The following is a 55712-nucleotide window of genomic DNA, read 5'->3' on the forward strand; positions in this document are numbered from 1 at the left end:
GACTGCGGAAGTTCGCGCTCAGGTCGACGGCATCCTGCAAAAGCGGCTGTATACCGAAGGCGGAGAGGTGCGCGCCGGGCAGCCGCTGTTCCAGATCGATCCTCGTACGATGAAGGCGAACTTGGCGTCGGCACGGGCCGAACTTGCGCGAACGCAGGCGAGCGCCGAGATCGCAAGGGCGACAGTCAAGCGCTACAGCCAGCTGGTGGGTGATCAGGGTGTCTCCCAGCAGGAGTTCGACCAGGCCCAATCGACATTGAAGCAGGCCGAGGCGCAGGCAATGGCCGCTGCCGCTGCACTCGATCGTGCGCAGATCGACCTTGAACACACGGCTGTGGCTGCGCCGATTTCCGGCCGGATTGGTCGGGCACTGGTCTCCGAAGGGGCGCTGGTAGGCAAGGGCGAGGCGACGCACCTGGCGACGATCGAGCAACTCGACCCCATTTACGTGGACTTCAATCAATCGGCCAATGACCTGCTGCGTCTGCGTCAGCAACTGAAGTCCGGCAAGCTCGGTGCTGCCGACGGCTTGCCGGTCGAAATCATCCTGCCCGACGGCAGCGTGTACCCGCATGCCGGCAAACTGCTGTTCTCGGAGCAGACCGTGGACCCGGCGACCGGCACCATCGTCGTTCGTGCGCAGTTCCCGAACCCGGACCGGCTGCTGATGCCCGGCGTCTACGTGACCGCACGCGCGGCGCAGGGCCGGCTGAGTGGTGCCGTACGTGTGCCGCAGCGCGCTGTACAAAGCTCGCCGCAGGGGCAGTTTGTCTATGTCGTCGACAAGGACGGCAAGGTGGCCATGCAGCCGGTCAAAACGGCCGGGTTCTCCGGTGCGGACTGGCTGATCGGCGAAGGTCTCAAGGGCGGCGAAACGGTTGTCGTCGAGGGCATCCAGAAGGTTCGCCCGGGGGCGCCGGTGAAGCCGGTGCCGTTTGGCGCCAGCCAGGTCGCCCCGCAGGGCGGTAGTCAGCCGGCGGTAGCCAGTGCTGCCGTGGCCAAAAAGTAAGGGGCGACCATGTCACGCTTCTTCATCGACCGCCCGGTATTCGCCTGGGTGATTGCACTGATCATCATTCTGGCCGGCCTGCTCGCCTTGCGCGGGCTGCCGGTGTCGCAGTACCCGGAAGTCGCGCCGCCTGGCCTGACGATCTCCGCGACCTATCCCGGCGCCAGCGCCAAGCTTGTCGAGGAAACGGTCACCGCGCTGATCGAGCAGGAAATGAACGGTCTCGAAAACCTGCTGTATTTCGACTCGGCCAGTGACAGCAACGGTTCGGCCACGATCACGCTGACGTTTGCGTCGGGAACCGACATCGACATTGCATCGGTCGAAGCACAGAACCGCATCAAGCGCGTCGAAGCGCGTCTACCGGCCGAAGTGCGCCAGCAGGGCGTGCAGGTGGCCAAATCACGGCGCAACTATCTGCTGTTCATGACGCTGTACTCGCCGGATGGCTCGCGCGACAACGTTGCGCTGGGCAGCTACGCCAGCTCGTCGGTGCTGGACAGCATCCGTCGCGTCAAGGGGGTCGGCGAGGCGACGCTGTTCGGTACCGAGTATGCGATGCGGGTCTGGCTCGATCCGCAGCGGCTGGCCGGCTACAAGATGACGCCAGCCGAAGCGCTGGCGGCGGTGCGGGCGCAGAACGTGCAGGTGGCGACCGGTGAACTCGGCCAGCTGCCGGCGGCACCGGGGCAGGAAATCAACGCCACCGTCGTCACGCAAGGGCGCTTCGTGACGCCCGAGCAGTTCGGCAATATCGTGCTGCGCGATGGCGGGAATGGGGCGCAGGTAAGGCTGAAGGATGTCGCCAAGGTCGAGCTGGGCGCGCAGGACTACTCCGTTGTTGCGCGGTTGAACGGCAAGCAGACTGCCGCGATCGGTGTGAAGCTGTCGCCGGACGGCAATGCGGTCGAAACGGCCCGGCTCGTGCGCGAGAAGATGAATGATCTGTCGCGCTATTTCCCGCAGGGCGTGGCGTGGGACATTCCGTACGACACCTCGAAGTTCGTTGACATCTCGATCAAGGAAGTGCTGAAAACACTGGCCGAGGCGATCGTGCTGGTGTTTCTGGTGATGTATCTGTTCCTCGGCAACCTGCGCGCGACCTTGATTCCGACTATCGTCGTGCCGATCGCGCTGACCGGTTCGCTTGTCGGGCTATATCTGCTCGGCTATTCGATCAACGTGCTGACGCTGTTCGCGATGGTGCTGGCGATCGGCATCCTCGTCGACGACGCAATCGTCGTCGTCGAGAACGTCGAGCGGATCATGGCCGAGGAAGGGCTGGCGCCGCGCGAGGCCACGCAGAAGGCGATGGGGCAGATTGTCGGCGCGATCGTCGCGATCACGCTGGTGCTTTCGGCAGTGTTCGTACCGATGGCGTTCTTTACCGGCTCGGTCGGCGCGATCTACCGGCAGTTTTCGGTGACGCTGGTACTGACGATGGGCTTCTCGGCGCTGCTGGCGCTGACGCTCACGCCGGCCTTGTGCGCGACGTTGCTCAAGCCGATCCACAAGGGTGAACTGCATGCGCAGACCGGCTTCTTCGGCTGGTTCAACCGCAAGTTCCACAACACCACCGTCGGTTATGTCGGCTGGGTGACGCGCATCCTGCGCCGCTCCGGGCTGGCGCTGCTGTTCTTCGCGCTGGTACTCGCGGCGACCGGCTGGCTCATGAGCCGGCTGCCGACGTCGTTCCTGCCGGACGAGGATCAGGGTTATTTCGTCAGTCTGGTGCAGCTGCCGGCCGGTGCGACGCGTGAGCGCACGCTGGTGGTGATGAACGAGGTCGAGCAGTACTACATGAAGCAGCCAGCCGTCGACAAGGTGATCGGCGTGGTCGGCTTCAGCTTCTTCGGTCGTGGCCAGAATGCGGCGCTGGCCTTCGTGACGCTGAAGGACTGGAAGAACCGTCCGAAGAAGGAAGACGGCGTCACCAGTCTGGTGCAGAACGCGAACATGATGCTGTTCCGGATCAAGCAGGCCTTCGTGTTTGCGATCAATGTGCCGCCGATTCCCGAGCTGGCGTCGGTCGGCGGTTTCGACTTCCGGCTGCAGGACCGGGCTGGTGTCGGTCGCGAGAAGCTGCTTGAGGCGCGCAACATGCTGCTTGGCATGGCGGGGCAGAATCCGGCGCTGGCCGGTGTTCGCCCCGAAGGGCAGGAGCCGGGCGCGCAGCTTTATCTTGATGTCGATCGGGTTCGTGCCAGCCAGCTTGGCATTCCGCTCTCCGACCTCAACGACACGCTGTCGATCGCACTCGGATCGGCCTATGCCAATGACTTCGTCCGTGAAGGCCGCATCCTGCGCGTGCTGATCCAGGCCGATGCGCAATCACGTTCGTCGCCGGACGGCATCCTCGGTCTGCAGTTGCGCAACCGTCAGGGCGGCTTGGTGCCGCTGTCCGAAATCGCCACGGCCACCTGGGTGGTGGGGGCGCCGAAGCTCGACCGGTACAACGGCCTGCCGTCGTACAAGATCAGCGGCGGTCCGGCGCCGGGCAAGAGTTCGGGGGACGCAATGAGCGCGATGGAGGAAATGGCGGCCAAGCTGCCACAGGGTATCGGCTTCGAGTGGTCAGGCACGTCGTACGAAGAACGCTTGTCGGGCTCGCAGGCACCTTTCCTGTTCGGTCTGTCGGTGCTGGTCGTCTTTCTGTGTCTTGCCGCGCTGTACGAGAGCTGGTCGATTCCGTTCGCCGTGTTGCTGGTGGTGCCGCTGGGGATCTTCGGTGCCGTGCTGGCCATGACGATGCGCGGCTTGCCGAACGACGTCTATTTCAAGGTGGGCCTGATTGCGATCATCGGCCTGTCGTCGAAAAACGCGATCCTGATCATCGAATTCGCCAAGGATCTGCAACGTCACGGCATGGACTTGACCGAAGCCACGCTGGAGGCCTGCCGGTTGCGGTTCCGGCCGATCCTGATGACCTCGATTGCCTTCATTGCCGGTGTCTTGCCGCTGGTGATCAGTTCGGGGGGCGGTGCGGCCAGCCGGCACGCGATCGGTACCGGGGTCATGGGCGGGATGATTGCCGCGACGGTGCTGGCGGTCTTCCTGGTGCCGGTGTTCTTCGTCGTGACACGCAGGCTGTTTCCGGACAAGGCGCACAAAGCCCTGACCGAAGCCGCCAGTGACGATCACCGCTAAGGAGCGCACGATGAAAACAACCATGATTTCGCTCGCCGTGCTGGCCTTGCTGGGCGGTTGCGCCATGGGCCCGGATTACCAGCGTCCGGCGCTCGACATGCCCAAGCAGATCGGGCAGGTCGATGCCACGTCACAGTCGGCAAGTTTGCCGGCAATCAAGTGGGAAAACTACTTTACCGATCCCGCGCTGACGCCGCTGATCCGCGATGCGCTCGCGAACAACCGTGACCTGCGCGTTGCCGTCGCCCGGGTCGAAGAGGCAAGGGCGCTGTACGGTATCCAGCGCGCCGACCAGTTGCCGACGTTCAATGCCAACGGTGCCGCCGCCGCCAGCCGCGTGCCGGGGTCGCTGAGCAGTACCGGCAGCGAGGCGATCAATCACCGCTACGATGCGAATCTCGGCCTGCTGTCCTACGAACTGGACTTCTGGGGGCGCGTTCGCCGGCTGAGTGAAGCGGCGCAAGCCAACTACTTTGCCAGCGAAGCGGCACAAAAGAGTTTCCGCTCCGGCCTGATTGCCGATGTCGTTAGCGGCTACTACGCAGCGCAGGCATTGTCAGAACAGCTGGCTTTCTCGCGCAAGACCGAGGTCGCGCGTGCAGAAACCTTGCGGCTGGTCCAGCGCAGGCTGGATGTCGGTGTGGCTGGGCGGCTCGAGTTGCTCGAGGCGCAAACTGCTCTCGAAGCGGCGCAGACCATTTCGGCGCAACTGGCCAAGCAAAAAGACAATGCCCGCCATGCGCTGAGTGTCCTGATCGGACGCGTTGTCGCTGACGATGAATTGATCTCGGGTGATGCCACGCTGCTGGAGAAGCGGCCGCTGCCCCTCGCCATTCCTGCCGGCCTTTCCTCTGAGGTTCTTCTGGGGCGGCCGGACGTCGAACAGGCCGAGCAGCAGCTGGTTGCCGCCAATGCCAATATCGGCGCTGCGCGCGCGGCATTCTTCCCCAAAGTGACGCTGATGGGGTCGGCAGGCTCTGCCAGCGCGGAACTTGGCGACCTGTTCAAGAGCGGCAGCGGCGCGTGGAGCTTCCTGCCGACCGTCTCGATGCCGATTTTTGACGGCGGACGCACGCAGTCCGGGCTGGATCTGGCCGAGGCGCGCAAGGTCGGCGCGGTTGCGTCATACGAGAAAACGGTTCAGGTGGCGTTCAGGGAAGTCGCCGACGTGCTGTCCGACCAGCAGTGGCTGGCCGCGCAGCTCGAGGCGCAGCAGCGGCTGATTCGCAGCCAGTCGGCGCGGATGGATCTGGCAGAGCGCCGCTACAAGGACGGCCTGACCAACTACCTGGAGTTCCTGATCGCACAGCGCGATTACTTTACCTCGCAGCAAACGCTGATCGAGGCGAGGCGGGCGCGGTTGACCGTTGCTGCTCAGGCGTACAAGGCACTGGGTGGGGAATGAAAAAACGCCAGGAGAGTATCCTGGCGTTTTCTTTTGCAAGAGGCTGAATCAGCCCATGTGCTGGCCACCGTTGATGGCGAGGTTGGCACCGGTCATGAAGCCGGATACGTCCGAAGCCAGGTAGCCGATCAGGCCGGCGATTTCTTCCGGCTTGCCGAGGCGGTTGACCGGGATGTGGGCGATGATCTTGTTGCGCACGTCTTCCGGTACGGCCATGACCATGTCGGTGGCGATGTAGCCCGGGGAAATCGTGTTGACCGTCACACCCTTGCGGGCTACTTCCTGTGCCAGCGCCATGCTGAAACCGTGCATGCCGGCCTTGGCGGCGGAGTAGTTGGTCTGGCCGAACTGGCCTTTCTGGCCATTGATCGACGAAATATTGATCACGCGACCCCAGCCGCGATCAGCCATGCCGTCGACGAACTGCTTGCAGACATTGAAGATCGAGTCGAGGTTGGTCTTGATCACAGCGTCCCAGCTCACCTTGTCGAGCTTCTTGAAGGTGGCGTCGCGGGTGATGCCTGCGTTGTTGACGAGGACGTCGACGGCGCCGACGTCGGTTGTCACCTTTGCCGCAAGCGCGACGCAAGCATCATAATCGGTCACGTCACACTGGTAGGCGTGGAAGTTGTAACCGAGCTCTTTCATGTCGGCGAGCCAGCTCTCCTCCTTGCCGGGGCGCGAGTAGGTGGTGACGACGGTAAAACCGTCATCCGCAAGTCGTTTGCAGATAGCAGAACCAATGCCGCCCATGCCGCCCGTAACCAATGCGATCTTTGCCATGATTTGCTGTCCTTCTCTTTTGTAGATGTTGTCGTTCTCGCCTGCTTTCAGGCAAAGAAATCTTACTATTTACATTCTGCGGATGTAAATAAGTAAGTTGTAATGTTTGTGCGTGACCGCAACACTTGCTCAAAACTGGAAATCACCGGAATGTCTTCAAGCATCACGCAATCACCACGATCGATCCTCATCAGTGGTTGTTCTACAGGTATAGGTCACAGCGTTGCCCATGGTCTGGCTGCGCGGGGGTGGCGGGTGTTTGCTACCGCACGTCAGGCCGATGATGTCGCCAGCCTGAGTGCGGAGGGGTTGAATGCCCTGCAGCTCGATGTCTCCGACGATACCTCGATCCGGCAGTGCGTCGATAAGGTGTTGACCCAGACCGGGGGGCGGCTGGATGCGTTGTTCAACAATGCGGGCTTCGGTGTGCCGGGGGCGGTCGAGGATCTGGGGCGCGAGGCCATGCGTTTCCAGTTCGAAACCAATGTGTTCGGCAGTCTTGCACTGACCAATGCGGTGCTGCCTGTGATGCGCCGGCAGGGGCGCGGGCGAATCCTGTTCAACAGTTCGGTGCTCGGGTTTGCGGCAATGCCGTACCGTGGTGCCTACAACGCCAGCAAGTTTGCGCTCGAGGGGCTGGTGGATACCCTCCGGCTGGAGCTGGAAGGCTCGGACATTCATGCCGCGCTGATCGAGCCCGGTCCGATTACCAGCCGGTTCCGTGCCAATGCGCAGCTACAGTTCGATCGCTGGATTGATGATGCGTCCAGCGTGCATCAACCCGCCTACAGGGCGATGCGCGAGCGGCTGGCCAAGCCGGGGCCGGCTGCACCGTTTACGTTGCCGCCCGAGGCTGTGTTGGCTGCAGTGATCGCGGCGCTTGATGCCGACCGTCCGGCTGCACGCTACCGCGTGACCGTGCCGACGCACCTATTCTGGTGGCTCAAGCATCTGCTTCCGACCCGCTTGCTCGATTTGGTACTTTTGCGCGCCAGCGGCGATGAGCCCGGCCATGTGTACGGCCGCAAGTAAAACCGTCATGCAAACCGGCTTGAGTCACATTCCGTCGTCCTTGTCCAGAATTGAGGGGGGACGGGTGTTCGGCTAAAATACGGGATTCCAATCTGTTGCATTCGCCATGACCAAGTACATCTTCGTAACCGGCGGCGTTGTTTCTTCTCTCGGGAAGGGCATCGCCGCCGCGTCACTTGCGGCCATCCTCGAGTCGCGTGGCCTCAAGGTCACCATGATGAAGCTCGATCCCTACATCAACGTCGACCCGGGCACCATGAGCCCGATGCAGCACGGTGAAGTCTTCGTAACCGAAGACGGTGCGGAGACCGACCTCGATCTGGGTCACTACGAGCGCTTCATCCATTCGAAGATGAAGAAGAGCAACAACTTCACCACCGGCCAGATCTACGAGTCGGTGATCAAGAAGGAACGTCGCGGCGATTACCTGGGCAAGACCGTTCAGGTGATCCCGCACATCACCGACGAAATCCGGCTCTTTATCGGCGAAGGCACTGCGGGCGTCGATCTGGCCGTGATCGAAATCGGCGGGACGGTCGGCGATATCGAATCGTTGCCTTTCCTTGAGGCCATCCGTCAGATGGGCGTCGTGCTCGGGCGCGAAAACGTCTGCTTCGTTCATCTCTCCTACGTGCCGTACATCGCGGCCGCCGGCGAGATCAAGACCAAGCCGACCCAGCACAGCGTCAAGGAACTGCGCGAAATCGGCATTCAGCCGGACGTGCTGATCTGTCGTGCCGACCGTGCCGTGCCGGACGACGAGCGCAAGAAGATCGCGCTGTTCACCAACGTGTCCGAAAAGGCCGTGGTGTCGTGCCCCGACATGGACTCGATTTACCAGATTCCGCGCGTGCTTTCGAGCCAAGGCATCGACGACATCATCTGCAAGCAGCTGCAGCTGGACCTGCCGAAGGCTGACCTGTCGATGTGGGACCGTATCGTCGGTGCGATCCAGAATCCGAAGCAGACCGTCAACATCGCCATGGTCGGCAAGTACGTCGACCTGACCGAGTCGTACAAGTCGCTGATCGAAGCGCTGAAGCATGCCGGCATCCACACCGAAAGCGAAGTGAAGATACACTTCGTCGACTCCGAGTCGCTCGAAACCGAAGGTCCGGGCTGCCTCAAGTCGGTCGATGCGATCCTCGTGCCGGGCGGCTTCGGCAAGCGCGGTGTCGAGGGCAAGATTGTTGCGGTCAAGTATGCTCGCGAGAACAATATTCCTTACCTCGGCATCTGTCTCGGTATGCAGATTGCGCTGATCGAATACGCACGCGATGTGGCGGGCATGACGGGCGCCAATTCGACCGAATTCGACCTCGAAACCGAATTCCCGGTCGTGGCGCTGATCGACGAGTGGGTCAACCACGACGGCAAGATCGAAACGCGTGACGAAAACTCGAACATGGGCGGCACGATGCGTCTCGGTGCGCAGGAATGCAAGCTGGCATCGGGTAGCCATGCTGCAAACATCTATGGCGCGGATATGATCACCGAGCGTCATCGCCATCGTTACGAAGTGAACAACCACTACCTGCCGCGCCTTGAAGCGGCTGGCCTGATGATCAGCGGCAAGTCGACCGGCGCTGAACAGCTGGTCGAGACGATCGAGCTGGCGGGGCACCGCTGGTTCTTCGCTTGCCAGTTCCATCCGGAGTTCACCTCGACGCCGCGCGATGGTCATCCGCTGTTCAAGTCCTATATCGAGGCGGCGATCGATTACGCCAAGGCACAAGGTCGCGAAGGCCTGAGCTGCTGATCGGTTCGGGCCGCCCGTCACGGGTGGCCCGTCATACGTTTGGACGAGGCATTCGCGCCTCGTCGGGAGACAAGACTCATGAAGCTTTGCGGATTCGATGTCGGCCTCGACAAGCCGTTTTTCCTGATTGCCGGGCCGTGCGTCATCGAGGGCGAGCAGTTCTCGATCGATGTGGCCGGCCAGCTCAAGGAAATCACCACCGAGCTGGGTATTCCGTTCATTTTCAAGTCGAGCTTCGACAAGGCCAATCGCTCCAGCGGCAAGTCGTTCCGCGGCTTCGGCATGGACGAGGGCTTGAAGATCCTTGCCAAGGTCAAGGAGCAGATCGGCGTGCCGGTGCTGACCGACATCCACGAGATCGATCAGATCAAGCCGGTGTCGGCCGTGGTTGACGTGCTGCAAACGCCTGCCTTCCTGTGCCGCCAGACCGACTTCATTCGTGCCTGTGCCCAGTCGGGTCGGCCGGTGAATATCAAGAAAGGCCAGTTCCTCGCGCCAGGTGACATGAAGAATGTCATCGACAAGGCCCGCGAGGCCGCACGCGACGCCGGCTTGCCGGATGATGTGTTCATGGCGTGCGAACGGGGCGCGAGCTTCGGCTACAACAATCTGGTTTCGGACATGCGCTCGCTGGCGATCATGCGGGAAACCGGTGCGCCGGTAGTATTCGATGCGACGCACTCGGTGCAACTTCCCGGCGGTCAGGGGGACAAATCCGGTGGGCAGCGCGAATTCGTGCCTGTGCTGGCGCGCGCCGCAATGGCCGTCGGTGTTGCCGGGCTGTTTGCCGAGACGCACCCCGATCCGGCTTGCGCGATGTCCGATGGCCCGAACGCCTGGCCGCTGCCGCGAATGAAGGAGTTGCTGACCGTGCTCAAGGCAATCGACGCCACGGTCAAGGCAAACTCACTGGCTGAACAAACGCTGTAACCCGGGGCGGGCAGCATGGCCCCGGTTCGTGTTCTACAAACATCATCGTCAACATAGGAAAGCATCAATGAGCGCAATCGTTGAAGTGATCGCCCGCGAGATTCTCGACTCCCGCGGCAACCCGACCGTCGAAGCAGACGTTCTGCTCGAATCCGGTGTGATGGGCCGTGCCGCTGTGCCGTCCGGCGCATCGACCGGCGAGCGCGAAGCGCTCGAACTGCGCGACAACGACAAGTATCGCTACCTCGGCAAGGGCGTGCTCAAGGCCGTTGAAAACATCAACACCGAAATCGTTGAGGCCATCATCGGTCTGGATGCTGCCGATCAGGCGTTCATCGACAAGACCATGCTTGAGCTTGATGGCACCGAAGACAAGAGCAAGCTGGGCGCCAACGCCATCCTCGCCGTGTCGATGGCCGTGGCCAAGGCAGCTGCCGAAGAATCGGGCCTGCCGCTGTACCGCTACATCGGTGGCTCGGGTCCGATGAGCCTGCCGGTGCCGATGATGAACGTCGTCAACGGTGGCGAGCACGCTTCGAACAGCCTCGACTTCCAGGAGCTGATGATCGTTCCGGTTGGCGCGCCGACTTTCCGTGAGGCGCTGCGCTACGGCGCCGAGATCTTCCACAACCTGAAGAAGATCCTGCACGACAAGCATCTGCCGACCCAGGTCGGCGACGAAGGCGGTTTCGCGCCGGACGTGGCCAATGCTGAAGAAGCGCTGGACCTGATCCTGGCCGCCATCCACAAGGCCGGCTACAAGCCAGGCGAAGACATCGCGATCGCGCTGGACTGCGCTGCGTCGGAATTCTTCGACAAGGCGACCGGCAAGTACGTGTACAAGAAGAGCGACAAGCGCGAGCTGACCAGCGAGCAGCAGGTCGACTACCTCGAAAGCCTCGTCAACAAGTACCCGATCATCTCGATCGAGGACGGCATGGGCGAGCGTGACTGGGACGGCTGGAAGGTACTGACCGACCGTCTGGGCGACCGCGTCCAGCTCGTCGGCGACGACCTGTTCGTCACCAACACCAAGATCTTGGCCGAAGGCATCGCCAAGGGCATCTGCAACTCGATCCTGATCAAGGTCAACCAGATCGGTTCGCTGTCGGAAACGCTGGCTGCCGTCGACCTGGCCAAGCGCAACGGCTACACCTCGGTCATGTCGCACCGCTCGGGCGAAACCGAAGACAGCACCATTGCCGATCTGGCCGTGGCAACCAACTGCATGCAAATCAAGACCGGCTCGCTGTCGCGTTCGGACCGTATCGCCAAGTACAACCAGCTCCTCCGTATCGAAGAAGAGCTCGGTGATGCTGCGTTCTATCCGGGCCGTGGTGCGTTCTACCAGCTCAAGAAGTAATCAGCGAGCCGGTGTACGCCGCAAACATGTAGTAAGATGGAAAACCGGGGTTCGGCCCCGGTTTTTCTTTTGTTCCAGACCGGTTTTCGCACTCATCCATGCGCCTGCTTGCCATCACTCTTGCCCTGTTGATCGCCCTGTTGCAATGGCCACTCTGGGTCGGCAAGGGGAGCTGGCTGCGCGTCTGGCAGCTCGACAACGAGCTGGTCGCCAAGCGTGCGCAAAACGAACGGCTGAAAGAGCGTAACGCCGCGCTCGATGCCGAAGTCGCCGACCTCAAATCCGGTACTGATGCGATTGAAGAACGTGCCCGCAACGAGCTGGGCATGATCCGGCAGGACGAGGTGTTCTTCCAGGTGCTGGATCGCCGCAAGCCGGCCAGCAGTCCCGTGATTGCCAGTACCATTGCTTCGGCGCCCTGAGCCATTGCGCTCAAATTGTGCTCCTTTCTTGTTTGTATAAACAAAAATTCACAACTGTTATGGTGTAACTGTATATTGGTATCTCATCGACGATGAGGTGCACCATGGCGACGCCCGTTTCTCCAGCTTCAAAGCGCAAGGCCGATACCCTGTACTTCCAGCTCGCGGAGGAGATGGCGCAGGCTATCGCAGCAGGGGTGTTGAAGACCGGTGAGCGCCTGCCGTCGATTCGACGCCTGTCAGCACAAAGGCAAATCAGTTTGTCGACAGTCATGGAGGCGTACCGCGAGCTTGAAGCGCGCGGGCTAATCGAAGCCAGGCCACAAAGCGGCTTTTACGTCCGAACCCTGCACGCCGCGCTTTCGGCGCCGGCGCTGACCCAGCCGCCGGCCGAGCCGCGCGAGGTGGTGACGGCGCCTGTGCTCTGGCCGTATCAGGTCAACGAGAGCCAGTCGATTCGCGTTGATTTCGGCCTTGCGATCCTTTCCCCTGAACTCTATCCGACGCAACAGTTGCAGCGGCTGCTCGCGCAAACGACACGTTACCAGCCGCGCACGCTGGCCGATTACGGCAAGCCGGCCGGGGATATCGAGCTGCGCCGCCATATTGCCCGTCGCTCGCTGGCGTGGGGCGGACAGTTCGAGGCCGATGACGTGCTGATCACGCACGGCTGTCTCGAGGCGATCAACCTTTGCCTGCGTGCCGTGACCGAACCCGGCGACGTGGTCGCGATCGAATCGCCGGCGTATTTCGGCTTGCTGCAGATACTCGAGAGTTTCAAGCTCAAGGCGCTGGAAATCCCGACCCATCCGCAGACAGGCATCTCGATCGAAGCGCTGGAACTGGCGACGCGCGATGGTCGGGTCAAGGCCTGCCTGCTGATCCCGAACTTCTCCAATCCGCTTGGCAGTGTCATGCCGGATGAAAACAAGAAGCGGCTGGTTGAAATGCTCTCGATCCGGAATATTCCGTTGATCGAGGATGACCTGTACGGCGAGTTCTTCCATCACGGCAGTCGGCCGAGGCCGGCCAAGGCCTTCGATCGTGACGGCAACGTCATGCTGTGTTCCTCGTTCACCAAGGCGCTGGCGCCCGGGATGCGCGTGGGCTGGGTGGTGGCCGGGCGCTGGCGTCGCGAGCTGGAGAAGCTCAAGTTCATCAACACGTATTCGACGCCGCTGGCGCTGCAGCAGACCATCTCCCGTTTTCTCGAGAACGGTGGCTACGATCATCATTTGCGGCGGCTGCGGCGGGCGGTGGCCGAACAGGTTGACGGGGCGGTGTCGGCGATTCGACGGTACTTTCCGAAGGACGCCCGGCTCAATGTGCCGCAGGGCGGTTATGTGCTGTGGGTCGAGTTGCCCGAGTGCGTGGACACGCGCGAGCTGCTGCGTCTGTCACTGGCAGAAGGCATCAACTTTGCGCCGGGCGAGCTGTTCTCGCCGAGTCACAGCTACCGGAACTGCTTGCGCATCTGCTGCGTCGAGCCGTGGACGACCCGCCACGAACGGGCGATCCAGCGCCTGGGCGAACTGTGTCAGGGCTTGATCCATCCGGTGCCCTGCAATATGGTGGTGGTTCAGTAACTGCTATCGGCGCTGTCGTCGCCGATGTGCATGACCACCATGCAGCTGGTCGGCCCGTTGAGCTGGACCTCGTCGCAGAACGGCGAGTAAGACATCAGGCAGGGTTGGTTGGTGTGGGTTTCGTCAACCCAGATGACATCGACGCGCTGGCCACAGACCGAGTCCAGCGCCATACGCAGCATGCTGATGTTTTCGACCAGACCGGCGAGCGCCGGGGTGCTGTACACCCAGAGGGCAAGGGTCAGCGTGGCGAGGAGGGTGGTGCGGACCATGGCGGGCCTCCTTGCAGTCCGCCGGCATGACGTGCCGGCCTTCTTTTGACTGCCATGGTTCCACTCTAGATTCTTACAGCGCGCGCTTCAGTATGCCGAGGCCGCCGAATGTCGGTTGGGCTGCCGTCGCCCGAAACGGGCGATGGTACTTGATTAGCTGCGGATCGAGGTGTAACTGCGCAGTGCCGCCGTAGGCTTCGAACAGTGCCAAGCCGTGCCCCGGCGCAGTCCAGTATTCTCCGGTCCGAAGAATGACATCCTCTCCGTTGAACGTTAGCCAGAGACAGCCGTGCGCGCATCGCAGCTGCCGCCCCGGTTCGAGCGTGATCCGCAGCAGGCGGTTGGACGTGAGTGTGAGGGATTGCATCGTCGTCTCCTGTCAGGGCTTATGGGACGATGCTACGGCTGAGGGGTTGGGGACAGTAGATGCAACTGTCCCGCCCGCCAACACTTCAGTGCCTTACTGTGTGCTGATTGTACTGCTCATGACAATGGCGATCTGTACCGCATGCCCGGCTGCGGCGATTCATTCGTCGTCATCGCCACCAAGGGTGGGCTGATATGCCTCGCCACGCCGCAGGGCGCGCAACAGAAAGCGTGCCGGGTCGATGGCGCGAAGCAGTGCGATTTCGACCGGCGCGGGCTCGCCGTTGAGCTGGCACGCCAGGATTTCGCCGATGAGCGCCGACCATGACAGCCCGCGCGCGCCGAGTGCTAGGGCGCCGTACAAGCCCGTCTGGCGCGGAATCTGTGCCAGTTGATGGCAGCGCGGGTAGGCGTCGTGCCACGGCTGTGCCAATTCGCCCACCAGCGGTAGACGATCGGGTGAGGTCGGTCGCTGGCAAACCCGGTTCCTTAGTGCCGTATCAGGTGGCAGCGCTAGCTCAGGCAACAATGCGGCAAGTGCATTGCGGTTTTCAGCTTCGGCGGCGGCCAGATCGCCGTTGAATGCGGCTGCGCCGATGATCCGTTCTCCGTCCAGTTCGCCGGTCAGGTAGCCCGCACCGGCGATGCCGGCCGCATTCAGGCCGATCGCCGATGCGGGGAGATGACTGGCAACCCTTGCGACACTCCAGAGTGGCAAATCGGCGGCGGGCGCGAGTGCCCTTGCCGCGCTGGCGTTGGCAAGGATCACGATCGGGGCTTCCGCTACGAGGCGTTTTTCGCCATCGAATGCACGCCAGATGCCGGTCTCGTCGACTTCCAGTGTCGCCACGGTGGTGTTGCCGCGAAAACGGACGCGATCGCCATGCCGTGCCAGCAGCGCGCGGCAATAGCCCGGCGGATTGATCCATGCGCCTTGCTCGAACCACCAGCCCCCGCGCAGTGGCCGGTGGCCGAGGCGCTGTTCGGCCTCGTCCGGAGGCAGGAAGGCCAGACCAGGCCAGTTGCCACTGTCTGCGATCTGCCGCTGTAGTGCTTCCTGTTCCGCGTTGCGGGCGACCTGAAGGATGCCGCCGACCTTGTGCGGCACGCTCAGGCCGGCGTCCGCCAACTGGCGCAGCAGGGCGAGCGTTGCGGCATTGCCGGCGCGGCTCAGCCGTGCGAGCAGGTTGTCATCCTGCGAGACATAGGCGTGCATCAGCCCGGCCAGATTGCCCGACGACTGCGTTGCCGGCTCGACTGCCGTGTCGACGATATCGATGCGCCAGCCGCGCGCGGCCAGCCGTTCGGCCACGGCACAGCCGGCCAGTCCGGCGCCGATGACCATCGCGTGCTTTGCCTTGCCGGATGGCGCAGGCGTGCGCGGTGCCCGCGCCAGCCTGCCGCGCAGCATCTGCCATTTGCTGCCATATCCTTTGGCTTTTTCGACGGCGAAGCCTGCGTCGTTCAATGCACGCCGGACTGCGCCCGCAGCGGTGTAGGTCGCCAGCGTGGTATCGGCATGACACAGCCGCCAAAGCTGTTTGAATACCGTTGGCGTCCACAGATCGGGATTTTTCGAAGGTGAAAAACCGTCGAGATAGATCGCGTCGGCGCGCGCGTCCAGTTGCGGCAGTACGTCGAGTACGTCGCCGAACATCAGCGTCAGCGTGACGCGCCCGTCATCAAGCCAGAGCCGGTGAAACCCCGGTGTGAGCGCCGGCCATTGCGCCAGCAATTCGGCAGCGAGCGTGGCGTACTGCGGATAACGCGCCAGCAGCGTGGTCAGGTCGTCGCGGCTGAACGGGTGGAGCTCGACCGAGACGAAGTGCAGCCGTTTGCAGGCATCGGGATCGGCTCGCCAGGCGGCCCAAGTCACCAGAAAACTCAGCCCCTGTCCGAAGCCGGTTTCGACGATGGTGAACACGTCGCGCCCCCGCCAGCGGTCCGGCAGGTCGTTGCCGCGCAGAAAAACGTGTTCGGCCTGGCCGATGCCGCCATCGGGTGAGTGGTATGCATCGTCGAAGGTGGCCGAATACGGTATGCCGTGTTCGTTGAACGCGAGTCGGGCGGGAACGATGAGGGTGGGGCGTGCCAAGGGTGCTTTCCGGGCAAAGCCGCGATTTTACGTGCCGGCGGCCGGGGTGTCGTCGCCGGAAAGAAAACGGTGCACCAGCAGGCAGAAACCAATGCCGACGACGAAATTGGCGCAGGCAAACCAGACGTTGCCGCCACCGGCATAGCCCCAGCGCACGATTTCGATCCCGATGGTGAACAGCAACATTGTGATCATGCCCAGCGATGCCGCCACGGTACCCTTGCTCACTTGGCTCGAAAACAGCGTCAGCCGGTACAGCGCGGCGTTGGCAAGGCCTGCGCCGAAAGCGCAGAGACTGATGCCGGCAACGAGCCAGGCCACAGCAGTGTGATCGATCAGCATGGCGATGGCCGCCAGCGTCAGCCCGGCCATGACCGGTGCGAGGCCGAACTTGATCATCCGGGTGATGGGCACACGGTCGGCCATTCTCGCCAGCGTGAGATTCCCGGCGATCAGGGCTGCGAAGATCGGAATCTGCCAGAGGCCATAAGCCAGCGGCGTCATCTGCGCGCGCTCCATCAGGATGACGGGCGCCTGGCCAATCCACGTCAGCAAGGGCAGGCTGGCCGCGCCGATGGCCAGCGCCCCGCAGACGAAACGACGGTTGGTGAATACCTTGCGATAGTCGCCGGCGATGCTGCGTACGTTGAACGGGGTGCCGCGCAGCTTGGCCGTTTCGGGCATGGTGCGCCACAGTCCGAGCAGCGAGATCGAGGTGGTGATGGCGATCAGGACGAAAATCGTCCGCCACGGTGCGACTTCGATCAGCGCCGCACCGGCAACGGGGCCGACCAGTGGTGCCAGCAGGGCGACATTGGCCATCAGCGCCATGACCTTCACTGCGGCGGTTTCGGTAAACGCTTCCTGGATCGAGGCGTATCCGATTGCGGTGACGAAGCACAGCCCCATTCCCTGAAAGAACCGCAGCACCATGAACTGGCCGATCGAGCTGGTCGGCAGCGTCAGCAGCAACAGCACGATGAACGCGGCAACACCGAACAGCATCAACGGCCGTCGTCCGATCCGGTCCGACAGCGGTCCGAGCAACCACTGCAGCGCTGCACCACCGGCGAGATAGGCGGCCAGCGCGGTGGGCACCAGCGACGAGGGGGCGTTGAACTCGTGCACGACCTGCAGCATGCCCGGCAGGATCATGTCGTTGGCAACGTAGGTCGAGAACTCGAACAGCACCAGCGAAATCGGGAACAGCATCGTTCGCCAGGTGAGTCGGGAAATGGGCTGCGCGTTCATGGGGGCGTATCGGAGGGGTAACTTTGCAGTTTGACCGATGACGCTGGAATGCGCGATGAACGATTACCATTTCAATCGTTCGGCCGGCTGATTGGACAAGGTGGGACAAACACGCCGGGCGCCGGATTGCGGGGTGGTTCGGGCGTGTCTTCGAATGCGCTACGTCTCATTCTTTCGTGGCTGACATGAATACCGACACTTTCTTATATTGACGACAGTATTCATTCTTTATTGTTATATCTGCCGGATGCCTATCCTTGTTTCGCATTTACAAACAAGGAGGAATGCAATGTCGTTTCGCTCGAATCAAACGCGCAGCAACAAGGCCGCAAAAACACTGACCTTGATCGCCGGACTGATGCTCGCCGGCCTGACCAGTGCCGCTTCGGTACTGGCCACCCCCGAGCAGCAGGCGCTCGATGCCAAGGCAATCCAGATCAAGAAAAACAACCTGTTCCTGCTGCAGCGGGGCCAGCTGGCCGCTGCGTATTCGGCCGCGCATGGCGCGCCGATCAGCAGCGAAGCGTCGGCGAGCCTCAATCACGCGATTGACGAGCTGGTGTTCAGCGCCATCCAGAAGGCGGTGAACAATGATCCGCTGTACCCGAAAATCTACTGGCTGAATGCGCCGCCGCGCGACTGGTTCGGCCTCAAGGTGCCGGGCGGGCGCTATTCGTTCGACAATCCGGACAACATTTACCGGACCATCCCGATCAATGGCGATTCGCGTTACGTGATTCGCGGCCAGCGTCGCGGTGCGGGCCCGACCGACGTGACCTTTTCGCTGATCAGCAATCCGAACTACCAGCAAAGTATCGCGGTACTGGACGGCCAGGATCTGGTCGTGGCCGCCGATGGCAGCTATACGATCACCATCGACAACCAGCCGGCCAACGGCCGGGTCAACCACATCCAGTCGACGGCCGATGCCAGACAGCTGTTCGTGCGCAACAATCTGGGCGACTGGACGGCTGAAGCCGCCGACGCGCTGAGCGTGACCCGGCTCGACACGCCGTCGCGCCCGGTTCGTGGCGATGCGGACATCGTTGCCGATGCGCGTACCAATCTGAACGAATCGACGGTGGCGTATGCAATCGGCACATTGGGCGTGAAAACCTATGCCAACCCGGTCAATACGCTACCACAACCGAGTTCATCGGCGACGCTGGGGACGCTGGTGACGCAGGCCAGCACCTTCGGCCATTTTCGTTTGGCTGATGACGAGGCCTTGCTGGTGAAGGTCAATACCGGCGGGGCGGGCTACTTCGTTCTGCCGGTGACCGACCCGTGGACGGTGAGTGTCGACCCGGATCGTCGTCAGGTCAGCCTGAACAATGTCCAGGCCGTGGCCGATGCCGACGGCAGCTACACCTTCGTGGTGTCGCCGCGTGATCCGGGCGTGTTCAACTGGGTCGAAACCGCCGGCCTGCACGAAGGCACGCTGATGCCGCGCTGGCAGAAACTGCCTGCGTCGACGCCGGCGACCGGTGGGCCGGCGATTTCGACGAAGCTGCTCAAGCTGGCCGATCTGCCGTATTACCTGCCGGCAGGAACGCGCACGGTGACGCCGGCCGAGCGTCAGCAGCAGCTGCAGGCGCGCACCGCCGGTTATGACCAGCGCGTGGCCACCGACTGATCGACGTGGCAATGCCCGGCGAGTCCGGGTGACAGGGCGGCGGCCTGCTGGTCGCCGCGCTTGCTTTGCGGCATGCTCGCGGCTTTTGCCGCCGGGATGAAATGATGAAGCAGATCGACACGGTCACGCTGGATGCACTGGCATCGCAGGCCGCGCAATCGCCGCGCCGCCGCGCCAACCACAACCTGCATCCCGAACTGGGGGATCCGATCCAGCGCCTGGCCATCGCCATGGAGCCCGATACCTACGTCCGGCCACATCGCCATCCGCATACCTGGGAGCTGCTTTACCCCTTGCGTGGCCGCTTTGTCGTGCTGCATTTCGATGACGCCGGCAATGTAATCGACCGCGCCGTGCTCGGTGAAGGTGCTGCGGTCGTGGAAACACCGGCGGGCGTCTGGCATGCCGTGCTGTCGCTCGATGAAGGTGGCGTGATTTTCGAGGTCAAGCACGGCCCGTACACGGCGATTGCCGCCGAGGATTACACCGCATGGTCACCGGCCGAAGGCGAACCTGCGATGCAAACGCTGATGCGGCGCTACGCGTCGGCGCAGGTCGGCGAACGGCTGGCCTGATGTCCGGCGTCGCTGGCCTGCGCAAGTAGTGCGAGGGCCAGCCGGCCAAGCAGCCAGGCGTTGAGCACATGCCAGGCAAAGTGGGTCCCCGACGGCCATGCCGTGCAGAGCACGTTGTCGATGCTGCGCAGCGTCAGCGACACGCCGAAGATCGCGACGCCTTGCCAGAGCGCCCGTGCCATTGCCGGCGCATGCCGCCGGTGCGCCCATGCCAGCAGGACGAGGCAGAGCCCCGTCGGCAGGTAGAACACCGACCCGTTGAGGGTCGTCGGCGGCAACAGCAGGGCGACACCCTGATTGACGAGCTGGAACACGATCCAGCCAGCGATCACCGCCGGCCAGCGCCAGCCCAGCCCGCGTCGAAGCACGACGATCAGGTAAACGTTGATGAACAGCAGGATGGGCACGACGTCGAGCCACAGTGCCCACGGCGTCGCAAAGGCGTGCCAGAGCGCGCTGCCGATGCCGGTGCTGGCGATGAGAACGGGCAGCGACAGCAGGTCGCCACCGTGGCGCAGGCCGAGGCCGCGTTGCCGCCCGACGCGCCAGACCAGCCATGCGGCAAGAATGAAGGCGGCGTTGCTGAACAGGTTGGCCGGCTCGGCCAGCAGGCCGCTGCCGACACGTTCGCAGTACTGGTCCAGATAGCTCATCTTGCTTCGCACGAAGTCATCCGATGAACCATCGTAGCGGACCGATGTTGCAGTACGGCCACTGGCGGGCTGCGTCTAACGATCGCTCGTCGCGGCAGCGGTGTGAAGTTCGGCAATCAGCTCGGCCGGCACCGGGTGCTCGGCACAGAGTGCGCGCTTCTGCGGTGCCGACAATTGCTTGATGGCATGTTCGGCCCGGCTGGCACTGGCGCGGTCAGCCTGCGCAATGACCGCCATGAGCCGCCTGGGCGGGTTGGCGCGGGTATAGCGCGCGCCCTTGCCGCTGAGATGAGCGCGAAAGCGCGCGGCAACGTCATTGCTGATGCCGGTGTAAAGGCTGCCGTTGGTGCATTCGATCAGATAAACGTACCAGGGCATGGCGTGGCGGCAACGGTTGGCGGGAAGGGGATTCTACCCTTCGCCATCGCTCAGCAATCGCCGGCCGCTGCGGCGCGCGCCTGAATCTCGTCGATCGACAGTGCTTCACGTCGTGACGAGACATACCAGTGGTGGCCGAACGGGTCGACGAGGGTGCCGCTACGGTCGCCGTAAAACTGGTCTGCAACCGGGCGGCTCAAGGTTGCGCCGTGCACGACAGCCAGCGCGGCGGTTGCATCGGCATCCTCGACATAGACCAGCAGGCCGACCGGCGAGCCGCCAATGGTTTGCGGGCTGAGCGCCTGGTACTCGGGGTGTTCGCTCGCCAGCATCAGTGGCTGGCCGTTGATGCGCAGCTCGGCGTGGCCGATCTTGCCGTCCGGGCCGTCGATGCGCATGGTTTCGATCGCGCCGAACACGGTTTGATAGAAGGCGATGGCCGCGTTTGCGTCCCGGACGATCAGGTAGGGGGTGACGGCGGTGTAGTCGGAAGGGATGGGGGAAACAGGCTGGCTCATGGCAATTCCGGCTGGTGGGCAACATCCCAGCCTAGCCCTCCGGCGGCCCGAAAGCTCGGAAAAACCGGCGCAGCACCGGACAATCGTCCGCCCGTCGTTGGGTGCGCGGGATTGTCCGTGGATGGCGCGTGCGATCCGGCTACCGTTGAATCAGATGGCCGTACGCGGCCATCCGGTTTTTCCATGTCGTCAACAAGGAGGCGCCATGAAATCGTACTGCATGGCACTGGCGACCACTGTCGCCCTGATCGCACCGCCGCTGCTGGCCGACGACGATGTCACGTTTACCAATCCCGGACAGATCAAGTGGGAAAAGGCGCCACCTGATCTGCCCAAAGGCGCCAAGGTGGCGGTATTGCACGGTGACCCCGGCAAACCGGGACCGTTCACGATCCGGCTGAGCGCGCCTGCCGGTTACAAAATTCCGGCGCACTGGCACTCGCAGGCCGAGAGCCTGACGGTGATCTCGGGCGAGTTCTACCTCGGTCTCGGTGACAAGCTGGACAAGACCAGGGCCCATGAACTGAAGGCGGGCGGTTTTCATTACCTGCCGGCGAACGTGCATCACTACGCATTCGCCAAAACGCGGGCGGTGGTGCAGGCGAGCGGCGAAGGCCCGTTCGATATCCACTACATCAATCCGGCTGACAATCCGGCTGGCAAGTAGGCAGCACTGAGTGGCGCTGCGGCCGGTACAGCTCCGGCCGCGGCGCCGTCGGCGCGAGTGTCGAGGCTCAACGCTTCGGCTGTAGTCGAAGGATCTGGCCGTCGTCCTCGTCCGTCAACAGGTAAAGCCAGCCGTCCGGGCCTTGGCGTACGTCGCGGATGCGGCGTTTTTCCTGCTGCAGCAAGCGCTCCTCGGCGACAACCTGCTCGCCCGACAGCGTCAGTCTCACCAGCATCGTGTCCTTCAGTGCACCGACGAACAGGCTGCCGCGCCACCCCGGATAGCGGTCGCCGGCATAGAACGCCATGCCCGACGGGGCGATGGACGGATCCCAGTAGTAAACGGGCTGCTGCATGCCCGCTTTGGCCGTGCCTTCGCCAATCTTGAAGCCGGTGTAGTCGCGCCCGTAGGTGATCACTGGCCAGCCGTAGTTGGCGCCGGCCAGCGGGATGTTGATTTCGTCGCCGCCGCGTGCACCGTGCTCGACGGTCCACAGCCTGCCGCTGGCCGGATTGATCGCCGCACCCTGCGGGTTGCGGTGACCGTAGCTCCAGATTTCCGGCCGCGCGCCCTGACGCCCCGAAAACGGATTGCCGGCCGGTATGCTGCCATCGGTATTGATCCGCACAACCTTGCCCAGATGCGTGCCGAGATCCTGCGCCCGGTCGCGTTGATAGCGCTCGCCCAGTGTCACGAACAGCGTGCCGTCACGGGCAAAAACCAGTCGTGAGCCGAAATGGGCGCCGCCTTCGACCTTGGGCTGTTGCCGGAAAATCACCTGTAGCGCGGTGAGGCCGGGCTTGCCACCGGTTTCGACCAGCTCGGCACGTGCAACCGCCGTCCCGGCCCGGCCATTGCTGTCCGCTTCTGCGTAACTCAGATAAACGCGCCGGTTGGTCGCGAATTTCGGATCGAGCGCGACATCGAGCAGGCCGCCCTGACCGGATGCGAAAACGTCGGGGACGCCGGGCACTGGTGCAGACAGGGCGCCGCCCGGAGATACGATGCGCAGTCGTCCCGGCCGTTCGGTAACCAGCATCCGGCCATCGGGCAGGAACGCCAGCCCCCACGGGTGAGCAAGGCCTTGCGCTACGGTTGTCGTCACCCAGTTGTCGTTGATGCTGACCGGCACTGCGGCCCGGCTGGGGCTGATGAACATCAGGCACGTCAGCAGCAGGAACAGCAGTTGCCCGCACTGGCGTGACCCGGTGGCAGTGGCTTGAATGGCTCGCCACGGTGCTTGAAGCCCGGACCACCTCCGTCGTAATGTCCGGTTTCGCGCGCTTGCGCCGAGGGGCGCCGTGGCTGGTCGTGGGTTCATGCAGGGAGCCTCCCCCGTGACGATCAAACTGGTGGGGCCGGCCCGCTCCGGAGGTCCGGGCTCGGCCAGTGATCCGGTTTCGATCGGCAGGACGGGAGGTCGTTCCAGTCGGTGCAGACGAAATTTGCGTCAGCACCGTTTGCGACGGCACGCCGGCGAGTCCATCCATCGCAGCGAAACCGGTTTGCATCAGGGGCGTTTCGCCCGCGTGACTAACGTTGAAGGGGTAGCGGTGTGCCTGTCGCTCCTGCGTGCGGTCGCCTCGAAAGCGTTTTCCATTTCCCAGCCAGGTTCTGCATCCGTCCCGGTGCTTCCGTTGCGCACGGGCAGGGGGCTTCATCTGCAGGAGGTTGCACTGCCAATGACAAACGGACGCGCTTTCGCGCTGACTGCACTGGCCATGCTGGCGTTTGCCGGCAACTCGATCCTGTGCCGTCTGGCATTGAAAACCACGCCGATCGATGCGGCGAGCCTCACGTCAATCCGTCTCGTCGCCGGCGCGATGGCGCTGTGGGCGATCGTCCGCCTGCGCGGCAGTGCGATCGGCGGGGGCTGGTGCTCGGCACTCAGCCTGTTGGCGTATGCAGGCATGTTCTCGTTTGCGTACCTGCACCTCAGCGCCGCGACCGGGGCCTTGCTGTTGTTTGCCGCGGTGCAGGCAACGATGGTCGGCGCCGGCCTGCGGCGGGGCGAGCGAATGAATCCCACCCAATGGCTGGGCTTCATCGTTGCAATGGCAGGTCTGGTCGTTCTGCTGCTGCCGGGGCTGTCCGCGCCGTCGCCGCTGGGCGCGGTGCTGATGGCCGGAGCCGGTGTCGCCTGGGGTGTGTATTCCTTGCGGGGGCGTGGCGCTGCCGATCCCTTGGGCGAAACGGCCGGCAACTTCATCCGCAGTGCACCGCTGACCCTGCTTGTATTGCCGTTTTTCCCGCTGGTCCGACTGCCCGTCGACGGCGTGATCTACGCCGTGCTGTCAGGTGCGCTGACCTCGGGGTGCGGCTATGCCATCTGGTATGCGGCGCTGCGCGGGCTGAGCGCGACCGGTGCAGCGACGGTGCAACTGAGCGTGCCGGTCATCGTGGCTGCGGCTGGCGTTCTGCTGCTTGGCGAGCCGCTGTCGCCGCGCATGCTGTTCGCGGCGGCGGCAATTCTCGGCGGTATCGCGCTGGTGCTGCGCAAGCACTGATCTGCGCCTGCTCAGGCCGTTGCCGCCGACGACAGCAGTTCGCGCAGCACGTAGGGCAGGATGCCGCCGTGCCGGTAGTAGTCGACCTCGATCGGCGTATCGATCCGGCAGCGCACGCTGATGTCTCGAACCGAGCCGTCCGCGCCGGTGATGCGCAGCGTCAGGTCCTGCTGCGGTTTCAGTGCGTCGTCGACGCCGAGGATGTCGAAGGTTTCGCCGCCGCGCAGTTGCAGCGTTGTCGCACTCTCGCTGCCGATGAACTGCAGGGGCAGAACCCCCATGCCGACGAGATTACTGCGGTGGATACGCTCGAAACTGCGTGCTATCACCGCCTTCACGCCGAGCAATTGCGTCCCCTTGGCCGCCCAGTCGCGGCTGGATCCGGTGCCATACTCTTCGCCGGCGATGACCACGGTTGGCGTCCCCTTGGCCTGCCAGGCTTGCGCTGCATCGAAAACGCTCATCTGCTGGCCGTCGTAGAGTGTGAAGCCGCCTTCAGTCCGCGTGCCGTCCGCCTTGGGTGGCAGCATCAGGTTCCTGATCCGCACGTTGGCAAAGGTGCCGCGAATCATGATGTCGTGATTGCCCCGGCGGCTGCCATAGCTGTTGAAGTCGGCGCGCTGTACGCCACGGGTCAGCAGGTACTGGCCGGCCGGGGTGCTCTCGCCAAACGCACCGGCGGGGCTGATGTGGTCGGTGGTGACCGAATCACCCAGGATCAGCAACGCTCTGGCACCGCTGATGCTGGCCACTGGGGCCGGTTGCGGCGTGAAGCCGTCGAAAAACGGCGGCCGTGCGATATAGCTCGATGCCGGCCATGAATAGACCTCGCCGGTGGGGGCCGGAATCGCGTTCCAGAGATCGAGGTCTTTGGTGAAATCCGCATACAGGCGGCGGAAGACGGCCGGGTCGAGCGCGGCCGGCAGCAGTGCGGCAATGTCGTCGCTCGTGGGCCAGATGTCGCGCAGGTAGACCGGATCACCTTCAAGCCCGGTGCCGAGCGGCTCGGTATCGAGATCGATTGTCACTCGCCCGGCCAGCGCATAGGCGACGACCAGTGGCGGGCTGGCCAAGTAGTTGGCGCGGATGTTCGGGTGGATGCGCGCCTCGAAGTTGCGGTTGCCCGAGAGTACTGCCGCTGCAATCACGTCGTGCTCGGCGATCGCCGCGTTGAGTTCGGGCGTCAGATCGCCCGAGTTGCCGATACAGGTCGTGCAGCCATAGCCGACCAGAGCGAAACCCAGTTGCGCCAACGGCGCCAGCAGGCCGGTTCTGTCGAGGTACTCGGTCACGACGCGCGATCCCGGGGCCAGGCTGGTCTTGATGTGTGGCTTGACGCGCAAGCCGTGGGCAACGGCCTTGCGCGCCAGCAGGCCGGCGGCGAGCAGCACGCCGGGGTTCGAGGTATTGGTGCAGCTGGTGATGGCCGCAATCAGCACGTCGCCATGGCCAAGGTCGATGCCGCTATCGTGGCGATCATCGTTATGGCTGGGCGAAGGACGGTTGTCGGCCATCTCGACGACGTTGCGCGGGGCGCCAGCATGATCGAAACGCTGGCTGTCGACGGTGTTGCAACTGGCGGCGTGCCCGACCGGATAGCGCCGCTGCAGTTCGTCCGCCGGCTTGCCGAAACCGTTCTCCGCCGCCGGTTGCGAAAACAGCGTTTCGAAGGTCGATCGCATCGCAGGCAGCGCAATCCGGTCTTGCGGCCGCTTCGGGCCGGCCAGACTGGGGACGATGCTTGCCAGATCCAGTGTCAGGGTGCGGGTGTAATCGATGTCGCCGGCCTTGGGGATGCCGAACAGTTGCTGCGCCCTGAAGTAGGCCTCGAACGCTTCGATTTCGTGATCAAGCCGGCCGGTGCCGCGCAAGTACGCGAGGGTCTGCTCGTCGACCGGAAAGAAACCCATCGTTGCGCCGTACTCGGGCGCCATGTTGGCGATGGTCGCGCGGTCCGGCACCGCCAGGCTGGCGGTGCCGTCGCCGAAGAATTCGACGAACTTGCCGACGACTTTTTCGCGTCGCAGCAGCTCGGTCACCGTCAGTACGAGGTCGGTTGCCGTGACGCCTTCGCGCAGTGCGCCCTTGAGTTCGACGCCGACGACATCCGGCGTCAGGAAATACACCGGCTGGCCGAGCATGCCGGCTTCCGCCTCGATCCCGCCGACGCCCCAGCCGACGACACCGACCGCATTGATCATTGTCGTGTGACTGTCGGTGCCGACCAGCGTATCCGGGAAGACGACACCGTTACGCAGCTGCACGCCACGGAACAGGTATTCGAGATTGACCTGATGGACGATGCCGATGCCGGGTGGCACGACCTTGAACGTATCGAACGCCTGCATCCCCCATTTCATGAACTGGTAGCGCTCGCGGTTGCGGGTGAATTCGAGCGCCATGTTCCGCTGCAGCGCATCGGGCCGGCCGAACACGTCGACTTGCACCGAGTGATCGACGACGAGGTCGACCGGAACCAGCGGCTCGATCAGGGCCGGCGATTGGCCGAGCTGTTCGACGGCGCTGCGCATCGCGGCCAGATCGGCCAGCAGCGGCACGCCGGTGAAATCCTGCAGCACCACACGGGCGACGATGAACGGAATCTCGTCGACCCGTTCTCCGCGTGGCTGCCAGTTCGCCAGCTGCCGCACGTGCGCCTCGGTGACTTTCTTGCCGTCGCAGTTGCGCAATACCGATTCGAGCACCAGGCGGATCGACACCGGTAACCGGGAGACCGGGCCGACGCCGGCGGTTTCGAGCGCGGGCAGGCTGTAGTAATCGAGTGACTGACCCGATGCAAAGGGAAAGGGCGTGCGAGCGGTGGCGAAGGGGTGTGCCATTTTGCGGCTCCGGTGCCGGCCTTGCCCAAGTTACTGAGCAGGCAGGAAAAATCAACAGTGCCCGGGTGGTCGCATGGCTCGCGCCCGGCGCCGGGCATCCAGGGGTTCCTTACTAATTTCGTTGCTTTATACAACCGATAAAACCTAAGCTGCCGATCCTTTTGCCGGCCGTGATGCCTCGAAGGCTCCGGCCGCCGGCATACCAACTCACCGGAGGTTCATGTCGGGCCTCGTTTCGTATATCCGCCTTCCGAGTTCCGCTCTGCGATGGCCGGTTTCGTCCTGGCCCGATCGCACCATGACAAGATTCGTACACTTTAGATTTAGATGGCCTGCACTGGTTTTTGTTGCAGCCAGCCTGACCGCGCACGCCGACGAGGCGCAATCCGTCGCCCGGGAAGCCGCCAGTGCGCCAGCCGCAATGCCCCTTGCTGCCTCCGCCGCATCTGCCGTTCAGGTGTCATCGGCCGGGGCCAGTGCCGTTGCGGCCGCTGCGCCTGCGCATTCACCGTGGCTGTTGATGCCGCAGTTTTCGTCCAGCCCGAAACTCGACACCGCGGCCGGCGTGCTGGCCGCTTATGTGACCAGGTTAGACGAGCGTTCACGTCCTTCGATGTTCGGCGCATCAGCCAAATACACCACGTCGGATTCGCTGGTTGCGGCCCTGTTTGCCAAAACGTCATTCGACGAAGACCGGCAGCGGCTCAACGTTTATTCCTTCCTGGGCAATATCAACAACGAGTACGAAAACTATCTCGGGACCGGCGAGCCGGCCGAAACCGAGGACCGTTATCGCGGCATCTTCGGACGCTATCTTTACCGGGTGCATGGCGACTGGTTTCTTGGCGCGCAAGCGGTCTACTCGGATTACGACCTGAGCGGCAAGACCGCCGAAACCAATGAAGCCATGCGCGAAACCGGCGTTACCGGCTTCACGTCGGGCGGTCTTGGTGCGGTGCTCGTGCACGACTCGCGCGACAGTGAATACAAGCCGGGCAAGGGCTGGTATCTCGGCATCAACAATATGGCGTATCGCGAAGCGCTGGGCGGCGAGCAGGACTTCGATGTCTACCGCGTCGATTTCCGCTATTTCGTCACCCACGACAACGGCAATGTGTTCGCGCTGCGCCAGCGCAACCAGTTTTCGCACAACGCGCCAACCGGCGCGCTGTCGACGATACGGCTTCGTGGCTACACCCAGGGTGAATACCTGGCGCAGAACATGTCGTCGATCGAGCTTGAGGAGCGCTTGCGGATCAACGAGCGCTGGACCGCGACCGCCTTCGCCGGTATTGCCTGTCTGTACGGCGACGGTCCGGACGGCAGCTCGCGCTCGTGTTCGGAGGGTGACAATCGCTTTCCGAGTGGCGGTGTGGGCGTGCAATACCTGCTCAAGCCCGAAGCCGGGCTGGTCGCCAACCTCGAATACGCAGTCGGCAAGGACGACAACTCGGGCCTTTACCTGAAAATGGGCTACGCGTTCTGAGCGACGCTGCGCGGCCCCGGTGGCAGGTACGGGAGTGCGGCCTGAAGCGCAGGAATGCTCAGCGCGACCCATGCTGCTGCAAGAATGGCCAGCCACAAACCCTTGCGCGCGTAGGTGAACAGCCAGCACAGCCAGCCAAGTGCGCTGCCCAGTAGAGGAATGAACTGGAACGCGATCGAAAGCTCGTAAAAATAGCGCGGCGGCCTCGGGTTCATGTGGCCGACCGCCAGTACGAAAAACCCGAACCCGTAGAAGCAGTAGCCGAATGCGAGTCCGGCGACCACAATGCCCATCCGGCTCCATGTCGGGCGCTTCATTTGCGCCCGCTGCTGCTGGAGTTGCTGCCTTTGAGTCCCTCTGCCGAACGTTCGAGCCATTGGCAGAAGGCCGCGATGCTCGGGTCGTTCATGGCGCTGCGCGGTGCAATCCAGCAGTAGCCGCGCACCGGGACGATCGGGGCGGGCAGCGGGGCGATCAGGCTGCCGTTTTCAAGCTCGGCCTGCATCATCGGCAGTGGGCCGAGCGTGACGCCGAGTCCGTCCATGGCCGCCTGCAGAGCCAGATAAAAGTGGTCGAACTGTTGCGTGGCGGCAGGTTTGAGGTCGGGCACGCCGGCCAGCGTGAACCAGCGCTGCCAGGCAGTCGGCCGGGTGTCGGCATACAACAGCGTGTGGCCGGCCAGATCGGCGGGGGTGTTGATCGGCAGCCGGTTGAGCAGCGCCGGGCTGCACAATGGCAACTCCCATTCGTCGAGGAAAGGCTTGCTGACATAGCCGGGCCAGTCGCCGGGGCCGCGGCGGATGGCGACATCGAAGGGTGCATCGAGCCGGCTGATGTCGCGATCCGAGGTCATCAGCCGCAGTTCGACGTCCGGGTGTTCGCGCTGGAATTGCGCCAGATGCGGCAGCAGCCAGTACATCGCCAGTGTCGGCGTCGAGTTGATCACCAGCCGACGCTGGCGGTTCGGCTGCATCAACTGTTGCGTGGCATTGGCGATGATGTCGAAACCGTCCTGCACCTGTACCAGATAGCGCCAGCCCGCGTCGGTCAGCTTGACCCGACCGCCGGCGCGTTCGAACAGCTGCACCGACAGCCATTCTTCCAGTTGCTTGATCTGCTTGCTCACAGCACCATGGGTGACGAACAGCTCGTTGGCGGCGGCGGAAAAGCTTTCCAGCCGGGCGGCGGCTTCGAAAATGCGCAGGGCGTTCAGCGGGGGCAGGGTCTGGCTCATGATGTGAGTATATCTCACAGTCCATGTGGCGATTACTCGTTTGTGTCGGCTGCGCCATCGCGTTACTCTCGCTTCCAAATCCCCGGTTTGCGTTGGCGCGTCGCCAGCGCTGAACCGAGATGGCCGCCTGCCGTGGCGGTCATCGAATGGAGTCGATACGGACACAGTCCGCTACATAAACGCTATCGCAAAGGTCACCCCATGCTTGAAGCTTATCGCCAGCACGTTGCAGAGCGCGCCGCCCTTGGCATCCCGCCGCTCGCACTCACCGCCCAGCAGGTCGCCGACCTCGTTGCGCTGCTGCAGAATCCGCCGGCAGGCGAGGAAGAGTTCCTGCTGGACCTGATCACCAACCGCGTCCCGCCGGGTGTGGACGATGCGGCCAAGGTCAAGGCTGCCTTCCTCGCCGCCGTCGCGCAGGGCAAGGACACCTGTAAGCTGATCAGCCGTGCCAAGGCGGTCGAGCTGCTCGGCACGATGCTTGGCGGCTTCAACATCAAGCCGATGATCGATCTGCTGGGCGATGCCGAAGTCGGCACCGTGGCGGCCGAAGGCCTGAAGAAAACCCTGCTGATGTTCGACTACTTCCACGACGTGAAGGAACTGGCCGACGCAGGCAATGCCAACGCCAAGGCCGTGATCCAGAGCTGGGCCGATGCCGAGTGGTTCACCAGCCGTCCGGAAGTGCCGCAAGCCGTGACGCTGACCGTATTCAAGGTCACCGGCGAAACCAACACCGACGACCTGTCGCCGGCCCCGGATGCATGGTCGCGCCCGGATATCCCGCTGCACGCACTGGCGATGCTGAAGAACACCCGTGACGGCATCACGCCGGAAGAGGACGGCAAGCGCGGCCCGATCAAGTTCCTGCAGGACCTCGCTGCCAAGGGCCACGCCGTTGCCTACGTCGGTGACGTGGTCGGTACCGGTTCGAGCCGCAAGTCGGCAACCAACTCGGTGCTGTGGTGGACCGGTGAAGACATCCCGTTCGTACCGAACAAGCGCTTCGGCGGTTACTGCCTCGGCGGCAAGATCGCCCCGATCTTCTTCAACACGCAGGAAGACTCGGGCGCGCTGCCGATCGAAGTCGATGTCACCCAGCTGAACATGGGCGACGTGATCGAACTGCGCCCGTACGAAGGCAAGGTCATCAAGAACGGCGAGACCGTTTCCGAATTCAAGGTCAAGTCCGACGTGCTGTTCGACGAAGTGCGCGCCGGCGGCCGGATCAACCTGATCATCGGCCGTGGCCTGACCGCCAAGGCACGTGAATCGCTGGGTCTGCCTGCCTCGACGCTGTTCCGCCTGCCACAGGCACCGGCCGAATCGACCAAGGGCTTCACCCAGGCACAGAAGATGGTCGGCCGTGCCGTCGGTCTGCCGGAAGGTCAGGGCGTCCGTCCGGGTACCTACTGCGAACCGCGCATGACCTCGGTCGGCTCGCAAGACACCACCGGCCCGATGACCCGCGACGAGCTGAAGGATCTGGCTTGCCTCGGCTTCTCGGCTGACCTCGTGATGCAGTCGTTCTGCCACACTGCAGCTTATCCGAAGCCGGTCGACGTCAAGACCCACCACGAACTGCCGGAGTTCATCCGCAACCGTGGCGGCGTGTCGCTGCGTCCGGGCGACGGCGTGATCCACAGCTGGCTCAACCGCATGCTGCTGCCGGATACCGTCGGCACCGGCGGTGACTCGCACACCCGTTTCCCGATCGGCATCTCGTTCCCGGCCGGCTCCGGTCTGGTCGCCTTCGGTGCCGCCACTGGCGTGATGCCGCTGGACATGCCGGAATCGGTGCTGGTCCGCTTCAAGGGCGAACTGCAGCCGGGCATCACCCTGCGTGACCTCGTCAACGCGATCCCGCTGTACGCGATCAAGGCCGGTCTGCTGACCGTGGCCAAGGCCGGCAAGAAGAACATCTTCTCGGGCCGCATCCTCGAAATCGAAGGCCTGCCGAACCTGAAGGTCGAACAAGCGTTCGAACTGACCGACGCGTCGGCCGAGCGTTCGGCCGCCGGTTGCTCGGTGCGCCTCGACAAGGCGCCGATCATCGAGTACCTGAACTCGAACATCGTGCTGCTGAAGTCGATGATCACCAACGGTTACGGCGATGCCAAGACGCTGTCACGTCGCGTGAAGGCCATGGAAGCGTGGCTGGCCAACCCGAACCTGATCGAGCCGGATGCCGATGCCGAATACGCCGCCGTGATCGAAATCGATCTCGCCGACGTCAAGGAACCGATCCTGGCCTGCCCGAACGACCCGGACGACGTGAAGGTGCTGAGCGAAGTCGCCGGCACCAAGATCGACGAAGTGTTCATCGGTTCGTGCATGACCAACATCGGCCACTTCCGTGCCGCCGGCAAGCTGCTGGAAGGCAAGCGCGACATCCCGGTCAAGCTGTGGATCGCACCGCCGACCAAGATGGACGCACAGCAACTGACCGAAGAAGGCTACTACGGCACCTTCGGCAGCGCTGGCGCGCGTACCGAAATGCCGGGCTGCTCGCTGTGCATGGGTAACCAGGCGCAAGTGCGTGAAGGCGCGACCGTGGTTTCGACCTCGACCCGCAACTTCCCGAACCGTCTGGGCAAGAACACCAATGTGTTCCTGAGCTCGGCCGAGCTTGCGGCGATTGCATCGCGTCTGGGTCGCATTCCGACCGTGGCCGAATACATGGCCGACATTGGCGTGATCGATGCGAAGGCGCAGGAAGTATACCGCTACCTGAACTTCAACCAGATCGACAGCTATCAGGCCGAAGCCGACAAGGCCACTGTCTGATCATCGCGATTAGCGCAGATCAAAAAACCCGCCGAGTGATCGGCGGGTTTTTTGTTTGCCGAACCTTCGAAGGGTCAGGGCAGGGGGCGGGTCAGATCCAGTTGCTGCGCAGCATCTGCGTCGAGCATCGCGATCGCATTGCCGTGTGTGCGCAGCAGGCTGGCGGGCAGCCGGTTGCCGATGTCGCCTTGCAAGGCTCCGGCAACGGTTGCCGCTTTTTTCCCGCCGCTGACCATCAGTACCGCTAAGTGTGCCTGCATGATGCTGCCGATACCCAGCGTGATGCCCTGCTTCAGCACCGGTTGCTGCGTGCCGAAGTACTTCTGGCCGACGCTGACGGTCACCGGATCGAGCTCGGTCACGATGCTGCCGCTGTCCAAGGTGCACCCCGGCTCGTTCATGCCAAGGTGACCATTCATGCCCATGCCGAGCAGGACCAGATCCAGCGGTCCGCGTGCGGACAGGAAGGCGTCGACCCGGCGGCATTCGGCCTGCAGGTCGTCAGCCATGGCGTCGTAGAACACGATGCGCTCGGGTGGTACGGCCAGCGGGCCGAATACGGTTTCCTGCATGAAGGCGCGACAGCTGCCCGGATAGTCGGCGGGCAGGCCGACCCATTCGTCGAGGCCGACATAGATGACTTGCGACAGATCAACCTCGCCAGCGCGCTGCATTTCCACCAGCCGCGCATAAGCGGCGCGCGGGGTATCACCGCCTGCCAGGCATAGCACCGAGGCGGGCTTGTCCCGGACGCAGTCTGCAATCAGGCCGGCGACGGCATCGGCCAGCGCATTCGGGTTGGGGAGGACATGGGTTTGCATGGCTCGGCTTCCTGTGGTCATCGATGTCCGTCAGGCTAGCGCGCCCGCGGCGCGCGCTCGGTATCAAATCCCGCCGGTACTGCAACGTTTGCCGTGTTTTGTTTCAGTGCTGAAACATATCCAGACCCGAATTGCGGCTGCGCGACAAATGCTCAATGAGATGTAGCCTTCGGCCGCGGCCGGCTTCTTAGACTCGTTTTCAGCGCCCCAACGAGGGACGGCGACCAGAAGGAGTCCAAGATGACCGCACCCAATATCCTGCTCACCCGCATCGACAACCGGCTGGTTCACGGCCAGGTCGGTGTGACGTGGACCACCGCGCTCGGCGCCAACCTGCTCGTCGTCGTCGACGACGTCACCGCTGCCGACGAGATGCAGCAGAAGCTGATGGCCATCACCGCCGAACAGGTCGGCGTCGGCATCCGTTTCTTCACGGTCGAGAAGACCATTGCCGTGATCCACAAGGCCTCGCCGGCGCAGCAGATCTTCCTGATCTGCCGCAGCCCGGCGACGGTGCGCAAGCTGGTCGACGGCGGCGTGCCGATCCGTGACGTCAACGTCGGCAACATGCACTTCTCCGAAGGCAAGCGGCCGCTCTCCAAGAAGGTCTACGTCGACGACGCCGACCTCGCCGACCTGCGCGCACTCAAGGCGGGCGGCATCAACGTGTTCATCCAGGACACGCCCGGGGACACCAAGGACACCATCCAGTAAGGGAGACGGTCATGCATGAAATCACACTGATGCAGGGGCTGATGCTGGCGGGGGTTGCCTTCATCTTCGGCATCGACTTCTGGCTTGAAGCGCTGTTCCTGTTCCGGCCGATCATCGTCTGCACGATCACCGGCGCCATTCTCGGCGACCTGCAGATCGGCCTGATCACCGGCGGCCTGACCGAGCTGGCCTTCGCCGGGCTGACCCCGGCCGGCGGGGTGCAGCCACCGAACCCGATCCTTGCCGGGATCATGACCACAGTGATTGCGCACAGCGCCGGCGTCGACCCGAAGACCGCCATCGGCCTCGGGCTGCCGTTCAGCCTGCTGATGCAGTACATCATCCTGTTCTATTACTCGGCCTTTTCGATGTTCATGCCCAAGGTCGAGCGTTACGTCAGCGAGAACAACACGGCCGGGCTGGGGCGGATGAGCCTGCTGATGACGCTGATCGTCGCCTGCACCTACGCACTGGTGGTGTTCCTGTGTGCGTACTCGGCACAGGGCGCAATGCAGGCGCTGGTGAAGTCGATGCCGGCCTGGCTGAGCCACGGCTTTGAAGTCGCCGGCGGCATCCTGCCCGCTGTCGGTTTCGGCCTGCTGCTGCGGGTGATGCTGAAGATGCAGTACGTGCCGTATCTGCTCGCCGGCTTCCTGTTCGTCTGCTACGTGCAGATCCAGAACCTGCTGCCGGTTGCCGTGATGGGCGCGGCCTTTGCCCTGTTCGTCTACTTCAACAGCAAGCCGGAATCCGCGCCGGCAGCCGCCACCGAAGCGCCCAAGGAGGACTACAGCAATGGCATCTGAACACACCACCACGCCTGAAGCCGAAATCACCAAGGGCGACATCACGAAGCTCGCGTTCCGCTCGTCGATGCTGCAGGCCGGCTTCAACTATGAACGGATGCAGTCGGTCGGTTTCACCACGGCGATGCAACCGCTGCTGAAAAAGATCTACCGCGACGATCCGGAAGGCCTGAAAGCCGCCAACAAGGACAGCCTCGAGTTCATCAACACCCACCCGAACCTCGTCGGTTTCCTGATGGGCCTGCTGATCTCGCTCGAGCAGAAGAAGGAAGACAGGGCGCTGATCAAGGGCCTGAAGGTTGCGCTGTTCGGGCCGATTGCCGGCATCGGCGATGCAATCTTCTGGTTCACGCTGTTGCCTATCATTGCCGGTGTCTGCGCGTCGTTCGCGATCCAGGGCAACGTGCTCGGACCGCTGATTTTCTTCCTCGTCTACCTCGCGGTGTTCTTCATGCGCGTCGGCTGGACCCACATGGGCTACTCGCTCGGGGTCAAGGCGATCGACAAGATCAAGGACGGCTCAACGATGATCGCCAAGTCGGCGACCATCCTCGGGGTGACCGTGATCGGCGGGCTGATTGCGTCCTACGTGCACATCAATGTTATCGCCAGCTTCGCGATCGACGCCACCCATAGTGTCGGCCTGCAGAAGGACTTTTTCGACAAGGTCTTCCCCAACCTGCTGCCGATGGGCTACGTGATGCTGATGTTCTACCTGCTGAAGAAAAAGCAGGTGCACCCGGTCATGCTGATCCTGATCACCTTCGTGCTCTCGATCGCACTGTCCTGGCTCGGCATCCTCTGACGCTCCGTTTTCTCCGGCCGGTCTCCCTCCCGCCGCGCCGGAGGCGGCGGTTCCCGTAACCGCCGCTTTTTTTCCGCAACCCCGAAGGAATTCCCATGATCAGCATCATCGTCACCGGTCACGGCCGGTTTGCCTCGGGTCTGCTTGGCGCGGTCGAGCAGGTGTTCGGCCGGCAGGTGCAGGCCGTTGCCGTCGACTTTCCGCCCGAGCTGGGTACTGCCGAGCTCGAAGCCGCGCTGAATGCCGCCGTTGCCGGCCTGCCGGCCGACACCGGTCTCGTTTTCCTGACCGACCTGCTTGGCGGCTCGCCGTTCAAGCTCGCATCGCAGATCGCACTGGCGCAATCGCAAGCCTGCGACGTGATCGCCGGCAGCAATATGGCGATGTTTGCCGAAGTCGCGCTCGAACGTGACGAGATTGCCGGTGTCAGCGACTTTGTCGAGCGTGCGCAGGACGCCGCCCACGCCGGCGTCGCCAGCCTGCGCGAGCGTCTTGCCCGTCAGCAGGCTCGCGCCAGTGCGCAGGGCGACGGGCTTTAAGGTTCAGGAGCGCAGCGCCCGCAGGGCGGCGTCGATCTGTCTCGCCGCCTGCTGGCTGCTTTGTTCCGGGTGGTTGAAGTAGTAGCTGAGCACCCGGAAGAACACTTCGCGCGCCTGCTGCGAGGTGGCCATCGAATGTGCCATGCTCGGCAGCAGGCGACCGCGTTTTTCGGCGTCGCGGAAGGCGTTGGCCGCGGCGATGCCGCAGCTGTCGAAGCCGCCGAGGCTGGCATCGGTGCGAGGCGGAATCGCCCCCTTGCGGCGGGCGAGTTCCGACTGCAGCTTCGGATCCATCAGCACATCGGCAAACGCCGCCTGCGCCGCGTTCTCGCCCTCGGCGGCGCGGAACAGCGCGAAACTGTCCAGACCGTAGATGAAGTAGCCGTCGGTGCCCGGTGCCGGCAGGCAGCGCAGCGTTTTGCCCGGCGCCATGCCCTGCAGCACCAGATCGGCCTTGGCCCAGTCGCCCATGATGAACATCGCCGCACGGCCGTTGCGCAGTGCGGCCAGTTCGGGCGACTTGCCGGTGCCGCCGGCGCCCGGTGAGACATACTCGCGCAACTGGCGGAAGCGCTCGAGCACCATCACCATCCGTGCGCTGTTGATGGCCGCGCTGTTCTGTTCGACGAAAACCTTGCGGTAGAACGCGCCGTCGGTCAGGCCCAGCAACAGGTTCTCGAACAGTGTCGTTTCCTGCCAGTCGAGCTTGCCGAGCGACAGCGGAATGTAGCCGCCCGTCTTGAGCTTGGGCGCAACCTTGAAGAAATCGTCCCAGCTGGCCGGCACCGGCAGCTTCAGCGCATCGAACGGCGCCGGATTCACCAGCATCCAGTTGATCCGGTGTACGTCGGTCGGCAGCGCCACGTAGCGTCCCTTGTACTTGACCGCATCGCGCACCGCTGCCGGCAACACCGCGTCCCACTGTTTCTCGCGCGCCGGCGGGTAGGGCGAGGCCAGAAAGCCCAGCGACGCCCACTCCTGGATGATCGGCCCTTCCATCAGCGCCGCCACCGGTGGGTCGCCGGCGATGGCCCGGGCCTGCAGCACCACGTAGGCGCTCTCGCCGCCGCCGCCGGGCACGACGAAGTCCTTCCAGCGCTGGCCGTGTTTGGCCAGTTCGGACTTGAGCAGGCTCAGCGAGGCGATTTCGCTCGGCAGGGTCCAGTAATGCAGCACCTCAATCTGTCCGGCCGGTCCGGCCTGCACCGGCAGGCTCAGCGCGATCAGGCAGCTTGCGATCAGTTTTTTCATCGTTTCAGCCATTGCGCAGCAGCACCAGCGTTGCCATCAGGCCGCCCTGCGGGTCGTTGCGCAGCACCAGTTCGCCGCCGTGGCTGCGGGCAATGCTGCGCGCAATCGCCAGTCCCAGCCCGGTGCCGCCCTGATCGGTGTGGACGCGGAAATACGGTTCGAAGACTTTTTCCAGCAGCCGTTCCGGCAGGCCCGGACCGTCATCGCCGATGAAGAGCGTGATCCGGTCGACCTGATCGTCGAGCGTCAGCGTGACGTGGTTGCCGTACTTGAGGCCGTTGTCGATCAGGTTGCCGATGCAGCGGCGGATCGCCAGCGGCCGGCCCCGGATCGGTGCCACCCGGCCTTGCAGGGTAATCCGTTCGCCGTAGGCTTCGATCATCTGTGCCAGCAGCTGCATCACGTCGATCCTTTCGATGTTCTCGTGGATGTCGGTGTCCTTCATGCTCTGCAGTGCGCCTTTCACCATCAGCTCCAGGTCCTTGAGGTCGGCCTCGAACTTGCGCTGCTGCACTTCGTCATCGAGCATTTCCGCACGCAGCCGCAGCCGGGTGATCGGCGTTTTCAGGTCGTGGCTGATCGCCGTGAACAGCATCTCGCGGTTGTGGAGGTAGGCCCGCAGCCGCGTCTGCATCCGGTTGAATGCCCGTGTTGCCGCGACGAACTCGGCACTGCCGGCTTCCTGCAGTGGCGGCACTTCCAGGCGCGAGTCCAGCGCCTCGGCGGCGCCTGCCAGCGCTTCGATCGGCTTGAGTTCGCGCCGCAGCAACGGCCAGGTGAACAGCAGCACCAACAGCATGCCGAAGACGGTGAACCAGAACTGCCTTGGCGTGAAGAATGGCACGTCGAGCGCGTCGTACGGTGGCGGGAGCGGCGCGGCCAGAAACAGCCATTCCTGCGGGTTGATCTGCAACTGCAGCACCAGAATCGGCGCGTCCGGACGCAGTATCGGCAGCGAGAAGCGGCTCCAGCCCGGAGGAAGGTCGGCCATTAGCACGCCGGCGTTGAAGACGCGAAGCTGGTTGGCCCGCGTCAGCGCCACGCTCACGGCCTGATCGTCACGCAAATGCAGCGTCAGCTCGCGCGTTGCGATATCGACGATCTTCTGCCCGGCCCGGCTGGGCGGCAGTGGCGTCTGCTTCAGTTCGCGGTTGTTGATCGAGACGAAAAACTGCGATCCGCCCAGCTCGCGCTGTTGCGCCAGCACCAGCTGGCGATAGTTGCGTGGCAAGGCACTCATGAAGTTGACCGTAGCGATCACGCCCTGCGTCATGCCGCGGATCGAGCTTTCCAGCCCGGCATCGATGCGCGAGCGGTACTGGTAGTACCAGAGCGCGCCGGCCACGAGTTCGGCCAACAGCAGGGCGGCCACCAGCATGCACCAGACGCGGCCGAACAGCGAACGCGGATAGAGCCGCGACAATCGTCGCCATCTGCCGCCGCGCTCGTCCGCCAGCGACGGAATTTCAGTATTCGCGCCGGACATCGGCACAGAGCATGTAGCCCTGATTGCGCACCGCGCGTACCAGTTCGCGCTGTCCGTCACGCAGGCGCTGGCGCAGCCGGCTGACCTGCACGTCGACGCCGCGGTCGAGCGGGTTGTTTTCACGGTGCCGGGTGATTTCGGAAATCGCGTCCCGGTCGAGCACTTCGTGCGCGTGGCGCAGGAACAGGGACAGCAGGGCGTATTCGGTGCCGGAAATGGCCTCGACACTGCCGTCGGCATGCAGCAGTTCGCGCCGCAGCACGTCGAGCTTCCAGTCGCCGAACACCAGGTAGCGCGGTTCGGCGCCGGCGACCGGGGTCTGCACCATCTGGTTGCGCCGCAACAGTGCCTTGATCCGCGCCAGCAGCTCGCGGGCACTGAAAGGCTTGGCCATGTAATCGTCGGCACCGAATTCGAGCCCGATGACCTTGTCGGCTTCGTCCGAAGCTGCCGTGAGCATGATGATCGGTACGGTCGAAAACTGGCGGATCATCCGGCACAGGGTGAACCCGTCGTGACCGGGGAGCATGATGTCGAGCACCACCAGATCGATGACGTCGCGCTTGAGCACCGACATCAGCGTGCTGCCATCCGGCAGCGCACGGACGCCGAATCCGGCCCGGCCCAGATATTCGGTCAGCAGTTCCCGGATTTCGGCGTCATCGTCGATCAGCAGGATGTTTGCCGCCTTGGCGGCGTGGGGCGCTTGCAGGTCCATGCCCGATTATGCGGCGATCCCGGGGTGGGGGCGCAATCGGGGATTTGCGTTACATCAAGCGCGACCGACTCAGGCGGCTTTCTTGTCGATCACGACGTGGTCGAACTGCGTGCCGTCGATGCTGACGTCGAATGCCTGGCCAAAGCCGACGACATAGCGGCCCGGCTGTGGTGTCAGTTCGAACAGCGAGAAATCCAGCCCGCGCAGCAGGCTAAGCATCTTTTCGCCGAAGCGGGCATTGAAAAGCGAAAAAACCGGCTCGTTGCCTTCGTTGCCCAGATTGCGGACTGCGCACAACCAGCGCGACCGCTCGCGGCCGAACAGGTTGCTGCTTTCCGATTCGTCGGCCAGTAGCATGACATTGGCCTGGTGTCGCCGGTCGATCAACTGGTAATGCTCTGCCAGCTGGCTGATGTAGATGTAAAGCTTGCCGTCGGCGTGCACGAAGGGCGCGTAGCTGATGAAGGGGCTGCCGTCGTCGGCAATGCAGCTGATGGCCAGTGTCTTGCGACTGGCGACAAAATCGAGGTAGCGCTGTTTTGCGGCGGGCAGATCAAGGGCCATGCTGGATTACATTCCGGAACGATTGGTGTTCGCATTGTGATGCCTGTGCCGGCCGCTGTCACGATCTCAAATCAGCGGCCGGATTCAGGTAAAATTGCGGGTTGCCGACGCTGTTTCTGCGCGGCCTCAACCGGTCCGCCCTTTGCGAGGGCGACCACCTGGAGAACTCGCATGTCCCAACAGAACGCCCAGCCCATCGTGGTCGCGGCCCTGTACAAATTCGTGACGCTGACCGATTACGCCGCGCTGCGCGAACCGCTGCAGCAATGCATGCTCGATCATGATGTCAAAGGCACCTTGCTGCTGGCCGAGGAGGGCATCAACGGTACGGTGTCCGGCACCCGTGCGGCCATCGATGCCTTGCTGGACTGGCTCCGCCGTGACGCGCGCCTGGTCGATGTCGACCACAAGGAATCGTATTGCGACGCGCAGCCGTTCCTGCGGGCCAAGGTCAAGCTGAAGAAGGAGATCGTCACGCTGGGCGTGGAGGGCGTCGACCCGAACAAGCGCGTCGGCACCTACGTCGAGCCGCAGGACTGGAACGCACTGATCAACGATCCGGAAGTGCTGCTGATCGATACCCGCAACGATTACGAAGTGGCGATCGGTACGTTCGAAGGCGCAGTCGACCCGAAAACCGAGAGCTTCCGCGAGTTCCCCGATTACATCCGCGCGCATTTCGACCCGGCCAGGCACAAGAAGGTGGCGATGTTCTGTACCGGCGGGATCCGCTGCGAAAAAGCATCGAGCTATATGCTTGGCGAAGGGTTCGAGGAGGTCTATCACCTCAAGGGCGGCATCCTCAAATATCTGGAGACCGTGGCGCAGGACGAGTCGAAGTGGCAGGGCGACTGCTTTGTCTTCGACAACCGGGTGACGGTCCGGCATGACCTGTCAGCCGGGGATTATGTGCTTTGCCACGCCTGCCGCGAGCCAGTGTCGGTGGACGAGCGCGCGTCGCCGAACTATGTCGAAGGTGTCAGTTGCCCGCGCTGCTGGGATTCACTGCCGGAAAAAACCCGCGAAGGTGCGCGGGAACGACAGAAGCAGATTTCGCTGGCCAAGGCCCGTAACCAGCCCAGCCCGCTGGGGCGGAATCCGCGCAACGACGCCTGAGTTGCGTTTCTGCCAAAAAAACAGCCCGGTTTCCCGGGCTGTTTCTTTGTGTGGCTCGCGGGGTCAGCCGCGTATGCGCATCGTCAGACCCTTGAGGAAATAGCGCAGCAGCTGATCGCCGCAGCGGCGGAAATTCTTCTGGCCTTCCTTGCGGAACAGCGCGCTCAGTTCCGGCTTGGAAATCTCGAATTCCGCGCTGGCGAGAATGGCGTGCATGTCGTCTTCCTTGAGCTCGAACGCCACGCGCAGCTTTTTCAGGACCGTGTTGTTGGAGACCGGCCAGATCACTTCCGGCGCCGGGCGGCTGTCGTCCTTGCCGCGACGGAAGACCACCAGCCCGTCGAGGAAGTGCGCAAACATGGCGTTGTCGCAGTGGCGATAACCTTCTTCATCGTCCTTTTTCAGGTAAGCCTGCACGTCGTTCAGCTTGGCTTCGAAGCCGGCGAGGGCGGCGATTTCGACGAGTTTGGCATCGCTCAGATCGAGCATGTAGCGCACGCTGCGCAAGACATCATTGGAAAGCAAAACGACTCCCGTTCGTGGTGATGGGCCGGATATTTCATGCCCAAAACGGCATTTTGCCATTTCGGGATCCGCTGCGTGCATCCGCCCGTTGGCTGGTGTGCCGACGTGGCGAGGGGTTGCCCATGTGGACAGCTTGATCAGGCGCCGCTAAATTTCTAATTTTTCTGGATTTTTTCCTTGAACCGGCTTGCCCGAACGGCCCCGGCAGGGCAGAATTCCCCTCTTTTTTCGGGCCGGATATCCGTCCGGCATGTGTTGAACTGATGGCTTGCCCACCCATCGTGACCTAGTCACAAAGTGGCGAGACGTCTTAGACCTTCTAGCCCAGGGGGTGTGGGATAAAACATGACGAATCTGGCTACGGCTGCAGCCTTGCAGCTGGATATGACGACCCAGCTCCCGGTGTCGTCCTACTTTGACGAAACCCTTTTTGCGATCGAGCAGGAGCGCCTGTTCGCAAGGGGGCCGAAGTACATCGGTCACCAGCTGATGGTCCCGGAAGTCGGCGACTATCACGTGCTAGAAATGACCGACGGTGCCAAGTACCTGAAGCGCACCGATCAGGGGGTCAAGCTCCTTTCCAATATCTGCCGTCACCGGCAGGCAACGATGCTGTCCGACCGCGGCAATGGTACGCATACCGTCTGCCCGCTGCACCGCTGGACTTACGATCAGCACGGCAAGCTGGCCGGCGCACCGCATTTTCCCGGCAATCCGTGCCTGCACCTGCCGGAAACCGGGCTGGTGCAATGGAACGGCCTGCTGTTCGAGAACAACGGTCACGACATCGAGGCCGATCTCAAGGACCTCGGCGTCGCCAAACATCTCGACTTTTCGAATTACGTGTTCCACAGCGTTCAGGTCGACGAGTACGAGGGCAACTGGAAGACCTTCATCGAGGTCTATCTGGAGGACTACCACGTCGAGCCGTTCCATCCCGGCCTCGGCCGCTTCGTGACGTGCGACGACCTGAAGTGGGAGTTCGGCGACTGGCATTCGGTGCAGACGGTCGGCGTCAACAATGCCCTCGCCAAGCCCGGCTCCAAGGTTTATCAGGAGTGGCACAAGCAGGTGCAGGCCTACTATGGCGGCAAGGTGCCCGAGCACGGTGCGATCTGGCTGACGTATTACCCGAACGTGATGGTCGAGTGGTATCCGCACACGCTGGTGATTTCGACACTGATTCCGACCGGGCCGCGCAGCTACAAGAACGTCGTCGAGTTCTACTATCCGGAGGACATCGCCTGGTTCGAGCCCGAGTTCGTCGCCGCCGAGCAGGCCGCCTATGCCGAAACCGCGGTCGAGGACATCGAAATCATCAACCGGATGGAAGCCGGGCGGATGGCGCTCTACAAGGCCGGCCGGAACGAGGTGGGCCCGTACCAGAGCCCGATGGAGGACGGCATGCGCCATTTTCATCAGTTCCTGCGCCGTGAACTCGGTGACGCAATCCGGGACTAGGGCTTGGCCCAATGGCGCCGGTGGCCGCAATGGCGGATTATCGGTGTGACGCAGAAGGCAGCCTGTCGGCTGCCTTTTTCATTCCCCTTTCCCCATCTAGACCATGAACTCATTGCACTGGCATCGCCTGAAAGACTCCGGTCCGTTCTGGATGGTGATCGCCTGCCTGAGCTTTGGCGTGATGGGGGTGTTCGTCAAGCTTGGCAGCCACAGCTTCAGCACGGCCGAGCTGGTGTTCTACCGTTGTCTGGCCGGCTTTGTCGGGATTCTGCTGATTGCCTTGCCGGCACGGCGCCCACTGCGCGTGTCATGGCCGCTGCTGCAGGTCCATTTGGGGCGCAGCATTTCCGGCTTTCTGTCGCTGATGCTGTACTTTTATGCCATCAGCCGCCTGCCGCTTTCGACGGCCGTGACGCTGAACTACACCTCGCCACTGTTCCTGATGGTCGTTTCGACACTGTGGTACCGACAGTGGCCGATGCGCAGGCAGGTGATGGCCATCCTGTTCGGCTTTGCCGGGGTCGTGCTGCTGCTGCGGCCTGCACTCAACAGTGACGAGTGGCTGGCCGGCTTGCTGGGATTGTGCTCGGGCTTGCTGGCCAGTATCGCGTACATGAATGTCCACGAGCTGGGTCGCCGTGGCGAACCCGAGTGGCGGACGGTGTTTTATTTCTCGCTGGTCTCGTCGCTGGGAGCAGGCATCTGGATGCTGTTGCAGCCCGGGGCGCTTGCACCGCTGCATCTCGGCAATCTGTGGGTCGTGCTGGGCATGGGCGTCAGTGCAACGATTGCCCAATTGTCGATGACGCGTGCCTACAGCAAGGGCAAGTCGCTGGTTGTCGCCAGCCTGGCATATCTGACGGTCGTATTTTCGACGCTGTTTGGCGTTGTGCTCTGGGGGGATCGCCTACCCCTTTCCAGCTATCTGGCGATGTTGCTGATCGCGGCTTGCGGCGTGGTTTCGGCAAGAGCCGGGACAGCATCCCCGACACGCCCACAACGTCCCGCTTAGCCGTATTTTGTCGTCTCCGAGCATACGGCTAGAATAGGCCGACCGGGGAGATCGCATGCGCATACTAATTTCAAACGACGACGGTTATTTCGCACCGGGCCTGGCCGCACTGGCCGCCGCGCTGGCCGAGCGTCACGAGGTCATGGTGTGCGCGCCTGAGCGCGATCGCAGTGGCGCGAGCAACTCGCTGACGCTGGATCGCCCGTTGACGGTGCGCACTGCGGCCAACGGGTTTCGCTATGTCAATGGCACGCCGACCGACTGTGTCCACCTCGCGGCAACCGGGTTGATGGAGGTGCTGCCGGACATGGTCGTCTCCGGCATCAACCACGGCGCGAACATGGGTGATGACACCATCTACTCCGGAACGGTGGCTGCCGCGACCGAAGGCTTTCTGCTTGGTGTTCCGGCAATGGCGGTTTCGCTGGCATCGCGTACCCCCACCCATTTCGACACTGCGGCGCGCGTTGCGACCGAACTGGTTGCCTGTTTCGAGCGTGATCCGTTTCGTGGCGCCGTGCTGCTCAACGTCAATGTGCCGGACGTTGCCTACGATGCGCTTGCCAGCCACCGTGTGACACGCCTTGGTCGTCGCCACCGCGCCGCGCCGGTCATCAAGTCGGCCAATCCCCGGGGCGAACCGATCTGGTGGGTGGGGCCGCCGGGCGCCGCCGCCGATGCCGCTGACGGCACCGATTTCCATGCCATCAGCCAGAATCAGGTCTCGATCACGCCGCTGTCGATCGATTTGACGGCCTACCCTCAGCTGGATTTCATCGAATCATGGCTGCACGCATGAATTTCAATGCCTTCGATGGCGCCGGCATGACGTCGGCCCGTACCCGCTCGCGGATGATCGATCGAATCAAGCAGCTCGGTGTCGAGGATCCGCGTGTCCTGACCGTGATGGGGCATGTTCCAAGACATGTCTTCGTCGACGAGGCGTTGTCGCACAAGGCTTATGACGATACAGCGCTACCCATCGGCTACGGACAGACCATTTCGCAGCCCTATATCGTTGCCCGGATGACGGAACTCGCACTCGGCGCTGCGCAACATGAAAAAGTGCTGGAAATCGGGACTGGCTGCGGTTATCAAGCCGCTGTATTGTCTCAGCTGTTCAAAACCGTCTACTCGATCGAACGGATTGCGCAGCTCAGTAAGGCAGCACGCGACCGGCTCAATCAGCTTGGGCTCCGGAACGTCCGGGTACGGCACGCCGATGGCAGCCTGGGCTTGCCGGATGCGGCACCATTCGATGTCATCCTGATTGCCGCGGCAGCGCCGATCGTCCCCGAAGATCTGATCGATCAATTGAGCCTGGGTGGGCGACTGATCTTTCCGGTGGGTGGCGAAGATCAGGAGCTGCGATTGATCGAACGCCAGGAGGATGGCGTGATCGAAACCCGGCTTGAGAAAGTGCGGTTTGTTCCGCTTTTACCGGGGCTTGCCTGAGCAGTTGCCCTGATTGCGCCCTCTGGCGAATCGGGACATGCTGCAAGGCCGGTCCATTTACGATGCGCCACCGGCAAACGTCCGAGTTTCCCGCCGGCGGCAAGACAAGGAGATCCTTTGTGAGTTGGCCGCGCCTGATCGCCCCGACCGTTCTGTTGTTGCTGGCCGCGTGCACTAGCACGCCAAGGCAACCGGCGCCGATCGTTGACCATACCAATCCGACACCAACGACGCCGGCAGTGGCGCTCGCACCTGCAGCGGTTGCATCGGTTCCGGCCGGGCAATACATGGTCAAGCGCGGTGATACGCTCTACCGGATCGCCCTGGACCATGGTCTGGCCTACCGGGAACTGGCCAGCTGGAACGGGCTGGGTGATTCCAGCGATATCAAGGTTGGGCAGGTGCTTCGCCTGACGCCGCCACAAGGCGTCGCAACGCCTGCGGGAGTCGAAGTCCGTCCGCTGGGTGATTCGGCGACGGTGAGCAGCGTGCCGCAGCCTGCCAAGCCGGCCAAGCCGGCCAGCAAATCGGCAAGTGCTGCCGCGACGCAAAATCCTGTCGTTGCTGCCAAACCACAACCGGTAGCGAGTACTGCGACAGCCAAAAATCCGGCATCGTCGGCCTCGGCTGTGGCGAAAACTCCTGAAAAATCAACCACAAAACCATCGGCAGACGATGCAGATGTGGCAGACTGGGTTGCACCGACATCCGGCAAACCGGGCAAGGGCTTTACCGATGAAAGTCGTGGCGTTGATATTCCCGGAAAAATGGGACAGTCTATCGTTGCGTCAGCATCCGGAAAGGTTGTTTATGCCGGCGCAGGACTTCGTGGTTATGGAAAGATGCTGATCATCAAGCATAACAAGGAGTTTTTGTCAGCTTATGCCCACAACAGCAAGCTTCTAGTCAAAGAAGGTGATAGCGTCAAAAAGGGCGAGAAGATTGCGGAAATGGGAAATACCGACGCCGACCAGGTCAAGCTGCATTTTGAAATCCGCAGATTTGGCAAACCGGTCGACCCCGCCAAATATATTCAGCTTGAATAGCCGACCATGAACGATCAAATCGATATGCTTGAAAATGACTCGGGCCTGGACCAAGGGGACGAAGTCGAACGCGAAGAGGTAGAGGACGACGCCGAGGCTGAAGAGGCGGCCGGTGGCGATGAAGCCGACAATACCAGTTACGAAAGTACTGGTGATGTCACGCAAATCTACCTGAACGAAATTGGCCGCAGTCCGCTGCTCAAGCCGGATCAGGAGCGCGAACTGGCGCGTCGTGTCGTGCAGGGGGACTTCGAAGCACGACAAAAAATGATCGAGCACAATCTGCGCTTGGTCGTGAACATCGCCAAGCACTACATCAATCGCGGAATGACGCTGCTCGACCTGATCGAGGAGGGCAATATCGGCTTGATGCACGCGCTGGAAAAGTTCGATCCCGAGCGTGGTTTCCGCTTTTCCACGTATGCCACATGGTGGATTCGCCAGAGCATCGAGCGGGCGATCATGAACCAGTCCCGGACGATTCGTCTGCCGGTGCACGTGATCAAGGAGCTGAACGTTTACCTGCGCGCGCAACGACATCTGGAAACCCATCTCGGCTATGAGCCGTCGCTCGAGGATGTGGCTCACCTGGTCGGCAAGGATGTCGAGGATGTTCGCCGGGTAATGGGGTTGAACGAGCGTGTCGCATCGCTGGATGCGCCGCTGGATATCGACCCGATGCTGACGATCGGCGAATCGATCCCGGACGAGCAGAACGAAGGCCCGGAGATGATTCTGCAGAATGCCGAAATCCAGCGCTACGTGCGCGAGTGGTTGCGGCAACTGAACGAGAAGCAGCGCATGGTCATCGAGCGCCGCTACGGCCTGAATGGCTACGAGATTTGCACGCTTGAGGATCTCGCGGCAAGTTTGAGTCTGACGCGTGAGCGTGTGCGCCAGATCCAGATCGAGGCGCTGGAGCAGCTGCGCCGCATCCTGCGTCGCTACGGTGTATCTCGGGATGTTGTGCTCTGAAATGCCGAGAGCAATGACAAAAAGCCGGCCTCAGGCCGGCTTTTTCATGTGCGGGCGAGGTTAGATGCCGCGCAGCAGTTCGTTGATGCCGACCTTGCCGCGGGTCTTGGCATCGACCTTCTTGACGATGACGGCGCAGTACAGGCTGTACTTGCCATCTGCGGAGGGCAGGTTGCCGGAGACGACCACCGAGCCGGCCGGGATGCGGCCGTAGCTGACTTCGCCGGTTTCACGATCGTAGATCTTGGTGCTTTGACCGATGTACACGCCCATCGAGATGACCGAGCCTTCTTCGACGATGACGCCTTCGACGACTTCCGAGCGCGCACCGATGAAGCAGTTGTCTTCGATGATGGTCGGATTGGCTTGCAGCGGCTCGAGTACGCCACCGATGCCGACGCCACCCGACAGGTGGACGTTCTTGCCGATTTGCGCGCACGAACCGACCGTGGCCCAGGTGTCGACCATGGTGCCTTCATCGACATAAGCGCCGATGTTGACGTAGGACGGCATCAGGACCACATTCTTGCCGACGAACGACCCTTTGCGTGCAATGGCATTCGGTACCACCCGGAAGCCGCCGGCGCGGAAGTCGGCCTCGGTGTAGTCACCGAACTTCGACGGTACCTTGTCGAAATATTGCGTGCAGCCACCATCCATCGGGACATTGTCGTTGATGCGGAACGAGAGTAGGACGGCCTTTTTCAGCCACTGATGCGTTTGCCACTGGCCGTCGATTTTCTCCGCGACGCGCAGCTGGCCCTTGTCCAGTGCATTGATGACTTCGTTGATCGCGTCACGCAGTTCGGCCGACGCAGAACCCGGATTGATATCTGCCCGGTTTTCGAAGGCGGTTTCGATGATGGATTGCAGGTTGCTCATGCTGTTTTCCTTGTTGACTTACAAAGACTGGGCGAAACGGACGATGCGATCGGCCGCTTCGAGGCATTCTTCTTGCGGGGCGACAAGCGCGATGCGGATGTAGCCGGCGCCCGGATTCAGGCCGTGGGCGTCACGCGCCAGGAAGGAACCCGGTAGAACGGTAACGTGTTCCTGTTGGTAGAGCCGTCTGGCGAATTCGGCGTCATCGCCGGGCACCTTTGCCCACAGATAGAACGAGGCATCCGGAAGGCTGACGTCCTGCGCCGTTTTCAGGCGTGGTGTGACGGACTCGAACTTGGCGGCATACTGGCGGCGGTTGTCCTCGACATGCTGCTCGTCATCCCAGGCAACCGCGCTGGCAGCCTGAATGGTCGGGCTCATCGCGCAGCCATGATAGGTGCGATACAGCAGGAACTGGGCCATGAGCGCCGCATCGCCGGCAACGAATCCCGAGCGCAGCCCCGGAACATTCGAGCGCTTGGAAAGCGACGAGAACATGACCAGATTCTTGAAGTCACGGCCGAGCTTGACGGCCGCTTCGAGACCGCCAAGCGGTTTTTCGGTGCCGAAGTAGATTTCGGAATAACACTCGTCGCTGGCAATGACGAAGCCGTGCCGATCGGAAAGGGCGAAAAGACGCGCCCAATCGTCGATCGATGCAACTGCACCGGTCGGGTTGCCGGGCGAACAAACAAAGACGAGCTGCGTGCGTGCCCAGACCTGCTCGGGAACCGCGTCCCAATCGGGCTGAAAGCGGTTCGCGGCGGTGCAGTTGACGTAATAGGGCTCGGCGTTCGCCAGCAGGGCCGCGCCCTCATAGATCTGATAGAACGGATTGGGCGACAGTACGACGGGCTTCCCGGCGCTAGGGTCGACGATCGCTTGTGCAAATGCAAACAGCGCTTCCCGACTGCCGTTGACTGGCAGCACTTCGGTCGCCGGGTTCAGATTGATGCCGTAGCGGCGCAAAGCCCAGCGGCTGATGGCGCCTCGAAGTGCCTCGCTGCCTTGGGTTGCCGGGTAGGCGGACAGGCCATCAAAATTGGCGACCAGCGCATCCTTGATCAGTTGCGGTGTCGGATGCTTGGGCTCGCCGATCGACAGGTTGATGGGCTTGAGCGACGGATTCGGCGTGATATCCGCGAAAAGCTGGCGCAGCTTCTGGAACGGGTAGGGATGCAACTGCGCGAGATTCGGGGACATGGCGAGCGAACTTAGGGAAAACAACAAGTATAACCTGCCGGTGCGGGCAGTCACCTGTCCGCGACCGTGAGAATCATTTGCGCTGGCCGGCAAAACACGAGAAATGGCGTTTCCGGCCGGGTGTGGCCACAGGGGGCAATCCGGGTCCGTTTACTGGCGCGCAGCCCTGATGTTGGGAGGTTGCGGTGCGTTGAAATTGCTGCGGAACGGGTTGATGTCCAGGCCGCCGCGACGGGTGTATCGGGCATAAACCGCGAGCTTCAATGGTGCGCAGCTGCGTTGGATGTCGACAAAAATTCGCTCGACACACTGCTCGTGAAACTCGTTATGGTTGCGAAAAGAGATCAAATACCGGAGCAGCGACTCGCGGTTGATCGGCTGACCGATATAGCGGATCTGGACGCTGGCCCAATCGGGTTGTCCTGTAACGAGGCAGTTGGATTTGAGCAGATTGGAGACCAGCACCTCTTCGACCGGGCTGTCGGCTTCGTCGCAATGCATAAGTCCCGGCGTCGGGGTGTAGGTTTCGACTTCAATGTCGAGATTGTCGATGCAGTACCCCTCCAGCTCGCCCAGCGACTGCCTGTCGAATTGCTCCGGCAGTATCAGTTCGACCCGGACAGAGGTGCCGGTCGCGTCGCTGATGTCCTGCTGGAGCAGCGCGGCAAGTGCCTCCGGCCCGGCCAGTCTGGTCTGGTTGAAACTGTTCAGATAAAGCTTGAACGACTTGGATTCAACGATGTTCGGGCTGGACGCGGGAATTTCGAAAACGGCAAGCGCGACCTGGGGCTTGCCACGCATGTTCAGCCAGGACAGCTCGTACGCATTCCAGAGATCGACGCCCATGAACGGAAGGGTGCCAGTGAGACCGATCTCTTCGCGCTTGCCGCTGCGTGGAATCGGAAACAGCAGGCTGGGGTCGTATTCGGCCTTGTAGCTGACGGCCTTGCCAAGTGGGGAGTGGTGTTCGTTGCTCATTGTGTTCGGTCGCTTGCGGTATCGGAGCGATTTTAACGGTATTTGCGCACCAGCCCGACCATGATGCCGAAGATTTCCAGTCCTTCTTGCGGCCGGATCGGGGCGTAGTCGGCGTTGTGGGGGAGCAGCATATAGCCTTGGCGATCACGACCCAGTTCTTTCAGGGTGTACTCGTTGTCGACAACGGCAACGACAATGTCGCCCACGCTGGCTGCATGGCGTTTTTCGACGATGGCGATGTCACCGTCGTGTATGCCGGCATCGATCATCGAATCACCCTTGACCCGAACCATGATCGTATTGGACGGCTTGGGGATCAGGTATTCGTCGATGGTCAGCGATTCGCTCATTGCATCGTTGGCCGCTGCCGGCATGCCGGCCGGAATCGGAAAATCCGCCAATTCGCGCTCGAAAAACCGCTTGGTCGGCGCCAGGCGTTTGTCCGGCGTCATCTCGACATAGCCGGCCAGTGTCAGTCGCTTGATCAGCGCGGACACGGCAGATTTGGAGGCCATGCCCAGCATGTCGCCGATGACGGCGTAAGAGGGGATGCTGCGGTAGTCGGCATAATAATCCTGCAGTTTGCCGAGGTATTCCTGGTCGCGATTTGGGTTGCCCATGGCCTGTACGATAGAGAACATTCGTTCCATAAGGGTAGTGAACGATCGTACACATGTCAATCGGCACGAGGTGGTGGTCGTTTGCCGGGGTAAAATGGGCCAATTGCTTGTGAACCGATCTGCCGTGAAAATCTATCTCGCCCCGATGGAGGGGCTGCTTGACCATTTGCTGCGCGACATGCTGACCCGAACACCGGGCGTCGACATTTGCGTCACCGAATTCGTGCGTGTTTCAGGCAGCTTGCTGCCCAATCGCGCTTTCCAGCGGATTGCGCCGGAGTTGCTGCGCGGCAGCCTGACGCCATCAGGAGTGCCGGTCAGGGTGCAGCTGCTGGGCTCCGACCCGGTCTGCCTGGCCGAGAACGCCGCGCGACTTGCGGAGTTGCAACCGAAGGCGATCGATCTCAATTTCGGCTGTCCGGCCAAGACGGTGAACCGTCATCGCGGCGGCGCCGTACTGCTTGACGAGCCGGAGCTGTTGCACGAGATCGTCTCTGCAGTGCGTCGGGCGGTGCCGGCATCGATGCCGGTGACGGCCAAGATGCGTCTCGGCTACAACGATCGCTTGCGGATGCTCGACTGCGCGCATGCGCTGGAATCCGCCGGGGCCGGGGAGCTGGTGGTGCATGCCAGAACAAAGGCCGATGGCTACAAACCGCCGGCTTACTGGTACGAGATCGGCCGGATTCGCGAAGCGGTTTCGGTGCCGGTGGTCGCCAATGGTGAAATCTGGACCGTCGACGACTATCTGCAATGCCGGCGGGAGTCGGGCTGCGACGACATCATGCTCGGTCGCGGCATCGTTGCAGACCCCGGGCTGGCAGCCCGGATCAAGGGGCTGCCAGCGCCGGGATGGGAAGAAATCAAGCCGCTGCTTGCCGCATTCTGGGATGACGTGCTGATACACATCCTGCCGAAATATCAGGCCGGGCGGCTGAAGCAATGGCTGAACTACCTGAAGCGGATTCACCCCGAGGCGGAGGCCGCCTTCGAACACATCAAGACCATCAAGGAGGCCGAGGTCATCGGCGCCTGGCTGGCTGACGGTTGCCCAGTGCCCGAGCGCGCGCCGTTGCCCGGGTCAGTGGGGCTGTAGCGGCAGTACGGTGCCACCCTGGAGCGTTTCCTCCGATTTCAGCCGCCATTTGCCGGCTTCGTCGCCCAGCTCCAGCTGCCAGCGGTGTGAAGGCAGGGGCTTGTCCAGCTGTACGGCATACATCGCCGGTCCTTGCGCAACCAGCTTCAGTTGCTGGTCATGGCCGGCGATGGTCGGATGGATGACCTTCAGGTACAGCGCGCCTTCGACCGGACGGTTGAGCAGGATGCGGACCGCGCGGCTGTCGTCGCTGACCATCAGTTGTGCGCTCAAGCCCAGCGCCCGCGCCTGATCATCCCGGGCGAGGCGGCGATTGATTTCCTGGCCTTCCTTGTAGTAATCGTCCGAGACTAGGCTGTCCTCGGTCTTGAAGGCAATCACGAACGTCGCGATGCCGGCAACGACGGCGACCGCTGGAAACGCCATCAGAAACCATGGCCACGGCGATTTGTACCACGGCGTTTTGTTCGTCAATGTCGTGCTCATGATGGATTCTGCTCTGTTCGATGTTGGGGGTGGACCGTCGGGATCGACAAGGATTCCCGACGGGGTCGATTACTGACCGATAAACGTGGCTTTTTCGCGCGTGCTGATGGCCGGCTTGTCGATGGCGGTGATGACGAAGTGGATGTCGTGGCTGCCCTTGGTTGCTACCTGGGGGTCGGCTTGAAGGCGTATGCCCACTTCCTGCATTTCGGTCGGCGCAACGTCGATCTCGCTCGGACCGTCGATCAGTACGCGCAGGCCGGGCAGGCCTTCTGCGGTGATCCGGTAGCGGTGTCCGGCTTCGTCGGCATTCTCGATCTGGATCCGGTAGCTGTTTTCCAGCCAGCCGTCATCCGCTTCGCGTACCAGTGCAACGCGGTCTCGCGCAATGTTGGCCTTGACCGGTTGGCGCAGGACCAGTCCGGTGATCGTGGCGGCGACAATGATCGTCAGCACGATGGCGTACATCAGCACCCTAGGCCGGGCGATGCGCTTGATGATCTGCCGCTCCGGATAGTCACCCTTGAGTGCGTTTTCCGAGGTGTAGCGAATCAGTCCGCGCGGGTAGTTCATCTTGTCCATGACGCTATCACAGGCGTCGATACAGGCGGCACAGCCGATGCATTCGTACTGCAGGCCGTTTCGAATGTCGATGCCGACCGGACAGACCTGTACGCACATGGTGCAATCGATGCAGTCGCCAAGGCCTTCTGCCTTGTAATCGGCGCCTTTCTTGCGGCCGCCGCGGGCCTCGCCGCGTTTTTCGTCGTATGACACGATCAGGGTGTCGGCGTCGAACATCGCGCTCTGGAAGCGGGCGTACGGGCACATGTATTTGCAGACCTGTTCTCGCATCCAGCCGGCGTTGCCGTACGTGGCAAAGCCGTAGAACAGAATCCAGAAGAGCTCCCAGCCGCCCAGTGCCAGCACCAGGGCGTCAGACCACAGTTCGCGGATGGGGGTGAAGTAACCGACGAAGGTGAAACCCGTCCAGAGCGAGAAGACGATCCAGATCGCATGCTTGAGCGTTTTCAGCCAGAGCTTTCGTCCATTGAACGGGCCGTTGTCGAGCTTGATTCGCGCCGGGCGATCACCCTCGACCCATTTTTCGATCCACAGAAAGATTTCGGTATAAACCGTTTGCGGGCAGGCGTAGCCGCACCACAGGCGGCCGCCGATCGTGGTCCAGGCGAACAGGCCGAATGCGCACAGCAGCAGTAGCGCCGTCAGGTAAATGAAGTCCTGCGGCAGAAACAGCAGATTGAAGATGTAGAACTTGCGTGTGGACAGATCGAACAGCAGGGCCTGACGGCCATTGATCTGCAGCCACGGTACAGCGTAGAAAAACAGCTGGGTGGCGATGACGAAGAAGATGCGCCAGTTGTTCCACAGGCCGGTGATCCAGCGCGGATAGATTTTCCGGTGCGCGGCGTACAGGTGGATTTGCTCGTATTCACCGTTGTCGCTGACGACGGTGACGGGGATGTCCTGGAGTTTCTGCTTGCTCATCGCGTTTTCCTGCATGAACTACCGGCGTCAGGACAAAAACGGTTTTCGTTATCGTTTGAACGCCGAAATGGTAAAACGGGCGGGGATAAGCCCGCCCGTTGTACTCTCCGAGGTGACGGCGGCTTACTTGGCCGCAGTGACCGGGGTGCTCGACAGGCCGTAGACGTAGGCGGCCAGCAGGTGAACCTTGCTGTCGCCGAGGAAGTCTTTCCACGCCGGCATGACGTTGTTGCGGCCGTTGGTCACCGTTTCGATAATCGTCGCTTCGGAGCCACCGTACAGCCAGACCTTGTCGGTCAGGTTCGGCGCGCCGACGTCCTTGTTGCCCTTGCCGTCGGCACCGTGACAGGCCACACAGACCTGCTGGAACGTTGCCTGGCCGCGCGATGCACGCAGCTCGTTGTGCGGCTTGCCGGCGATCTGCATCACGTAGTTTGCGACGTCGCGGACCTTCTCTTCACCAAAAGCTGCGCCAAAAGCCGGCATCTGGCCGTGGCGACCCTTTTCGATGGTCTCGAGGATCTTTTCCGGCGTGCCGCCGTAGAGCCAGTCGCTGTCGGTCAGGTTCGGGAAGCCCTTTGCACCGCGTGCATCGGCGCCGTGGCACTGGATGCAGTAGGTGTAGAACAGGCGCTGACCCATTTCGCGTGCTTCTTTGTCTTGTGCAACCTGGGCGATCGGCAGTTTGGCGTACTTGTCGTAGATCGGACCGTACTTGGCATCCGCCTTGGCGACTTCCTGCTTGAGCTGACCGACCGACGTCCAGCCTTTGGCATTGCCGAACAGCACCAGACCCGGATAGAGCGCAAGGTAACCGACCGCGAAAACGATGGTCAGGATGAACAGCCACAGCCACCAGCCCGGCAGCGGGTTGTTGTACTCCTGCAGGTCGCCGTCCCACTTGTGGTCGATGATTTCGGCTTTTTCACCCTTCTTGAGCTTG

Annotated in this window: 52 protein-coding genes (2 of these 52 only partly in view); 27 read left to right on the top strand and 25 right to left on the bottom strand. The window is 62.6% G+C overall.

Going from position 1 to position 55712, the window contains the following annotated elements; all coding sequences use genetic code 11:
- The 3 genes in view from JMJ54_RS00565 to JMJ54_RS00575 are tightly spaced (at most 10 nt apart) and all read left to right on the top strand, a layout consistent with a single transcriptional unit that may run on beyond the window.
- Positions 1-1009, top strand: partial view of an efflux RND transporter periplasmic adaptor subunit gene (locus JMJ54_RS00565; RefSeq protein WP_238999815.1) — the 3' portion only. It extends 185 nt beyond the left edge of the window; only the last 1009 of its 1194 coding nucleotides appear in the window; the start codon falls outside the window, past its left edge; it ends in the stop codon at positions 1007-1009.
- 9 nt (positions 1010-1018) lie between these two features.
- Positions 1019-4156 (top strand): efflux RND transporter permease subunit, encoded by a 3138-nt coding sequence (locus JMJ54_RS00570; RefSeq protein WP_203536008.1) that lies wholly within the window; start codon positions 1019-1021, stop codon positions 4154-4156.
- A gap of 10 nt (positions 4157-4166) precedes the next feature.
- Positions 4167-5561, top strand: a complete 1395-nt coding sequence (locus JMJ54_RS00575; RefSeq protein ID WP_203536009.1) for an efflux transporter outer membrane subunit — start codon at positions 4167-4169, stop codon at positions 5559-5561.
- A gap of 48 nt (positions 5562-5609) precedes the next feature.
- Here the strand turns inward: JMJ54_RS00575 and phbB are convergent, their stop codons facing one another.
- Complete coding sequence (gene phbB / locus JMJ54_RS00580; protein WP_238999816.1) at positions 5610-6344, bottom strand: acetoacetyl-CoA reductase; 735 nt, start codon at positions 6342-6344, stop codon at positions 5610-5612.
- A 150-nt stretch (positions 6345-6494) separates the two neighbouring features.
- Here phbB and JMJ54_RS00585 point away from each other — a divergent pair, with 150 nt between their 5' ends.
- The 6 genes from JMJ54_RS00585 to JMJ54_RS00610 all read left to right on the top strand — a co-directional run bounded on the left by JMJ54_RS00585 (position 6495) and on the right by JMJ54_RS00610 (position 13436).
- Entirely contained in the window at positions 6495-7376 is an 882-nt protein-coding gene (locus JMJ54_RS00585) for an SDR family NAD(P)-dependent oxidoreductase (protein ID WP_203536854.1), read from the top strand.
- A gap of 106 nt (positions 7377-7482) precedes the next feature.
- Complete coding sequence (gene pyrG, locus JMJ54_RS00590; protein ID WP_203536010.1) at positions 7483-9135, top strand: CTP synthase; 1653 nt, start codon at positions 7483-7485, stop codon at positions 9133-9135.
- Between the two features lie 78 nt (positions 9136-9213).
- Positions 9214-10065 carry a 3-deoxy-8-phosphooctulonate synthase gene (kdsA, locus tag JMJ54_RS00595; RefSeq protein ID WP_203536011.1) on the top strand — a complete coding sequence of 284 codons (852 nt, stop codon included), beginning with the start codon at positions 9214-9216 and terminating at the stop codon, positions 10063-10065.
- A gap of 67 nt (positions 10066-10132) precedes the next feature.
- Positions 10133-11428: a phosphopyruvate hydratase gene (gene eno / locus JMJ54_RS00600; RefSeq protein ID WP_203536012.1), complete on the top strand. Its 1296-nt coding sequence runs from the start codon at positions 10133-10135 to the stop codon at positions 11426-11428.
- 98 nt (positions 11429-11526) lie between these two features.
- Positions 11527-11850 carry a cell division protein FtsB gene (gene ftsB, locus JMJ54_RS00605; protein WP_203536013.1) on the top strand — a complete coding sequence of 108 codons (324 nt, stop codon included), beginning with the start codon at positions 11527-11529 and terminating at the stop codon, positions 11848-11850.
- A gap of 104 nt (positions 11851-11954) precedes the next feature.
- Complete coding sequence (locus JMJ54_RS00610) at positions 11955-13436, top strand: aminotransferase-like domain-containing protein (protein WP_203536014.1); 1482 nt, start codon at positions 11955-11957, stop codon at positions 13434-13436.
- Here JMJ54_RS00610 and JMJ54_RS00615 read toward each other — a convergent pair.
- The 4 genes from JMJ54_RS00615 to JMJ54_RS00630 form a co-directional block, all read right to left on the bottom strand.
- The gene (locus JMJ54_RS00615; protein WP_203536015.1) at positions 13430-13708 is read right to left on the bottom strand and encodes a hypothetical protein; all 279 of its coding nucleotides are present in this window, start codon (positions 13706-13708) and stop codon (positions 13430-13432) included. The two genes, JMJ54_RS00610 and JMJ54_RS00615, sit on opposite strands and share 7 nt — an antisense overlap.
- 73 nt (positions 13709-13781) lie before the next feature.
- A complete protein-coding gene (locus JMJ54_RS00620) occupies positions 13782-14075 on the bottom strand; it encodes a DUF2917 domain-containing protein (protein ID WP_203536016.1) in 294 nt (97 codons plus the stop codon).
- Between the two features lie 159 nt (positions 14076-14234).
- The gene (gene mnmC / locus JMJ54_RS00625) at positions 14235-16169 is read right to left on the bottom strand and encodes a bifunctional tRNA (5-methylaminomethyl-2-thiouridine)(34)-methyltransferase MnmC2/FAD-dependent 5-carboxymethylaminomethyl-2-thiouridine(34) oxidoreductase MnmC1 (protein WP_203536017.1); all 1935 of its coding nucleotides are present in this window, start codon (positions 16167-16169) and stop codon (positions 14235-14237) included.
- Positions 16170-16196: 27 nt separating this feature from the next.
- Complete coding sequence (locus tag JMJ54_RS00630; protein WP_203536018.1) at positions 16197-17420, bottom strand: MFS transporter; 1224 nt, start codon at positions 17418-17420, stop codon at positions 16197-16199.
- A gap of 289 nt (positions 17421-17709) precedes the next feature.
- Here JMJ54_RS00630 and JMJ54_RS00635 point away from each other — a divergent pair, with 289 nt between their 5' ends.
- Positions 17710-19056 carry a DUF1214 domain-containing protein gene (locus JMJ54_RS00635; RefSeq protein WP_203536019.1) on the top strand — a complete coding sequence of 449 codons (1347 nt, stop codon included), beginning with the start codon at positions 17710-17712 and terminating at the stop codon, positions 19054-19056.
- 104 nt (positions 19057-19160) lie between these two features.
- The gene (locus JMJ54_RS00640; RefSeq protein WP_203536020.1) at positions 19161-19631 is read left to right on the top strand and encodes a WbuC family cupin fold metalloprotein; all 471 of its coding nucleotides are present in this window, start codon (positions 19161-19163) and stop codon (positions 19629-19631) included.
- On the opposite strand, the gene JMJ54_RS00645 is transcribed toward JMJ54_RS00640, so the two are convergent.
- The 3 genes from JMJ54_RS00645 to JMJ54_RS00655 form a co-directional block, all read right to left on the bottom strand.
- On the bottom strand, positions 19595-20296 hold the full coding sequence (locus JMJ54_RS00645) for a ceramidase domain-containing protein (RefSeq protein ID WP_203536021.1): 702 nt from the start codon (positions 20294-20296) through the stop codon (positions 19595-19597). The two genes, JMJ54_RS00640 and JMJ54_RS00645, sit on opposite strands and share 37 nt — an antisense overlap.
- Before the next feature lie 63 nt (positions 20297-20359).
- The gene (locus JMJ54_RS00650) at positions 20360-20662 is read right to left on the bottom strand and encodes a GIY-YIG nuclease family protein (protein WP_203536022.1); all 303 of its coding nucleotides are present in this window, start codon (positions 20660-20662) and stop codon (positions 20360-20362) included.
- Positions 20663-20712: 50 nt separating this feature from the next.
- Positions 20713-21180: a VOC family protein gene (locus JMJ54_RS00655; RefSeq protein ID WP_203536023.1), complete on the bottom strand. Its 468-nt coding sequence runs from the start codon at positions 21178-21180 to the stop codon at positions 20713-20715.
- Between the two features lie 205 nt (positions 21181-21385).
- Here JMJ54_RS00655 and JMJ54_RS00660 point away from each other — a divergent pair, with 205 nt between their 5' ends.
- Complete coding sequence (locus JMJ54_RS00660; protein ID WP_203536024.1) at positions 21386-21847, top strand: cupin domain-containing protein; 462 nt, start codon at positions 21386-21388, stop codon at positions 21845-21847.
- Between the two features lie 67 nt (positions 21848-21914).
- Here the strand turns inward: JMJ54_RS00660 and JMJ54_RS00665 are convergent, their stop codons facing one another.
- The gene (locus tag JMJ54_RS00665; RefSeq protein WP_203536025.1) at positions 21915-23006 is read right to left on the bottom strand and encodes a PQQ-dependent sugar dehydrogenase; all 1092 of its coding nucleotides are present in this window, start codon (positions 23004-23006) and stop codon (positions 21915-21917) included.
- A 523-nt stretch (positions 23007-23529) separates the two neighbouring features.
- Here JMJ54_RS00665 and JMJ54_RS00670 point away from each other — a divergent pair.
- Positions 23530-24354 (top strand): DMT family transporter, encoded by an 825-nt coding sequence (locus JMJ54_RS00670; RefSeq protein ID WP_203536026.1) that lies wholly within the window; start codon positions 23530-23532, stop codon positions 24352-24354.
- A gap of 11 nt (positions 24355-24365) precedes the next feature.
- Here the strand turns inward: JMJ54_RS00670 and JMJ54_RS00675 are convergent, their stop codons facing one another.
- Positions 24366-27194, bottom strand: coding sequence for an aconitate hydratase (locus JMJ54_RS00675; protein WP_203536027.1), 2829 nt, complete (start codon positions 27192-27194; stop codon positions 24366-24368).
- Between the two features lie 298 nt (positions 27195-27492).
- On the opposite strand from JMJ54_RS00675, the gene JMJ54_RS00680 reads away from it, so the two are divergent.
- The gene (locus JMJ54_RS00680; RefSeq protein WP_203536028.1) at positions 27493-28680 is read left to right on the top strand and encodes a BamA/TamA family outer membrane protein; all 1188 of its coding nucleotides are present in this window, start codon (positions 27493-27495) and stop codon (positions 28678-28680) included.
- Here JMJ54_RS00680 and JMJ54_RS00685 read toward each other — a convergent pair.
- Both JMJ54_RS00685 and JMJ54_RS00690 read right to left on the bottom strand, forming a co-directional pair.
- Positions 28668-28997, bottom strand: coding sequence for a hypothetical protein (locus tag JMJ54_RS00685; protein WP_203536029.1), 330 nt, complete (start codon positions 28995-28997; stop codon positions 28668-28670). The two genes, JMJ54_RS00680 and JMJ54_RS00685, sit on opposite strands and share 13 nt — an antisense overlap.
- Positions 28994-29914, bottom strand: a complete 921-nt coding sequence (locus tag JMJ54_RS00690; protein WP_203536030.1) for a transcriptional regulator GcvA — start codon at positions 29912-29914, stop codon at positions 28994-28996. Before JMJ54_RS00690 ends, JMJ54_RS00685 begins: the two co-directional genes overlap by 4 nt.
- Before the next feature lie 201 nt (positions 29915-30115).
- Between JMJ54_RS00690 and acnB the strand changes: the two genes are divergently transcribed.
- Entirely contained in the window at positions 30116-32701 is a 2586-nt protein-coding gene (gene acnB, locus JMJ54_RS00695) for a bifunctional aconitate hydratase 2/2-methylisocitrate dehydratase (RefSeq protein WP_203536031.1), read from the top strand.
- A 74-nt stretch (positions 32702-32775) separates the two neighbouring features.
- Here the strand turns inward: acnB and JMJ54_RS00700 are convergent, their stop codons facing one another.
- A complete protein-coding gene (locus JMJ54_RS00700; RefSeq protein WP_203536032.1) occupies positions 32776-33522 on the bottom strand; it encodes a 6-phosphogluconolactonase in 747 nt (248 codons plus the stop codon).
- A gap of 240 nt (positions 33523-33762) precedes the next feature.
- On the opposite strand from JMJ54_RS00700, the gene agaB reads away from it, so the two are divergent.
- The 4 genes from agaB (at position 33763) to agaF (ending at position 36386) form a co-directional block, all read left to right on the top strand.
- On the top strand, positions 33763-34236 hold the full coding sequence (gene agaB / locus JMJ54_RS00705) for a PTS galactosamine transporter subunit IIB (RefSeq protein WP_203536033.1): 474 nt from the start codon (positions 33763-33765) through the stop codon (positions 34234-34236).
- Between the two features lie 11 nt (positions 34237-34247).
- Positions 34248-35042 carry a PTS galactosamine transporter subunit IIC gene (agaC, locus tag JMJ54_RS00710; RefSeq protein WP_203536034.1) on the top strand — a complete coding sequence of 265 codons (795 nt, stop codon included), beginning with the start codon at positions 34248-34250 and terminating at the stop codon, positions 35040-35042.
- Positions 35032-35847, top strand: a complete 816-nt coding sequence (gene agaD / locus JMJ54_RS00715) for a PTS galactosamine transporter subunit IID (RefSeq protein ID WP_203536035.1) — start codon at positions 35032-35034, stop codon at positions 35845-35847. The genes agaC and agaD overlap by 11 nt, the downstream gene beginning before the upstream one ends.
- Before the next feature lie 95 nt (positions 35848-35942).
- Positions 35943-36386, top strand: a complete 444-nt coding sequence (gene agaF / locus JMJ54_RS00720) for a PTS galactosamine/N-acetylgalactosamine transporter subunit IIA (protein ID WP_203536036.1) — start codon at positions 35943-35945, stop codon at positions 36384-36386.
- Positions 36387-36389: 3 nt separating this feature from the next.
- Here the strand turns inward: agaF and JMJ54_RS00725 are convergent, their stop codons facing one another.
- The 4 genes from JMJ54_RS00725 to JMJ54_RS00740 form a co-directional block, all read right to left on the bottom strand.
- Positions 36390-37637, bottom strand: a complete 1248-nt coding sequence (locus JMJ54_RS00725) for an ABC transporter substrate-binding protein (RefSeq protein ID WP_203536037.1) — start codon at positions 37635-37637, stop codon at positions 36390-36392.
- A 4-nt stretch (positions 37638-37641) separates the two neighbouring features.
- Positions 37642-39123 (bottom strand): ATP-binding protein, encoded by a 1482-nt coding sequence (locus tag JMJ54_RS00730; protein WP_203536038.1) that lies wholly within the window; start codon positions 39121-39123, stop codon positions 37642-37644.
- Entirely contained in the window at positions 39104-39841 is a 738-nt protein-coding gene (locus tag JMJ54_RS00735; protein ID WP_203536039.1) for a response regulator, read from the bottom strand. Before JMJ54_RS00735 ends, JMJ54_RS00730 begins: the two co-directional genes overlap by 20 nt.
- 69 nt (positions 39842-39910) lie before the next feature.
- Positions 39911-40405, bottom strand: a complete 495-nt coding sequence (locus JMJ54_RS00740; protein ID WP_203536040.1) for a HugZ family pyridoxamine 5'-phosphate oxidase — start codon at positions 40403-40405, stop codon at positions 39911-39913.
- Positions 40406-40576: 171 nt separating this feature from the next.
- Here JMJ54_RS00740 and trhO point away from each other — a divergent pair, with 171 nt between their 5' ends.
- Positions 40577-41521, top strand: coding sequence for an oxygen-dependent tRNA uridine(34) hydroxylase TrhO (trhO, locus tag JMJ54_RS00745; protein WP_203536041.1), 945 nt, complete (start codon positions 40577-40579; stop codon positions 41519-41521).
- 63 nt (positions 41522-41584) lie between these two features.
- Here the strand turns inward: trhO and JMJ54_RS00750 are convergent, their stop codons facing one another.
- The gene (locus JMJ54_RS00750) at positions 41585-42046 is read right to left on the bottom strand and encodes a YehS family protein (RefSeq protein WP_203536042.1); all 462 of its coding nucleotides are present in this window, start codon (positions 42044-42046) and stop codon (positions 41585-41587) included.
- A gap of 345 nt (positions 42047-42391) precedes the next feature.
- Here JMJ54_RS00750 and JMJ54_RS00755 point away from each other — a divergent pair, with 345 nt between their 5' ends.
- The 6 genes from JMJ54_RS00755 (at position 42392) to rpoS (ending at position 47995) form a co-directional block, all read left to right on the top strand.
- Positions 42392-43507, top strand: a complete 1116-nt coding sequence (locus JMJ54_RS00755; RefSeq protein ID WP_203536043.1) for an aromatic ring-hydroxylating oxygenase subunit alpha — start codon at positions 42392-42394, stop codon at positions 43505-43507.
- Between the two features lie 103 nt (positions 43508-43610).
- The gene (locus tag JMJ54_RS00760; RefSeq protein WP_238999817.1) at positions 43611-44519 is read left to right on the top strand and encodes a DMT family transporter; all 909 of its coding nucleotides are present in this window, start codon (positions 43611-43613) and stop codon (positions 44517-44519) included.
- A gap of 55 nt (positions 44520-44574) precedes the next feature.
- Positions 44575-45318, top strand: coding sequence for a 5'/3'-nucleotidase SurE (gene surE, locus JMJ54_RS00765; protein ID WP_203536044.1), 744 nt, complete (start codon positions 44575-44577; stop codon positions 45316-45318).
- On the top strand, positions 45303-45974 hold the full coding sequence (locus JMJ54_RS00770) for a protein-L-isoaspartate(D-aspartate) O-methyltransferase (RefSeq protein WP_238999818.1): 672 nt from the start codon (positions 45303-45305) through the stop codon (positions 45972-45974). Before surE ends, JMJ54_RS00770 begins: the two co-directional genes overlap by 16 nt.
- Before the next feature lie 119 nt (positions 45975-46093).
- Positions 46094-47020: a peptidoglycan DD-metalloendopeptidase family protein gene (locus JMJ54_RS00775; RefSeq protein ID WP_203536045.1), complete on the top strand. Its 927-nt coding sequence runs from the start codon at positions 46094-46096 to the stop codon at positions 47018-47020.
- Positions 47021-47044: 24 nt separating this feature from the next.
- Positions 47045-47995 (top strand): RNA polymerase sigma factor RpoS, encoded by a 951-nt coding sequence (gene rpoS, locus JMJ54_RS00780; RefSeq protein ID WP_238999819.1) that lies wholly within the window; start codon positions 47045-47047, stop codon positions 47993-47995.
- 60 nt (positions 47996-48055) lie between these two features.
- Here the strand turns inward: rpoS and dapD are convergent, their stop codons facing one another.
- The 4 genes from dapD to JMJ54_RS00800 form a co-directional block, all read right to left on the bottom strand.
- A complete protein-coding gene (gene dapD, locus JMJ54_RS00785) occupies positions 48056-48877 on the bottom strand; it encodes a 2,3,4,5-tetrahydropyridine-2,6-dicarboxylate N-succinyltransferase (RefSeq protein ID WP_203536047.1) in 822 nt (273 codons plus the stop codon).
- Between the two features lie 18 nt (positions 48878-48895).
- Complete coding sequence (dapC, locus tag JMJ54_RS00790; protein WP_203536048.1) at positions 48896-50080, bottom strand: succinyldiaminopimelate transaminase; 1185 nt, start codon at positions 50078-50080, stop codon at positions 48896-48898.
- Between the two features lie 150 nt (positions 50081-50230).
- Complete coding sequence (gene queF / locus JMJ54_RS00795) at positions 50231-51058, bottom strand: NADPH-dependent 7-cyano-7-deazaguanine reductase QueF (protein WP_203536049.1); 828 nt, start codon at positions 51056-51058, stop codon at positions 50231-50233.
- A 32-nt stretch (positions 51059-51090) separates the two neighbouring features.
- The gene (locus JMJ54_RS00800) at positions 51091-51678 is read right to left on the bottom strand and encodes a LexA family protein (protein ID WP_203536050.1); all 588 of its coding nucleotides are present in this window, start codon (positions 51676-51678) and stop codon (positions 51091-51093) included.
- On the opposite strand from JMJ54_RS00800, the gene JMJ54_RS00805 reads away from it, so the two are divergent.
- Positions 51677-52774, top strand: a complete 1098-nt coding sequence (locus tag JMJ54_RS00805; RefSeq protein WP_308437948.1) for a tRNA dihydrouridine synthase — start codon at positions 51677-51679, stop codon at positions 52772-52774. The genes JMJ54_RS00800 and JMJ54_RS00805 overlap by 2 nt on opposite strands.
- Here the strand turns inward: JMJ54_RS00805 and JMJ54_RS00810 are convergent.
- The 3 genes from JMJ54_RS00810 to ccoP form a co-directional block, all read right to left on the bottom strand.
- Positions 52760-53260: a FixH family protein gene (locus JMJ54_RS00810; protein WP_203536051.1), complete on the bottom strand. Its 501-nt coding sequence runs from the start codon at positions 53258-53260 to the stop codon at positions 52760-52762. The two genes, JMJ54_RS00805 and JMJ54_RS00810, sit on opposite strands and share 15 nt — an antisense overlap.
- A 69-nt stretch (positions 53261-53329) precedes the next feature.
- Positions 53330-54769 carry a cytochrome c oxidase accessory protein CcoG gene (gene ccoG / locus JMJ54_RS00815; RefSeq protein ID WP_203536052.1) on the bottom strand — a complete coding sequence of 480 codons (1440 nt, stop codon included), beginning with the start codon at positions 54767-54769 and terminating at the stop codon, positions 53330-53332.
- A 123-nt stretch (positions 54770-54892) separates the two neighbouring features.
- Positions 54893-55712, bottom strand: the 3' portion of a protein-coding gene (gene ccoP, locus JMJ54_RS00820; protein ID WP_203536053.1) for a cytochrome-c oxidase, cbb3-type subunit III. 101 nt of this gene lie beyond the right edge of the window; the window shows 820 of its 921 coding nt (coding positions 102-921); the start codon falls outside the window, past its right edge; its stop codon occupies positions 54893-54895.

Origin of the sequence: Jeongeupia naejangsanensis, from assembly GCF_016865585.1 — a bacterium.
Taxonomy (GTDB): domain Bacteria; phylum Pseudomonadota; class Gammaproteobacteria; order Burkholderiales; family Chitinibacteraceae; genus Jeongeupia; species Jeongeupia naejangsanensis.

What these genes read in the sequence shown, in the direction of transcription:
- dapC (WP_203536048.1), bottom strand. Translation starts at nt 50,080, where the DNA reads ATGTCCCCGAATCTCGCGCAGTTGCATCCCTACCCGTTCCAGAAGCTG.
- surE (WP_203536044.1), top strand. Translation starts at nt 44,575, where the DNA reads ATGCGCATACTAATTTCAAACGACGACGGTTATTTCGCACCGGGCCTG.
- JMJ54_RS00725 (WP_203536037.1), bottom strand. Translation starts at nt 37,637, where the DNA reads ATGAAAAAACTGATCGCAAGCTGCCTGATCGCGCTGAGCCTGCCGGTG.
- agaB (WP_203536033.1), top strand. Translation starts at nt 33,763, where the DNA reads ATGACCGCACCCAATATCCTGCTCACCCGCATCGACAACCGGCTGGTT.
- JMJ54_RS00680 (WP_203536028.1), top strand. Translation starts at nt 27,493, where the DNA reads ATGACAAGATTCGTACACTTTAGATTTAGATGGCCTGCACTGGTTTTT.
- JMJ54_RS00740 (WP_203536040.1), bottom strand. Translation starts at nt 40,405, where the DNA reads ATGGCCCTTGATCTGCCCGCCGCAAAACAGCGCTACCTCGATTTTGTC.
- phbB (WP_238999816.1), bottom strand. Translation starts at nt 6,344, where the DNA reads ATGGCAAAGATCGCATTGGTTACGGGCGGCATGGGCGGCATTGGTTCT.
- queF (WP_203536049.1), bottom strand. Translation starts at nt 51,058, where the DNA reads ATGAGCAACGAACACCACTCCCCACTTGGCAAGGCCGTCAGCTACAAG.
- JMJ54_RS00585 (WP_203536854.1), top strand. Translation starts at nt 6,495, where the DNA reads ATGTCTTCAAGCATCACGCAATCACCACGATCGATCCTCATCAGTGGT.
- JMJ54_RS00690 (WP_203536030.1), bottom strand. Translation starts at nt 29,914, where the DNA reads ATGAGCCAGACCCTGCCCCCGCTGAACGCCCTGCGCATTTTCGAAGCC.
- JMJ54_RS00675 (WP_203536027.1), bottom strand. Translation starts at nt 27,194, where the DNA reads ATGGCACACCCCTTCGCCACCGCTCGCACGCCCTTTCCCTTTGCATCG.
- JMJ54_RS00635 (WP_203536019.1), top strand. Translation starts at nt 17,710, where the DNA reads ATGTCGTTTCGCTCGAATCAAACGCGCAGCAACAAGGCCGCAAAAACA.
- acnB (WP_203536031.1), top strand. Translation starts at nt 30,116, where the DNA reads ATGCTTGAAGCTTATCGCCAGCACGTTGCAGAGCGCGCCGCCCTTGGC.
- JMJ54_RS00810 (WP_203536051.1), bottom strand. Translation starts at nt 53,260, where the DNA reads ATGAGCACGACATTGACGAACAAAACGCCGTGGTACAAATCGCCGTGG.
- trhO (WP_203536041.1), top strand. Translation starts at nt 40,577, where the DNA reads ATGTCCCAACAGAACGCCCAGCCCATCGTGGTCGCGGCCCTGTACAAA.
- JMJ54_RS00570 (WP_203536008.1), top strand. Translation starts at nt 1,019, where the DNA reads ATGTCACGCTTCTTCATCGACCGCCCGGTATTCGCCTGGGTGATTGCA.
- rpoS (WP_238999819.1), top strand. Translation starts at nt 47,045, where the DNA reads ATGCTTGAAAATGACTCGGGCCTGGACCAAGGGGACGAAGTCGAACGC.
- JMJ54_RS00630 (WP_203536018.1), bottom strand. Translation starts at nt 17,420, where the DNA reads ATGAACGCGCAGCCCATTTCCCGACTCACCTGGCGAACGATGCTGTTC.
- dapD (WP_203536047.1), bottom strand. Translation starts at nt 48,877, where the DNA reads ATGAGCAACCTGCAATCCATCATCGAAACCGCCTTCGAAAACCGGGCA.
- JMJ54_RS00665 (WP_203536025.1), bottom strand. Translation starts at nt 23,006, where the DNA reads ATGTTCATCAGCCCCAGCCGGGCCGCAGTGCCGGTCAGCATCAACGAC.
- pyrG (WP_203536010.1), top strand. Translation starts at nt 7,483, where the DNA reads ATGACCAAGTACATCTTCGTAACCGGCGGCGTTGTTTCTTCTCTCGGG.
- JMJ54_RS00660 (WP_203536024.1), top strand. Translation starts at nt 21,386, where the DNA reads ATGAAATCGTACTGCATGGCACTGGCGACCACTGTCGCCCTGATCGCA.
- JMJ54_RS00615 (WP_203536015.1), bottom strand. Translation starts at nt 13,708, where the DNA reads ATGGTCCGCACCACCCTCCTCGCCACGCTGACCCTTGCCCTCTGGGTG.
- JMJ54_RS00620 (WP_203536016.1), bottom strand. Translation starts at nt 14,075, where the DNA reads ATGCAATCCCTCACACTCACGTCCAACCGCCTGCTGCGGATCACGCTC.
- JMJ54_RS00700 (WP_203536032.1), bottom strand. Translation starts at nt 33,522, where the DNA reads ATGCAAACCCATGTCCTCCCCAACCCGAATGCGCTGGCCGATGCCGTC.
- JMJ54_RS00730 (WP_203536038.1), bottom strand. Translation starts at nt 39,123, where the DNA reads ATGTCCGGCGCGAATACTGAAATTCCGTCGCTGGCGGACGAGCGCGGC.
- JMJ54_RS00800 (WP_203536050.1), bottom strand. Translation starts at nt 51,678, where the DNA reads ATGGGCAACCCAAATCGCGACCAGGAATACCTCGGCAAACTGCAGGAT.
- JMJ54_RS00770 (WP_238999818.1), top strand. Translation starts at nt 45,303, where the DNA reads ATGGCTGCACGCATGAATTTCAATGCCTTCGATGGCGCCGGCATGACG.
- JMJ54_RS00655 (WP_203536023.1), bottom strand. Translation starts at nt 21,180, where the DNA reads ATGAGCCAGCCTGTTTCCCCCATCCCTTCCGACTACACCGCCGTCACC.
- JMJ54_RS00575 (WP_203536009.1), top strand. Translation starts at nt 4,167, where the DNA reads ATGAAAACAACCATGATTTCGCTCGCCGTGCTGGCCTTGCTGGGCGGT.
- JMJ54_RS00805 (WP_308437948.1), top strand. Translation starts at nt 51,677, where the DNA reads ATGGCCTGTACGATAGAGAACATTCGTTCCATAAGGGTAGTGAACGAT.
- agaF (WP_203536036.1), top strand. Translation starts at nt 35,943, where the DNA reads ATGATCAGCATCATCGTCACCGGTCACGGCCGGTTTGCCTCGGGTCTG.
- eno (WP_203536012.1), top strand. Translation starts at nt 10,133, where the DNA reads ATGAGCGCAATCGTTGAAGTGATCGCCCGCGAGATTCTCGACTCCCGC.
- JMJ54_RS00760 (WP_238999817.1), top strand. Translation starts at nt 43,611, where the DNA reads ATGAACTCATTGCACTGGCATCGCCTGAAAGACTCCGGTCCGTTCTGG.
- JMJ54_RS00650 (WP_203536022.1), bottom strand. Translation starts at nt 20,662, where the DNA reads ATGCCCTGGTACGTTTATCTGATCGAATGCACCAACGGCAGCCTTTAC.
- JMJ54_RS00755 (WP_203536043.1), top strand. Translation starts at nt 42,392, where the DNA reads ATGACGAATCTGGCTACGGCTGCAGCCTTGCAGCTGGATATGACGACC.
- ftsB (WP_203536013.1), top strand. Translation starts at nt 11,527, where the DNA reads ATGCGCCTGCTTGCCATCACTCTTGCCCTGTTGATCGCCCTGTTGCAA.
- JMJ54_RS00735 (WP_203536039.1), bottom strand. Translation starts at nt 39,841, where the DNA reads ATGGACCTGCAAGCGCCCCACGCCGCCAAGGCGGCAAACATCCTGCTG.
- JMJ54_RS00640 (WP_203536020.1), top strand. Translation starts at nt 19,161, where the DNA reads ATGAAGCAGATCGACACGGTCACGCTGGATGCACTGGCATCGCAGGCC.
- JMJ54_RS00685 (WP_203536029.1), bottom strand. Translation starts at nt 28,997, where the DNA reads ATGAAGCGCCCGACATGGAGCCGGATGGGCATTGTGGTCGCCGGACTC.
- ccoG (WP_203536052.1), bottom strand. Translation starts at nt 54,769, where the DNA reads ATGAGCAAGCAGAAACTCCAGGACATCCCCGTCACCGTCGTCAGCGAC.
- JMJ54_RS00670 (WP_203536026.1), top strand. Translation starts at nt 23,530, where the DNA reads ATGACAAACGGACGCGCTTTCGCGCTGACTGCACTGGCCATGCTGGCG.
- agaC (WP_203536034.1), top strand. Translation starts at nt 34,248, where the DNA reads ATGCATGAAATCACACTGATGCAGGGGCTGATGCTGGCGGGGGTTGCC.
- agaD (WP_203536035.1), top strand. Translation starts at nt 35,032, where the DNA reads ATGGCATCTGAACACACCACCACGCCTGAAGCCGAAATCACCAAGGGC.
- kdsA (WP_203536011.1), top strand. Translation starts at nt 9,214, where the DNA reads ATGAAGCTTTGCGGATTCGATGTCGGCCTCGACAAGCCGTTTTTCCTG.
- JMJ54_RS00610 (WP_203536014.1), top strand. Translation starts at nt 11,955, where the DNA reads ATGGCGACGCCCGTTTCTCCAGCTTCAAAGCGCAAGGCCGATACCCTG.